Here is a 57671-nt window from a genome sequence, read left to right as displayed (position 1 = left end):
GGAAGCACCAAAGCGGATTGATTTCGCTATATCGCCATGAATCCGGATTCCACCGTCCGCGATAATCGGTTTACTGGCGGCTTTTGCGCACCAGCGCAGTGCTGCCAATTGCCAGCCGCCTGTGCCGAATCCTGTTTTGACTTTCGTGATACATACTTTACCAGGGCCGATCCCGACCTTCGTAGCGTCAGCGCCTGCGTTTTCCAACTCCCTGACTGCTTCCGGAGTACCTACATTACCAGCGATGACAAAACTGGCAGGTAAGTGTTTTTTAATATGCTGAATCATTTCAATGACGGCATTGGAATGGCCGTGTGCAATGTCGATTGTAATATATTCGGGTGTAACTTGTTCGTTGGCGAGTTCTTCTACAAAACGGTATTCCTCTTCCTTCACCCCTACACTAATGGAGGCGATTAACCCGCGTTGTTTCATATCTTTGGTAAATGCAAGACGTTTTTCTGGTTCAAAACGATGCATGATATAGAAATAACCATTTTCGGCTAAATATAATGCAATTTTTTCATCGATAATTGTCTGCATATTGGCTGGCACGACAGGAAGCTTGAACGTATTGCCGCCAAGTGTAATCGTCGTATCGCATTCGGACCGACTATTTACAATACACTTTGCAGGAACTAATTGAATATCTTCGTAATCAAATACATTTTCCATGTTACACACCTCTAAACACGAATATTATAGTAACGTTAAAAAGAATTGTTCGTACATTAGGTAATTTACATCATATTCGCTTGGATGTCAAAGGATATTTGTGGTTAAACCCGAAATAATTCACCCAGTGTACAAATTTTTGTTCGTTTTTTATGAGGATTATGCTTCCTATCTTGTGCTATAATCCTAGCGATCGCGGGAACAATGTCCGTAATACGATTGATTTGAAAGAAATCCCGTTTTTTATTAAGGAGGTTTTGGAATGGATATTCGGATTGAAATGACATACCAGACACCGAAAGGAACGGCTGTCAATTTTATCTCAGAAGAAATGAACCCGGGTAAAGCCATCTTAATGGCAGAAGATTTGGAAAGGACGGGGCGGGCAAAACAAATGACGTTTCTAGACAGCCGGGATTCTACTTGGACGTTGAAGGAATTAAAAAAGTATACAGAAGAAATCAAAACAGAACCTCATTTCATCTCCGTTTACTTTGATGGCGGCTTTGACCGGGAGTCACAGTCTGCAGGTTTAGGGTGTGCGGTTTATTATGAGCAAAACGGAAAGTCTCTTCGGCTGCGAAAGAATGCCCAAGTAGATGAATTGGAAACGAACAATGAAGCGGAATATGCTGCTTTTCATCTGGCATTGCAAGAGCTTGCTTTAATGGAAGTTCATGATCTGCCCGTTACTATTATCGGCGATTCGCAAGTCGTCATACGACAATTAACTGGAGAATGGCCTTGTTACGAAGAGGAACTTTCTAAGTGGATAGACCGGATTGAAAACATGCTTGAAGAACTTGGTATTGATCCTTCCTACCAGCTTGTTTCCCGAAAGCTGAATAAAGAAGCGGATCAGTTGGCTTCACAGGCTTTGCGCGGAATTGCTATAACTGGAACGAGTGAAGTAAAGAAATAGTTAAGTCAGAAAAAATGTTGAAATTGTAAGTCGCAGGCTTATGGTTTCAACATTTTTAATGGCATTTTTAAGCTTGGCACGATGTTAACAGAAAAATGGCAAGCGAAATTTCAAGCCAGGAAACGGGAAGTCAGGGGGGAAGGCAGGGTTGTGAAAACGCATGGTATGTGTTTGATTTTTATCCATTTTCACCTGGCCGATTATTATCCCACACAAATTACCTTGACAGACATAGTAATGTGCTTTAAATTGTATTTAAGGAGGTGAATTTTATTGGCTAGCAAAATTTCGACCGATTTGATAAGAGGTCACACAGATACGATTATTTTGAATGTACTGCGCCAAGGCGACAGTTACGGATATCAGATTTATAAGACCATCATTACTTTAAGTGGCAATCAGTATGAATTAAAAGAAGCGACCCTCTATACCGCTTTTCGACGGCTGGAAAAGGAAGGATATATTGTTTCTTACTGGGGGGACGAAACACAAGGAGGACGCCGGAAGTATTATCGGATCACCGAGGAAGGGGTGGATCGTTACGAACAAAACAAGCAAGATTGGCATTTTGCCAAAAATGTGTTGAATGAATTAATTGAAGGAGGAATTGCGAATGAGGAGAACTAAACAGGATCTTAATCAAAAAGTAAGATCGTATGTAGATAATTTGTTTGCCGGGGTAGGGGAGAGTCAGCAATTATACGAGTTGAAGGAAGAGCTGACCATAAATTTAAAAGAAAAAATAGGCGATTATCAAAAGTCCGGTATGGAAGAAGAAGAGGCTTTCAAAGAGGCGGTAAGTTCATTGGGGGACTTAAGCGGTCTAGTCGAAGATATGAGACAGTTGGGGCAGGATAAGGCGAGAAAATCTGTCTATTCTTCCATGACTGCCCGTATTTCCACAACAGGGTTGATCACTGGCATATTGGTCGGACTGTTCGGGTTATTAACTACAGCCATGCTGTATTTTATGGGATTGCCACCTGAAGCCGTCGTCGGGCCAGCTATTTTTGTCGTACTGGGAGGGGCCATCATCACTTATAGCTTGCTGACCAGGGAAACCGACAAAAAATACGCAATGACCAAGGTACGGGCGATTTTGTATGGATTAGCAGTTGGTTTGATTTTGTTCAGTTTGTATACCGCTTTGACTTCCGGTTTTGCTACGGGTGAAGTCTTTATAGGAATCAGTTCTTTTATGGTGTTTTTTCTGGCTGGCTTCGGACTGCTTCTCGGTCTGCTCTTTACCGGTTCCAACCGGAAAAAACAAGGATGAGGAGATGGAAAGGTGCTTAGCATGCAAAGAGATGAAGCATTGTTCGTTAGCCGAGATATCACCCAGCTGACTGTTAAAAGCAAACGAAAAGCTTTCTCTTTTACTGTACAAAGCAAAAAAGAAAGCTTCCCTGAAAAACAAAGTGTTTAGTGTGTCCCTGTTTCGGGACAGGGACTGTGAGAAGTGTTGCCGCACTTCTCTTTTTTATTATAGCGAATATCGAACATGGATTCCAGGCAGGGATTTGGCTGGATTATTCAAAAGTCCGACCGTGAAATTTCCTAAAGAAAACTTAGAGGATGGTCACCCAATCCGGGACTTGAAGAGAACATAGAATTTCCCTTTCTCGATTACGAGGGGTGCTGTAAGAACTTATTGTTTGTAGCTGCTTATCTGAAAAAGCTGGATGGGTCATAACTTCAACACTTTCTGCTTTTAGGCTCCGAAGCTGATCAAAAATGTTGTAGGTTACCCCTTTCCCATAAAATTCAGTCCATAACACATCGGTCAGCAGTATGTCTGGAGAGTTTTGCAGGGAGGGTACATAGCGAACGGGCACTCGATAGTCTGTAGCTAAGTTGTGGACCAACTCTTTTAATGGCTCCCATCCATGGATAAGGTGATGACTGTCGATATGATGGAGAGGCAGACCTGTAGCAAGAAACGCCTCCAATTGTGTCCGCCATTCTTTTTCCGTTTCTTCAAGATCAGGTACGTTCATTTCTCGAAAATTACTCCGATAGCGAAAGGTTCCTTCTTCGTCTACTAAAAGTCGTAAATCTGGGCAAAGCGCTTTACCCCATGTAAGAACAAGGTGGACACCGACCTTTAAGCTGGGATGGTGCTTTGCCGCTTGGACCGCTTCCTCAACGGCCAGTCCGTTCATCATCATGGTCGCAGAGCTAACAATACCGTTGAGGTGAGCTTCGATAATACCGTCATTCACTCCTTTTGTAAGTCCAAAATCATCCGCATTAACTAAAACCTCCACAAAATCCCCCCTCGCTACCGATTTGTTTTTCTAACAATTCATTCATACAATCGCTCGATAACAAAATTAGTTTTATCTCCCCGAAAGTAGGAGCGGGAGAATTCTATTTTTTTCCCCAGTTTGTTCTCTGCTGTTGTTTCAATATAAAAGAGCGGCAACTCGGCCTCACATTGTAAATGATTGCAAATCAACTGATCAGCAAAGGTGATTTCCACTTGTTCCGTCGTTTTAGCAATATGAACGTCAAAGACATCTTGTAAAGCAGCATAAAGGGACGTTTCGGCATGCTCCTTTGTAAGTCCAGGTGCCACGCTCCATGGGATATACGAAACTTCGTATTGGATGGCTTCCTGATCTGCTAGCCTGATTCTTTCAATGCGTTGAACGGCTTCGTTTCTCGATAAGTCTAATGATTGGGATAGAACTTCACTAGCTGGTATCACCTGGATGTCGAGAAGCGAGATTTTTGGTTTCTTACCCTGACCTGCAACCTGGTCACTGTACCGCTTGATGGTTTGGGAAAGGGTTTGTTTAACTTTTGGATCCGCGACATAGGTTCCCCTACCCTGATGGCGTAAAAGATACCCTTCCTGTGTCAATTGATTCAGGGCGGTTCTCACGGTTGTCCTGCTCACATTAAAAGAGGTACAAAGTTCCAGTTCCGTCGGAATCTTTTCCCCTACTTGAAAGTGTCCCGATTTAATTCTGGTAAGAATCTCCTCTTTGATAAAGGCATGTAACGATTTTTTTTCCATCCCTTAACTCCTATCTCACAAGTCACTTAAATGTTTGCGATAAAAAATTATGACTTTGTCATTACAAAGTTGGTGGTTATTAAATTTGTATGGAAGTCGAATTATTTGTATGATACATTTTTTGTTTTTCAGCAGCATATACATGTCTCGTGACCAATATCTCTTCCTGGTCAGACAGTAAATGTATAAAGAGGGAGTATGTATGACGCATATTTAGCCATGATGTTGAATCCACTGGTCGGTTCAGAAAGAGGTAGTAAACGGGTGCTTGATGAATTGTTGGAAACACAAAGCATATTTACCACAATTTCATGTAGGGGGGAATTAGAATGAATCATCCATTGATGCAAAAGTTTATTGAGATAGCGGGAAGGATAGGGGCTCAACGTCATCTTGTCGCGATCCGTGATGGGTTTGTCGCAATTATGCCGCTTGTGATTATTGGATCGCTTGGTATCCTCATTAATAACTTTCCGCCTTTTGGCAGCTTTGATTTGCCGAGTATTCTAAATGGTATCTTTGGAGAAGGAAACTGGCAAAAGGTGGGGGGAAGCATTTGGAATGGGACATTTGCGGTCTTAGGATTGCTGATTGCCTTTTCCATTGCCTACAACCTGGCAAAGTCCTATGAAATGGATGGGTTATCTTCAGGCTTAATAACGGCTGCTGCTTATATCATGCTTGTACCGGAAACGGCAGACTGGGGGTTGAGCTTCGCCTGGCTCGGCGCTCAAGGCTTGTTTGTTGCCATCATCCTTGCGTTGGTCCTTACAGAATTATTTCGCTTCCTGCTTTATTCCAAGCTTACTATCAAAATGCCTGAAGGTGTCCCTGCCGGGGTGGCCCGGTCGTTTACTGCATTGATTCCCGCATCGATCATATTGGTAATCGTGGGCTTGTTTCAAGCGTTGATGAGTCACTTTGCGGAAATCAGTATTTTTGAATGGATTTTCACCATTCTTCAGGAGCCATTGCAAGGTTTGGGGAATACACTTCCTGCTGCGATGGTCGTATCGTTTCTTAACCATTTATTATGGTTCTTCGGCCTGCATGGCACCAATATTATCGGTTCCGTTATCGAACCGGTGTACCTTCCACTAATTGAAAAGAATCTGTCTTTGTATCAAAGTGGCGTTTCTGCCTTTGATGTCCCAAATATTGTTACGAAACCATTTTTAGACTCCTTTGTATTCATGGGTGGGTCCGGTACGACGATTGCTTTACTGATTGCCATATTTTTTGTTGTCCGCCAGGAAAAAAATCACCCGTATCGGGAAGTGGCAAAGCTTTCGACTCCTGCAGGTCTTTTCAATATTAATGAACCGGTCATTTTTGGCTTGCCGATTGTATTGAATCCCGTCATGTTGCTGCCCTTCATTTTTATACCGGTAATTCTTACTGTGACCGCATACGTTGCCCTTGCCACTGGTATGGTTCCGAAAACGGTGGCCATCCTTCCATGGACCACTCCGCCGATTTTAAGCGGATACCTTGTCACTGGTGGTAGTTGGCGGGGAATTGCCTTGCAGGTTTTTAATATAGCGTTGGCAGTGGTCCTTTACACCCCGTTCGTCATGGCAGGGGTCCGGGCACTGAAACAGCGGATGGAGGGTTGAACAGGAAAGACCATAGGAAGTTTCTTTCACAACTACCTTCACGTTGGGAATGCTTTGGCACGGGAATCTATCTCTTTGCTAAGTGAAGGCTTAGCCTGCCATGCAGCATAAATATAGAAAGGAGTAGCCGATTTTCACAACGGCTGCATACGATAGAAGGGGGAGTCACGATGAAAATTGTCCTGGTATGCTCAGCTGGAATGTCGACCTCTATGTTGGTATCAAAAATGGAAAAAAGCGCAGAAGCGAGACAAGTTGATGTAACCATTACTGCTGTACCGGAATCTGCTTTAAAGCATCATCTTGATGGGCTTGATGTTGTGTTAATCGGTCCACAGGTGTGTTATTTGGAAAAAAAGATAAAAAAGCAATTGGAACCAAAAGGAGTTAAAGTAGAGGTGATTGACCAAATTGCTTATGGCATGATTCAGGGAGACAAAGTACTCGATCAAGCATTACAGCTATACGAAAAAACTAATACATGAAGATCAGGGGGAGGTTGGTGTGGCATATTTTTAAATATGATGCCCAACTGCTTTGTGAGGGGAAAGAGTGAAGATAGGAATGTCCTATTTACATCTCTCGAGAAAAAGTTAACAATAAGAGAACAGCAACGAATAAGGGAGACTAGTAGATGGGCAACTATTTAAGTTTTCAAGAAATCCAGGATAAATGTGGGAATTTACATGAAAAATATCAAATAGATGAAGACAAGTTTTATAACGTTGTGGAAGGATGGGCGGAAGCCAGTACTACTACAGAAGAAAAATTGCTTGGAAGCTTTCGTGGGTTGCTACAGGTAGTCAGCGGGGAAATCGAAACGATTGAAAATACGTTGGAGTTGAAGCCTTCGTGTCGGATGGGCTGTGCTTTTTGCTGTTATTACCCAATCATCATCAACAAGATGGAAGCGAAGCTGATGAAGCAAGCCATTGAAAGCTTTCCTGAAGAACGTCGAGAGAAACTGCAAGTGCATTGGAAGGAGTACCACCGAAAGTATGGCAGGCAGCTGGAAGAACTACAAAGCGTGGAGACAGATGCCGACAAGGATTTTAAACAACATTATCGGCAAAAGCAACTGCCGTGTGTCATGCTCGATACCGTAACGAATCAATGCATGGCTTATGAGATACGGCCCATCCCATGCCGGACCTATGTGAATTATGCAGATCCTGCAGTTTGTGAGAAAAGCCTCATGCCGAAAGAAACCGTAAGTTTCGAATTCCTTTATGGCGAATACATGGGTGCATTAAACGAATTTCTTCAATACCTTTATGAAGAAGAAAACACAGCCTTCATCGACTACCCAAACGACCTTTACACACAAGACTACCTGTTCAACTGGTTCAAAGACGGGGACAGTCCCCAAAACCGCCAGAAATCATTGTAGAGATTGATTTAGAACGATGTGGGGTCAGTCCCCAACCGGAAGTTTTTTAAATCAATTTCCGGATGGGGGACTGACCCCAAAAAGGGTTGATTTGATTGCTTAAAGAGAGTGAATGTTGATAAGACAAGGGTTAAGAACATTCAAGGTATGTCCCTGATTAGTGACGTTATAGCTGTGAATAGGTTCCGGGGACAGTCCCTCCAGCGGTGGTCGGGTATCGACACATGGCTGGAGGGACTGTCCCCGGTTTTGTTCAGATTTTTTCCGGTTTTATTCGTTCATTCTGCTTTTTTCGAGCTGCATGCGTTCGTTGAATAGTGTCGGATAGGATAGGTACCCGAGTAAAATGCTTGTTACGACAGCGGTTGTCAGAAGAAGAAATAAAATAAGCAATTGAAATTGGACGGCTTGGACCGGGTCAGCCCCTGCAATAATTTGCCCGCTCATCATTCCGGGGAGTTGTACAAGCCCGATTGTTTTTTGGCTCTCGATCGTTGGAATGGTACTTGCCTTGATGGAAGCGATCAACTGTCTATGAATCGCTTGCTTGGGCGTACCTCCCAAGGAAAGGATCAATTCCGTTTCGTCCTCATGGTCTTCCACTTCTGAGGTGAACCGGTTCAGAAACAATATTGACAGCACCATAGAATTCCCGATGATCATCCCACTGATCGGAATGATATATTGGGGTGTGGCCGGCGTAATCGAAAGGCCTAGCAAAATTCCCTGGGTCAGTACTTCGACAATGACAAAAGTAAGAATCAGCTTCCAGGTAATCCCCTGAATCGACCTGCCTTTACGCCGGGCGTTTTGCGTAGCTGCTGCAATCATCAGCAGGACCATTAACAAGATGTATATAGGGTTTTCGGCATTAAATACATATTGCAATAGATATCCGACTATTAGCAGCTGAATGATAGAACGAATCGATGCAATGATAGTATCCTTTTCCAATTCCAGTTTCAGCACTTTTGATAATACAAGTGGAATAACGACAAAAATGAGTGCGAGGGACAACGTAAGGTAACTCATGAATCCTCCCCCCTGACAAACTGTCTGACATGTTCGGTTGAAGGGTTGTTCAATAAACTGCTTTCCCCTGTTTCCACGACTTCTCCAGCAATCATCACCCACGTATAGTCGCCGATATCTCGCGCTTGTTGGAGATTGTGGGTAATCCAAATCATCGTTGTCTGATAGATTTGATTGATTTTTACAATTAATTTTTCAATATCCTGTTGTGACACACGATCAAGGGAAGCGGTAATTTCGTCTAACAGTAAAACGTCAGGTCGATTGACAAGCGTACGGGCGATTGACAGTTTTTGCCGCTGCCCTCCGGATAAATCTTTGATGTTTTGGTCAAGGGTGTCTTCCTTCAGCCCGACCAAGTCGAGAAGCTCCTGGGCATCTTCCTCTGCAAGCTGCTTTTCTTGTAATTTAAGCGGAAGGGCCAAGTTTTCGTAGACACTGCCGCTTATCATCGTGGCGCTTTGTAAAGCGACTCCTACTTTGCGACGGAGGTCTACTGGATTGTATTCCTCGATAGGTTTACCCTGTACAAAGATATCACCGGAGCTTGGTGCTCGCAGCCCGTTGATCAAACGGAACAAACTAGTTTTACCAGCACCAGATGGTCCGACCAATGTGGTTATTTTTCCCTCTGGAAAAACCCCTGTCACATGTTTCAAAATCTCTTGTCCGTCCACTGAATAAGATACATCTTTCAGCTGAACGGCTTCTGTGAAAGTTGCTGCCATCTTTCATGTCTCCTTTAATAGGCTCTATTTTCAGTATTCCCTTTCTAAACTGTTTCTATTTTAACAAGGTAACAAAGTGATTTTATCAAACATTTTCAGTATTTGTTGAATAAAGCGATATAAAGTAGTCAATCAATGCATGCATTCTTCTACCAACCAGAACCAGAATCGGTTATAATAAATATAACGTAACACAAAATTACATAAGCGAAACCACAAGGGGAGCTTTAAGCTGAGAGTGAACAATGTCGTTCTGACCCTTAGAACCTGTTAGTTAATGCTAGCGCAGGGATGTGGAAGATGGTGGATCGGGTTCTTGCTGTCTGTATACATGTTCTCCCTTGGTGTTTCGTTTGGAAAAGGGGAGTTTTTTTATATGTTGAAGAAGTTAGGACTAGTGGCACTAATCGAAGCATCATTTTTTGCGGCATTGGCATTCATTTTTGATTTATTGCCTTCCATCAGATTATCGCCATCGATTTCCATCTCGTTTGCCATGGTGCCGATTTTTCTTCTGGCATTTCGCTGGGGATTCAAAGTCAGTGCGTTAGCGGGCTTTATTTGGGGACTGTTGCAAGTGGCGCTTGGCGATGCTGCAGGCTCCATCCTTACCCCATTACAAGGCTTTATCGAGTATTTTGTAGCTTTTGCATTTACCGGTTTTGCCGGATTTTTTTACAAGCCTGTTCAGGCTGCGTTTCGCAAAGGGAAAAAAACATCGGCATTATTTCTGGTGATTATGGCGGTGTTTGTCGGCAGTGTCGCCCGTTACTTTTGGCATTTCATAGCCGGCTTTATATTTTGGGGTGAATATGCACCCGAGGGGATGAATCCTGTCTGGTTTTCCCTTGTTGCCAATGGAGTGACAGCATTAGGTGCAGCTGTTTTGTGTTCGATTTTGCTCGTATTGGTATTAAGTAGTGCACCAGCCTTAATCCTGCGAAAAACAACTGCTCCAGTACCTTCCTCCAAACAGGCTTCCTAAGCAAAAAGGATTGGAATAGTAAGGGAAGGTAGGGAAACGTATGGATCCATTGGATATTTTGGACAATTTAGACGATATAAAACCTGTTTATCAGCCGATTGTCAGTGCAATCCGCCATACCGTAGTAGGGTATGAAGTTTTAGGCAGATGCAGGAATGAAGATGAGTGGGAGAGCCTGGGGCCATTTTTTCATGATCAAGATGTGCCGGAAGAGTTTAAAGTGGAGGTCGATCAACACCTGCTGCATATTGCTCTTACTGAGATGCTTGAGGCCGGAATAGACGGCTATTTATTCATTAACAGGAATGCCAAGCAACTGATGATTAATGACGGTGAAGATTTATTGCAATTGCTGCTCGATTTTGAAGAAAAAGGGTTTGCAATGAACCGGATTGTCATCGAAGTGACGGAGCATGATTTTGATGAGGCGTTTGAAAATTTGAACCATCTGTTGCTTTACTATAAAACGTTCGGAATCCAAATTGCCGTCGATCATGTGGGAGCGAAAAGTTCCAATATCGATCGAATTCGTCAATTAGAACCACATATTTTAAAAATAGACACGAATATCATCCGCCGGCAAAAAGCAGATGGGTTCCAGGATATTATGCATTCCTTGTCCATGCTGGCTCGTAGGATTGGTGCGGCTTTACTGTTTGAAAACATCGAAGATAATTTCCAGTTGCATTTTGCCTGGAAGCATGGCGGCCGTTTCTATCAAGGCTACTATTTGGCGAAACCAGGATTTGCTTTGGACGGCCAATCTGTACTAGCTGTCAATGTGACGGATAAAATCTCCGAATACATCCAGCGAGAAAAACAACTAGTAGAACAACGCTTGCACCACGTTTTAAATTGGGAGCAAAAGGTGAAAAATTTGCTTCCGTTTTGGGAAGGCACCAAAAAGGCCGATTCCTTTATCGAGGGATTGACAAACGATTTTGAAGAAGAGAGCTTTCGGATGTTTATATGTGACAGCGATGGTCACCAGATATCCTCTAACTTTCGAAAAAGAGAGGGACAATGGGAAATAGAGCCAGATAAAAAAGGGTCAAACTGGGCATTCCGACCTTACTTTCTGGAAAACACGATGCAAATGAAGACATGGAGCAGAGGCATACTTTCCGAAATCTATTCCGATATCGAAACGAGGGAAATGATTAGGACATTCAGTTTCCCGCTGACAGAGGAATACTTTTTGTTTATCGATATTCGTTATGCCTTTATTTTTGAGAACGAATCGTTGCTCATCTGATTGATAAGCATAGAACATCTAAAGCTAAAAGCAGACTGGCATATCCAGTCTGCTTTTTTATGGTGGAAATGATAGTTCTTTAGGAGGCGAATGAGGAGAGAGTGGTTAGGTCCATTTATTTATTTTCAGAAAAAGTTTGTTCGTTTAATTGATAAACAAAGTAATCAATTTTATAATGAAAGGGCTTACAAAAAAATGAGGTGGAATGTTTTTAAAATCATTCTTCTCTGAAGTTTAAAAAAGGGGGGCTGGAAAAAAACTTTTGACAACATTTTAACTTAGTAAAAAGGAGGAATGGATCATTGTTCAAAGCCCTAAGAAAACCCATTATAACAATTTTTGCATTCGCTTTGCTGATTCCTATGGGTGCCAATACAGTGGGGGCGGCACAAACGAGTGATGTCGATGCGCTAGTGGTACCATCTATTCAAAAAAGGTATCAAGATTCGTTTGCTATCGGAGCTGCCGTGGAGCCATACCAATTAGAAGGCACGCAGGGAGAAATACTGAAACACCACTATAACAGTATTGTTGCAGAAAATGTCATGAAACCCGTCAATATTCACCCGGAAGAAAAGCGATATGAGTTCGAAGAAGCAGACAAAATTGTCCAGTTTGCTAGGGAAAATAACATGGAGATCCGTTTTCATAATCTTGTTTGGCATAGCCAGGTACCAGAGTGGTTTTTCCTCGATAAACAAGGGAATAAAATGGTGGACGAAACCGATCCTCAACAAAGGGAGAAAAATAAGCAGTTATTACTGAAACGATTGGAGAAACATATTAAGACTATCGTTAAACGATACAAAGACGACGTAGATTCTTGGGATGTAGTCAATGAGGTCATCGATGAATATTCTTCTAATGAACAAGGATTGCGCGAATCACCGTGGTATCAAATCACCGGTACGGACTACATCAAAACAGCTTTTGAAACAACCAGGAAATATGCTGGGGAAGATGCAAAACTTTATATCAATGACTACAATACAGAAGTAGAACCGAAGCGCACATATTTGTACAATCTTGTTGTTGACTTGTTGGATCAAGGGGTTCCGATAGACGGAGTGGGACATCAATCCCATATTCAATTGGCGTGGCCATCCCTTCAAGAGATAGAGGATTCCATCAATATGTTCGCTGATTTAGGACTTGATAACCAAATTACCGAACTCGATGTCAGTATTTACGGTTGGCCGCCTACACCTGCATACGCAACATACAATGCTATTCCAGACAGTGTTTTCTATACACAGGCACAGCGCTATGATGATTTATTTGCCTTATATGAGAAGCTGGACGATAAAATCAGCAACGTCACCTTTTGGGGCATTGCTGATGACCATACCTGGCTGGACGATAGGGCCGAGGAGTACAATGATGGCGTTGGAAAAGACGCGCCGTTTGTTTTCGATACGGAGTACAACGTGAAACCTGCATATTGGTCGATTATGGATTGACCAAAGAGGACTGTCAAATAGGCAGTCCTCTTTAGTCTGAAAGCAATAAGAGGAGTTCCGGGGCAATGAAAACGATCCGTTTCGTTGAGGAACTAGTGCTTGTACACTTGACCGATTACACCTTTCAATTGATAAACACCCAAGTCTGCATTAGCCATGATAACTGTCCGGTTACCAGGAAGGGATAAGCGATGAGTCCGATTCGAAAGTAAGAAAATGAAAAAGACTCCCCTTATCGGACTAGGGAAGTCTTTTTGTCTGTTAAAACACTTTCGTCGTCCAATCTTCGCAATTCCATTTATCCGTGACAATTCCCTCGTAAAACTCCGGCTCGTGAGAAATCAGCAATACACTCCCTTTGTATTCGGAAAGGGCACGCTTCAATTCTGCTTTTGCATCAGGATCCAAATGATTGGTCGGCTCATCCAAAACGAGCAGATTAGTTGGTTTGCTAAGCAATTTGCATAGTCGGACTTTCGCTTTTTCTCCGCCGCTTAACACTTGTACCTTGCTTTCAATATGCTTTCTTGTCAACCCGCATTTCGCCAAAGCGGAACGGACTTCCTGTTGGGTGAAATGCGGAAACTCATTCCATATTTCTTCAATACACGTATTTTGTGATTCTTTCTTCAACTCTTGTTCAAAATAGCCGATATGAAGATGTTCCCCTAACTGGACAGAACCGGAAACAGCAGGGATTTCACCGAGAATGCTGCGCAGCAATGTTGTTTTTCCGATGCCATTCGCACCATACAACGCTATCTTTTCTCCTCGTTCCATCGAAAGATTCAATGGACGGGATAAAGGTTCGTCATATCCTATAACCAGTTCATTTGTTTCAACCAAATATTTCCCTGGAGTTCTAGCTGTTTGGAATTGAAAGGTAGGCTTCGGTTTTTCTGCATCCAGCTCGATGACATCCATTTTATCCAGCTTTTTCTGGCGGGACATAGCCATTTTACTCGTTGCCGCATTTGCTTTGTTGCGGGCGACAAAATCTTTTAAATCGGCAATTTCCTTCTGTTGTTTCTTGTACGCAGCTTTCAATTGCTGCTTTTTCATCTCATATACTCGGAGAAATTCATTGTAATCCCCTGGATAGCGGGTTATTTGCTGATTTTCCATGTGATAAATGACATTTACGACGCTATTCAAAAAAGGAATGTCATGAGAAATCAAAATGAAAGCATGATCGTATTCCAATAGATACGTTTTCAGCCATTCGATATGCTCGACATCCAAGTAGTTGGTTGGTTCGTCGAGCAGGAGGATATCCGGTTTTTCCAGCAGCAGTTTTGCCAGTAATACTTTAGTCCGCTGGCCGCCGCTTAAATCGTGCACATCCCGATCGAGACCATAATCATCCAGCCCAAGTCCGTTTGCTACTTCTTCCACTTTGGCATCGATCGTATAGAAGTCATTATTGGTAAGGGCATCTTGAATCTGTCCCGTTTCCTCCATGATTTTATCGAGTTCTTCGGGTTCCGCTTCTCCCATTTTTGCATATAGAACATTCATCTCTTCTTCCATGTCGTATAAATATTGAAAAGCAGTCCGTAAAACATCCCGAATCGACATTCCCTTTTTCAAATCGGCATGCTGGTCAAGATATCCGACACGGGATCGCTTGGACCAGGTTACAGTTCCAGCATCCGGTTCAAGTTTTCCAGTAATAATATTCATAAAAGTTGATTTTCCTTCGCCATTTGCGCCGATCAACCCGATGTGTTCTCCTTGCAGCAGGCGGAAAGAAACATCGTCGAAAATCGCCCGGTCTCCAAATCCGTGGCTCAGGTTAGTTACCGTCAATATACTCATTGTAAACACCTTTTCTTGTTGATATCATCCTATCTATTATAAAGGGGATTGGCTAAAAGCGATAGGGGGAGAATAGATTGGTAAATGCCAGCTGGTACAAAATGCATGATATAATGAAATAAATCATTCAAACAACCACCGATATATAGGAGCGGCTCTTATGAAAGTACCCATAAACAAGAAAATGATTAAAGAAAGATGTGGATCGGTTTCCTTTAAAAGTGGTGAAGCTTTTTATCGAAATAACAAAGTAAAGCTGACTACGTATGAACAGAGGTTCTGTGAAGGTGTCGTTGCTGGAAAGGAAGACTTCCTCGTCTCGATCGAATTGGAGGAAAATGGAGAAGTACGATCATCTTGCAGTTGTCCTTCCTTGTCGGGATTTTCGAAAGACTGCCAGCATATTGCGGCAGTACTGTTGTTGATTGAAAAACAACAACATGATGATTTCCGTTCCGACATGAAGGAAAAGGAGTTAGCAAATAATCTGGTTTCCCTTTTTCAACAGCCAAAAATGCGCCCAGGAAAACAACAATCCCACTTTGAAAATCGGCAGCTGCTTGATGTTCTGTTTACGTGTAAACTAATCGATTGTCCAGGTATCGGGGAATGTTTTGCTTTAGGATTAGAAGTCGAAACCATACAGGTGAACGATATCCGGGAATTTCTAGACAATCTGCAGGAAGGGAAACCCGCTTACATATCCCCGTCATTAACGGTTGATTTGCTAGCCCATTGTTTCTCCAATGAAGCAGATGAAGTGCTTCGCCTGTTAGCGGGCTTAAACAAGGATAATAGGCAAACTTTCGAGAATACAGACAAGGAATTATTGCCGATTTCATCTTCTTCGTGGGAGAAGCTCTGTTCGTTGCTGGCCAATATAAAACAGGTAAAGCTTGAATACCATGGTCAACGTTATGAACGTTTTGACGTCTCGGAGGAAAAATTGCCCTTGCGCTTTGCATTGCTTGAAACAGACAATCAGGCAGGCTCGCTTCATGTTGAGGGGTTGGAAAAAATCGTTTTGGTGGAAGCCTTCCAAACCGCATTGGCCGAAGGGAAGCTGATAAAGCTGGATCCTTACGATTGCAAACGGCTAGCCGAACTGAAGCGGATGTTGGAGCCCCTCGGTACGAAGCAGATTCCGATTGAACATGGGCAACTCCCCATTTTTCTGGAAAAAGTCGTTCCAGGTTTGAAAAATCTCGGAAAGGTTTCTCTAGCCGGAGGGAGGCATCTCAGTCTGTCTAATAAGCCGCTTGTCGCAAAGCTATTTTTAGACAGGGTCAACAGCCGCCTGCTTGCTGGGCTGGAATTTCATTATGGCAATGTAGTCATTAACCCAATTGAAGAACGGGAGCTTCCATTGCATTCACTTATTATTCGTGAGTATGAAAAAGAGAAAGAGATTCTGCAATGGATGGAGAAAAGTCTGTTCACCAAAACAGACAGTGGTTATTACTTGTACAACGAAGAGTTGGAATATGATTTCCTCCACCATATACTGCCCAAATTGCAAAAGCTGGTCCGGGTCTACACCACGACAGCGGTTCGCGTTCGTGTGAAAAAAGATCCTGTTTTTCCGAGAATAAGAGTGAAACTGCATAAAGACCGAATTAACTGGCTTGAATACAAGTTTGAAATGACGGGGATTGCAGATGATGAGGTTCGGGAATTGCTGCACGTTTTAGAAGAGAAAAGGAAGTATTACCGGCTGCGGAATGGCTCGCTGCTTTCCCTTGAAACAAAAGAGTTCCAAGAAATTAGCCGGTTTCTCGACGGCCTTCCAAATGGAGAGGGAAACATAGAAAGTGGCTTGAAGATTCCGTTCGAACAAAGCCTTCAACTGCTTGACCAAGTTGACAGCAACCCGCTACTAGAGGTGGATGAATCATTTCGGGAGTTTTTAACCAGCATACAACATCCAAATTTGACAGCATTCAAGCTGCCCGGCGATATGGCAATAATACTGCGCAAGTATCAGATTCTCGGTTTTCAGTGGTTGAAGACACTTGCAAGCTTCGGCTTTGGAGGCATTCTTGCCGATGATATGGGACTCGGAAAGACTGTCCAGGCAATCACTTTTATAAAGTCGGAGTTAAAGCAAATCAGGGAAAAGCAACAGCCAGCTTTCATTGTTTGTCCTTCGTCTGTTACTTATAATTGGCTGAACGAATTGGACAAATTTGCAACCGAATTGAAGGTGAAAGTCATTGATGGAGATAAAGCGAAGCGGAACGAAATCTGGAAACATGCGAAGGGACAGGATGTCCTCGTTATTTCCTATCCGCTTTTGCGAAGAGATATCACGACCATCGAAAAGATAGACTTCCACACTGTTTTCTATGATGAAGCACAGGCATTCAAAAATCCGGTTACCCAAACGGCACGTGCTGCCAAAAAAGTGCAAGCCGCCCACAGATTCGCGCTGACAGGCACGCCGGTAGAAAATAATTTGGAAGAGTTATGGTCCATTTTTCACGTCGTGTTTCCTGGTTTATTCCAAGGACTTAGAGAGTTTAGTTTTTTGTCAAAGGATGCAGTCGCCAAAAGGGCGAAACCATTTATTTTAAGAAGGATAAAATCCGAAGTGCTTACCGATCTTCCGGAAAAACGCCAGAGCATGGTGACACTGGAACTGCTTCCTGAACAGAAAAAACTTTATACAGCTTATCTGGCCAAATTGCGCCATGACACGCTGAAACATTTAGACAAGGAGACCTTTCATAAAAATAAAATCAGGGTATTGGCCGGTTTGACGAGGCTGCGGCAAATATGCTGTCATCCGGGCTTGTTTGTTGATGGGTACAAAGGAAGTTCATCCAAGTTCCAGCAACTGTTGGAGCTGTTAAAAGAGGCCAAGCTTGCCGGGAGAAGGGTGCTGATTTTTTCCCAATTCACGAAAATGCTCAGTTTGATCAGCAGAGAGCTTACCAATAGAGGGTGGACTTTTTTCTATTTAGACGGCAAGACTCCGGGAGAAGAGCGCGTCGATATGGGCGAACGGTTCAATCAAGGGGAGTGTGATTTCTTTCTGATCTCCATGAAAGCAGGCGGGACGGGCCTTAATTTAACGGGTGCAGATACCGTAATCCTGTATGATAGCTGGTGGAATCCTGCTGTAGAGGAGCAAGCAGCCGATCGTGCTTACCGTATCGGACAACTGCGAAATGTGGAAGTAATCAAACTGATTGCCCGGGGAACAATTGAAGAGAAAATGAATGAGCTTCAGGAAAAAAAGCGGAATCTTATAGGCGAGGTCCTGCCCTCAGAAGGTAACGATGGCACGGTGTTAACAGAAGCAGATATCAGAGAATTGTTAACAATAAATCAATGACTTCAAAAAGTTGCGGCTGGCGTTTGTCAGCTGCTTTTTTTGATATAGTATTACCATTACTACAGGAAAAAGTTGTTGGAATGACGAATAGTGAGGAGTGAATAGGTATAGAGAAAGGAGGGATTTCGATGAAAGTAGCCTGCTATTTCTGTAAAAAGGAATTCACCATTGATTTTTCGGACTCCCAGTACTTGAAAATCAAAAAGAATCCAGAGGCACGCTATGTATGTAAATCGTGTAACCGGTCTATGCAGCAGGAAGCCCAGCAAACGACTGGATTGCATCCTGATACGATTGATAAATATGATAAATTTTTCAGATAAGCATATTAAAGCAATGGGGTGGAGGAAGGTATGCGACAAGTACAAGTAGTACCATACAAAGATCAATGGCCGAATTTGTTTTTAGAAGAGGCGGTAAGAATCCGAGAAGTATTCGGAGAAGAGGTAATCGACATACATCATATCGGTAGTACTGCTGTTCCGGGATTAGCAGCAAAGCCGATCATCGATATCATGCCGGTAGTCCGGGATATTATGCAGGTGGACCAATATGATCGACAGATGGCGGCTATCGGATATGAGGGAAAAGGAGAATTCGGCATTCCAGGACGGCGATATTTTCGCAAAGGCGGCGACAACCGCAGTCACCATGTCCATGTCTTTCAACAAGGAGATAAAGGGGTGACCCGGCATCTGGCATTTCGTGATTATTTACGGTCACACCCGGATATTGCCCGGAAATACGGTGCCAAAAAACGAGAACTGGCCGGGCAATTTCCGACAGATATGGAAGCCTATATAAATGGAAAAAGTCAGCTTGTCCAAGAGATTGAACAAATGGCGCTGGCTTGGCATCAAAACATTCGATTACAGTCTTAATGGGTTCTTATTCGTTCTCCATATTAAACCAAAGTGGATCATTATTATCGACATCGCCATTATAGTTAATGAAAATTTCTTCGCCGGCTTTTATATCCTTATAAGCAAAGTAGTCGAAAGTATGTTTTGAGAAATTGATATCGTAATCTGCATTTGGCTGATAGGAATGGTTGAATAACATGCCATACCCCAAAACGACTGCCGTGTGATTTTTTCCATATTCAAATACGTAATCATCTAGGACTGTTTGTTCAATATATTGATGCTGGTCATTCGGATACGGAATGACAGGTGCTTCGTGGATGATTTCACCTTTTGATATATCACGGGTGGCAAACACTCCCCGGTTAAACTCTCCGTCACTGATTTGGGACGTTTTGATTTCGATCATGAATTCCCCTCCAGAAAAAATATTATCTATCAACAATGCCACCAATTGCCGTGTAATGCAACCTTTTATCTCTATTCTTTCTGACAAGCGTCTTTTTAAAAAGGCTGTTTTTTTCAAAGACTGTTGTTTTAAGCGTATTTATAACATACCAAGTTTCTGGAAAAATAATTCTGTGAAATGGGGACACCAAATGGATAAATCTTTATTTAATAAAGGAACTTTTCTATTGATTTTAGTTGTTTTACTTGTAGGGGTGGCTGGATGTGAAAATCCTCAAGAAAATAAACAATCAGAAGTAATAGGTAATCCTACGCCAGAGGATTTTCTTGAAGATGGAAATACAGATATTTTCGTTTTGGGTGGCATTGTCTATTCAAATGTAGAACACGTTGACTGGGTTAAAGAATTAGACTATATAATAGCCGAAGAATTTGGAGAAATTACAAAACAAACTGAGAAAGCAGAAGATTTTAGTAACGGAACTTCTAACATACTCCCCATTGGAACAAGAATATATGAAACAGATACACAAATATATATTGCCAGTGTAAATGATAGGAAAATTCCTTATCTAAAAATGGTTGAAGGATAATAGATAAATACCCGAGCTCATAATACGAAAACTGTATTATAAAAAAGGCCGGCGATTAAAAGAGAAGAGGAGTCGTAAGCAAAAGCATTTTCCATCAATTCACACTTGACAACTAGGAATAGTTGCAATTATGATGTGTATTACAATTGTATAATCTTATCAAGAGAAGTTTAGGGAACTGGCCCGATGATACTTCAGCAACCTCTGCTGCGCAGAAAGGTGCTACTTCCAGCAGGTTGAGAGATAAGAGTTAGCGTAAACCTTCCATCTTACTCGGAGGGTTTTTTTCATGCGGCAAACATTGGGGCAAAAGATGCCTGCTGCTTAAGGAGGAATAAAAATGGGGAATCTGGCAGGGAAAATAGCAATAGTGACAGGCGGAGCCAGAGGAATCGGCAAGGCAATCGTGAAAAAACTGGAAGAAGAAAAGGCCACGGTTATAGTCGTGGATAAAGGGTTTGAGTCTGATCAACTCGGTCAAAAACAATTTGCGATAGATGTTACCAATGGTAAGGCGGTAGAGCAGTTTTTTGAAACAGTGGCTGACCGCTTTGGAACGATCGATATCCTCGTCAATAATGCCGGAATCTCCACTATGGCAGAAGTGGTGGAAATGCAGGAACAGGAATGGGATACCGTCATGGACGTCAATGCGAAAGGTGTTTTTCTAGTCAGTAAATTTGCCGCCAGACAAATGAAAAAAGCTGGGAAGGGTGGGAAGATTATTAATATATCCTCCCAGGCAGGAAAAAATGGTTATAAATACATGGGGAGCTATGTCGCCTCCAAGCATGCTGTGTTAGGGCTGACAAAGGTGATGGCACTAGAGTTGGCGGCCGATCGTATTCTCGTCAATGCTGTTTGCCCTGGTATTATTGAAACAGAGATGAAGCAGACAGAACGAATTTGGGGAGGAGAATTGCGTGGTATGGATGCTGCTGCTATCGAAGCAGAAGATTACTCCCAGGTGCCATTGGGAAGAACAGGCTCACCTGAAGACGTAGCGGATTCCGTATTATTCCTGGCTTCGAAAAGTGCAGATTATATTACTGGAGAGAGCATTAATGTCACCGGTGGGATGACCATGAATTAAAGACCCAAACGATAGAGGAAGAGAAAGGGATGAAAAAATGAGCAAAGAAAAAATTGAGGGAAACCCGTTTGCGCTGCTACCATTTGTCGTTTTCGTATTATTATTTCTTGGTACGGCAGCAATAACCAAAGATTTCGGCAGCATGCCGGTGGTAGTGGCCATTTTGATTGCTGGCTTGTTTTCATTGGCAATGAATCGAAAGGAAAGCTTTACAAAAAAAGTAGAAATATTTTGTAGGGGTGGAGGCGACCATAATATTATTTTGATGGCACTCATATTTATTTTGGCAGGCGCCTTCGCAGCTGTGGCTGAAGCTACAGGCGGTGTGGACTCGATTGTCAATTTGGGCACATCGATTTTACCGTCGAATTTACTGATGGTCGGGTTATTTGTAGTCAGTTGTTTTATTTCAATTTCGATGGGAACTTCAACAGGAACGACTGTAGCCATTGTGCCTATTGCAGTAGGGGTAGCGCAGCAAACGGGAGCCGAAACAGCTTTGGCAGTGGGAGCTGTAATCAGTGGTGCCATGTTCGGTGATAATTTATCGATGATTTCCGACACGACCATTGCTGCAGTAAGAACCCAGGGTACGAGCATGAAGGATAAATTCAAATCAAATTTCTTTATTGTTCTGCCTGCAGCTATTTTGACTGCGTTGATTTTGGCGTTTATCCCGGTAGGTGAAGCCTCTGTCAATTCGGATCAAAGCTATCAACTAATCACTATACTGCCATACCTGGCTGTTCTCGTCATCGCGTTGCTGGGGGTCAATGTCTTGTTTGTCTTGGTAGGAGGGATTGTTTTCTCTGCAATAGTCGGTCTGGCTAATGGTTCGTTTGATTTCTTTGGTTTGCTAGGTGTTATGGGAGAAGGCATACAAGGAATGGAAAATCTGGCGATTATCGCCATTCTGATAAGTGGCATGGTGGAAATTATTAAGCATAATGGCGGTATTGCGTTCTTGCTTAATTTTATCGTCAGTAAAATCAAAACCAGAAGAGGAGCGGCATTCGGTATTGCTGGTCTGGTAAGTACCGTCGATGTTTCGACGGGCAACAATACCGTTTCCATCTTGATGGCTGGACCACTGGCCAAAGACATTTCGACCAAGTATGGAATAGAACCGAAACGTTCTGCATCTATACTCGACTTATTTTCCTGCTGTTTTCAAGGTTTAATTCCTTATGGCGGACAAATGCTTGCGGCTGCCGGACTTGCTTCGATTTCTTCGGTATCCATTGTGCCATTCGCGTTTTATCCGATACTGATAGGAATCAGCGGTGTCGTCGCTATTTTGGTTTTATACCGAAAAACGTCCGATTCTGATAAATTTGGTATAAACCAACAGGTACAATGAATTAAGCCCTTTTAGCTCAAAAAAGAGCCTGGGCCAAAATATCGTGACCAATATATAAACCGGACGATTCCTATTCGTTCGGTTTATTTAATTAAAAAAAGAAATCCGTTCTAGCATTCACTTTTAAAACGAGAAACGCTGCACTCCGGCAAGGTACTTCGCTTGCCGCGGGATTTTTTTGCGGTTATGGGTAGAAAGCGAAGCTACATGGAAACCAGAAGTACTTTATCCTTTTTATCCTATTGGTCCGCATCCTCCAATTTCTGAAGAATAAAGGCGCGCTCATATGTTGATTTTTCGTCTTCATCACGTTTAGACACCTATCAGACAATAGAAGAAAAGAATACGTTTCTATTCATCTTGTCTTGCTATGCGGAAATGAGACCAGACCATGAAAACGTAGCGAACGCAAGATACAGAGACTCCAAGGGGAACTGCACGAACTGAAAATCCCGCAAGTAAGCTTTTGCTTACGGAGGAATTGAAGCCTTGCCCGTGGAAAGTGTAGTATCTTGCTGTAGTGATACGAAACTCATATTAAATTTTGTCTCAGCCCCTTTTTTCTATTTTACACGGCCACATTATGTAATTTCCTCATGAACTTAATCAAATCAAATTTTCCTGTTCAAAGCGTTGCAATAACTTGTTCCGAAACATTTGCACATTTTGCTTTTGCAGCATAATCGGGGAGTAAATACAGGATAATGTACGTTTAAAAGGATGACCATCCAGTTTAATAATGGAAAGATTTTGCTCTTTTATGTCTCTGTCAATCACACTCGCGGAAAGTAATGAGAGGCCGGTGCCTTCAATAATAAATTCCTTGATTCCTTGGCTGCTGCTGATACTATGCTTGGCCTTTACCTTTATTCCGAGCGAGCGCAGGACATGATCCATGTAGGCTCTGGTACCTGAACCTATTTCTCGTGTTATCCAAATCTGATTCTGCAAATCATGGATGGTTACTTTATCTTTCCTGGCCAACGGATGGTCCGTACCTGCTACAATGCATAATCGATCCTCTTTAAATGGCTCGACGGTAAGTTCCTTTTCATTTGTTTGTCCTTCAATCAATCCTACATCTACCTTCAAATCCCGAACGGACTTTACGATTTCTTCGGTGTTTCCGATCGTTATCTGTAATTCCAGGTTTGGAAATTGTTTTTGCAAGTCAACTAGCAATCCAGGTAAAATGTATTCTCCAATCGTAAAACTTGCCCCTACCTTTAACTCCCCTTGGATGGCATGGTGGTGCGCCAGAATGTCTTGTTTCGTCTGCTCGTAAATTTGGACAATTTGACGTGCCCGATGATAAAGGAGATCACCAGTTGGTGTAATGTGGAATTGTTTAGGTGTTCGAACAAATAATTCTGTTTGAAATTCCTTTTCCAGGTTTTTGATATGCAAGCTGACGCTGGGCTGTGAAATATGCAATTTTTCGGCTGTCTTTGTGAAATTCTTCGTTTCCGCAACAGTTATAAATGTCCTCAGGGCATCGTAGTACATGGCTGTCTCCTTATAATTAGTTTTATTAATAGTTAGGATTATAAATATATATTTTACTAATGATTGTGCTTTTTTTAAAGTGGGGATAGTAATTGATTAAAGGAAGTGGCAAGCATGATTGAAAACAAGAAAAAACGCATGATCGGATATTGGAAAGGTTTTTTAGCGGGATTAGGTATAACTTTATTGATTGCTCTTCTTGCTAATTATGTCGCAAGATTTCCGTTCTTGTCGATAATGGGCCAGCTAGTATTGGCAATTCTTATAGGAATCGTTTGGCGGGCGACGATAGGACTGCCGGCATCAGCGATGGTTGGTGTATCATTTTCCAGCAAAAAACTACTTCGTGCGGGAATTATCTTGTTGGGGATGCGACTTGATTTACTCGATATTTACAACGCTGGGTTAGGTGTTTTTTCTATCGCTGTTATCCATGTTGTGTTCACCTTGCTTGTCGTCTATTGGTTGACCCGACTGCTTGGTGTAGAAAAAAAGCTGGGAATCCTTACGGCTTGTGGAACAGCTATTTGCGGAGCAGCTGCAGTAATTGCCATCGCCCCACAAATTAGGGCAAAGGATAGCCATACGGCCATCAGTGCGGCTACAGTAGCAGTGCTGGGCACTATTTTTACCTTTGTTTACACGTTTTCCTATCCAATTTTACAATTAAATATAAGCCAATATGGTGTATTTGCCGGAGGGACGTTGCATGAAGTCGCACACGTAGTAGCCGCAGCTGCGGTCGGAGGCGATCAGGCAGTAGACATAGCGGTAGTTACGAAATTGACAAGGGTATTAATGCTTGTGCCGGTAGCTTTATTTCTCGGTGTAAAATTTTCAAAAGAAAAAAATGAACCTGGCAAATCGGCGTTTTCTTTTTCCATTGTGCCGTGGTTTATCCTTGGTTTCCTGGCAATGAGTGGCATTAAAACTCTTGGCATCGTTTCGCCGGCTGTTGCAGATTCGCTCGTTTCATTAGCTTATTTACTGATTGGAATGGCAATGGCTGGTGTCGGTTTAAACGTCGATTTCAAAACTTTCCGGACTACAGGAACAAGATCGTTTACAGCAGGATTAATTGGATCGATTGCATTGGCTCTATTAGGATATTTGTTGGTTGTTTGGACAATTTGACGGCTCTTATTCGCATGAAGGGATTGATTGGAGGTAAACTACCGTAAGATTATACGGAGGTTAAAGAAGTGAAGCACAAAAAATATTGGACGTTATTGGCCGCCGCGTTCGTAATAGTGTTTGTATTTAACATTCAGAATGGTGAGAAAGCCAACTCCATTGAAGAGCAAGTTTCTCCATTCCCTTCACCCTCACCAGAAGTGCCAAATAGAAAGCAACAGTACTTTCAAGATCATTCGCATAAACGGCCATTTAAAATGGAGATTAAGCCGAAACCGTATCCAGACCCGCAACAAGGCTTGTTTGACACGGGTCAAGACAGTACACAACTACACCAAAAGCCGGTATCCTCTTTGCTGGAACAGATGAGCTTGCAAGAAAAAATTGGGCAAATGGTGATGGCTGGTGTAGCTGGTTTAAAGATGGAGGAGCAAGAAAAAAGGTTAATTGAAGATTATCATATCGGCGGATTCATCTTTTACGCCAAAAATTTGGAAACACCCGATCAAATAAGCGGGCTACTAAATAAATTGAAGGCGGAAAACAGACAAAATAAACTGCCGCTTTTGTTGAGCGTTGATCAGGAAGGGGGGCGGATTTCCCGACTTCCTGGAAACATTTCGAAACTTCCCACAAACGCTCTGATTGGAAAATGGAACGAGCCGGATTTTTCTTTTCAAGTAGGACAACTGCTAGGAACCGGACTCACAACATTTGGCTTCAACATGAACTTCGCCCCTGTTTTGGACGTAAACAGTAATCCGGACAACCCGGTAATCGGAGATCGATCGTTTGGCAGCAATCCTGAAATCGTCAGTGAACTGGGCATCCAAACTATGAAGGGAATCCAGTCAAAACAAGTCATCCCAGTGATAAAGCATTTTCCGGGACATGGTGACACTTCTGTTGACTCGCATTATCAATTGCCGGTAGTCGATAAGTCGTTGAGTCAATTGGAAAAGATAGAATTAATCCCCTTCAGGAAGGCGATGGAACAAGGGGCTGAAGCAATTATGATTGCACATATTCTCCTCCCGAATTTAGATGAAACGCATCCAGCTTCCTTGTCAAAGGAGATCATTTCGAATCTGCTCCGAAAACGGTTGAACTTTGAAGGAGTAGTGATGACCGATGACATGACCATGGCAGCAATTACAGACAACTATGATATCGGTAGGGCGGCTGTTGATTCCGTATTAGCTGGTAGTGATATTATTCTGGTGGCGCACGATTATCAAAAAATCACACATGTTATCAAAGAGATCAGCAAGGCGGTGGAGAAGGGGGTTCTGTCCGAGGGGCGTATCAACGAAAGTGTGGAAAGAATCATTCGGATGAAGCAACAGTATCAATTGGAAGATAAACACGTGAAAAATGCAGGTATCACCGAATTGAACCAATCTGTCGACAACTTGTTGAAAAAATGGAACAAAGAAGGTGTCCGTTAAGGCGAATCTTTTCTATTCTAGCAACTATGATTTAGGCATAGAAAGGACAAGAAATAATCCTTATGTCCGTACGTTGTACCATTGCAGCGTGCTATAATAAAAGTAGATAACGTTCTTTTAGGGTGGGTCGGCTAGCCCCGTGGAAGGGGGTGATGCTTGTGAGCATGTATCAAGTATTAATGGTGCTGATTGGTTTTGGCTCCTTTTTGATTGCATTGCTCGCCTTGATCATTACGATGATCAATAAAAAATAGACCTCCCTATTTCCCTTTAACCGATTAGGAGAGGTCTATCTCTTGTGATAGCCGATCCCTCTGGGGGAACCGCTTATCTGCCAGACCACAGTGCCTGCTGTGGTCTGTTTTGATTTTATAATGGAATTTGCTGAAATATCCACTTTATGCATGCACTTCTACTCATATTATAACCCAGTGGCACAAAAAAAGAAAAGTAATCCATACAGGCGGAAGGAAAAAATGGGCCCTTGCGTTTATTCGGTTGCAGGCCTGTCTATGCTATAATGAATAACAGATAATGTTCTTTTAGGGTGGGTCGGCTAGCCCCGTGAAAGGGGGTGATGCCTTTTGAGCATGTATGAAAGCTTTATGGTACTCTTTGGTTTTGGTACCTTCTTGATTGCACTGCTCGGTTTGATCATTTCGTTGATCAATAAAAAATAGACCTCCCTATTTGCCCGTTAAGTAACTAGGAGAGGCCTATCACACGTTGATAGCCGATCCCTCTGGGGGAACCGCTTATCTGCCAGACCACAGTGCCCGCTGTGGTCTGTTTAGTTTTATTCCATTTCTGCTTTTATTATACCCGATTTTACTACCATTGAAAAGCGGTGGAAAAGCTGTTTGTCAATCGGCCCCCTCACTAGCTAGTAATTGATAAACAGCTGCGAAATCTTTTTTGCTGAGCCCGTTTTGCTTGGCAAATGCATAAAGTTCTTTGGCGCCATGGGTTACTGGCAACGGAGCCCCGGTCTTGTAAGCTGTTTCCGCTATTTGCTGCAGGTCTTTGTGTGCATGCTCCAGAGGAAATTGAGCTTCAAACGTACTGTTCTCTATCATCATTTCGCGTTTTCCTTTTAAAACAGGCGCAGTGACAGGGAGGGTCAACAAGACATCGATCAGCTGTTTCCGGTCGAGACCGAGTGACTCCCCAAATGTGACTGCTTCTGCGAACGTCGCCATCGAAGTAACCAGGGATAAATTAACCGCCAGTTTTGTTGCAATTCCATTTCCGTGGCTCCCCATATATTGAATCGACTTTCCCATTATATCTAAGTATGATTTCACTTCTTTTACATCTTGCTCATTTCCGCCAACCAGAAAGTTCAAGAGTCCTTTCTCAGCCGGATCTTTTGAACCAGCAACAGGGGCATCGATAAAACGGCAGCCTGCTGCTTCTGTTTTATTGGCCATGGCTTTACTGAATTCTGGATTGACGGTACTGCAGTCCACCCATATTTTGTTTTCAGACAGGCCTTTTAGAAGTCCGTCTTCTCCTAATGCAACAGATTCCACCGCACCTGGATTGGTAAGCATCGTAAAAACGATGTCAGCTTTTTCGGCAACTTCTTTTGGGGATGAGGCCCATTCCGCACCTTTGTCCAGTAAGGGCTGAGCCTTCGACTTCGTCCTGTTATGTACGGTAAGTTTTTCCCCTACAGCTAGTAAGTTAGATGCCATATTTTCTCCCATTATTCCTAATCCGATAAATCCAATCATCTTTATCATCCTTTCAAGCGATAGAGATTGTAACTTAAAATATACCCTAATAGGTGAGAAGGAAAACCGGCTTTCCTGAAAAAGGTCTTTTAAACCGTTTTACGCTCTATTAATTGAAAGGGAAGAGAGATTTTATTTTTTTTCGATTGGTCTGTTTTTTTAATGGATTGAACAGCTTTTCTTCCCATTTGTTTGATGGGGATGTCGATGGTAGAAAGATGCATCGCACGTGCAATCGGCTGATTGTCAAAACTTAATATGGCAATGTCCTCAGGAATCAGCATATCTGTCTCCTTTGCTGCAAAAACGAGACCGGCAGCTACTTGATCATTGGTCACAAGAAATGCAGTTGGCTTCTCGGTAAGCTTGTGCCAGCTTTCCATGACACGCATTCCATCCTCGATTGATAAACATTTATCAAAAACCCATTCCTCGCGAATCGGTTGATTGATTTTGGTCATCATTCTCCGATAAGCATTGCTGCGTTTATAACTATTGGTACCTTTTTTTCTGCCTAGCGTATAGGCTATTTTGGTATGCCCTTTGGCAATAAGATACTCCAGACCATGCTGGAAAGCCTGCTCATGCGGAATGCTGATCGAGGGAAGTTCTACTTGATCGGAGTCTTCACAAAGAACAATCGGGCCGTGCTGCTGGTACTCTTTTATTATGTCCAGGGAAGCGGCTCTTGAAGTAAAGATTAGCCCGTCAATCAGTCCACCGCGCAGCAGCTCTAGCGCTTCCAGTTCTTTATCGATTTCATAATCGGTTTGCATCAGGACTAACTGCAGGTTGTGCTTTATTCCTTCTTCTGCAATCCCCTCAACAATCTTACTAAAGTAAGGAATTTCGATGGAAGGCAGGACGACACCTAGTAAATTAGTTGTCCCCTTTGATAAATGGATAGCAGTAAGATTCCGGTGGTAATCAAGTTTTTCCATAGCTTGTTGGACAGCTATTCTTTTATCTTCCCGTACATAAGGGTGTTCATTCAACACCCTCGAGACAGTCGCTACTGAAACACCGGCAAGGCTGGCAATTTCACGAATGTTGGCCATGTGCATGTGTCTTCCTTTCACCAAAAAATTCTTTCTTGACCTGAAACGCGTTTCATACATTACTTTCTTGATAGTACAAAAGAAAGGGTGAAGGCATGATGATCAGCGGTTTGATCGTTCTGGTTTGTTTGTGTTTATGTGAAATTATCATAGCAAAACTGGTAGTGAAAGACAAAACCGTTTTCCTGATGGATTTTCAGACATTTTTTGATTGGCCGGACACGTATGGAAGGGGAGAAAATAATAAATCTAAACATAAGAAATATTATTAAAATGACTATTAAACACTTAGCCAAACCGTTCCCTTTGGCTAAGTGTTTTTTATAATAGAGAAAAAATAGAAATTATTTTCCCAACCCGATAAATTTTAAATAGGCCCATCCTAGTGCCAAAGGCTCAAAAAAATGAGATAATAAAAAAAATTCAGCAAAAAGGTAGTGGAGAAAGGTAGTTGGAGGAATGAACAATGTATTGTTTGATATACCTGCAGATGTTTATAAAACGCTAAGCGAATCAGAAAGGTATTTGCTTGAATACATTTATAATCACTTGGAAGAAATATCTACTATGTCGATTGTAAAATTGAGCGAAAATGCAAGCGTCTCTACAGCAACAATTGTCAGGCTCATGAAAAAGATAGGTTATGATGGCTATACATCATTTAAGTACAGCTTGAAAGAGAAAGTACAGCTTACCGATGAACACGATGAAATGGAAAATATTGATTCAAAGATTAAACAAGCGATCAAAAAGAACGAATTAGAAGTTGTTAAAACGATACAATTGCAAAGCATTGGTCAAATTGAAGATGCTGTGCAAAAAATTTATGATGCTGAAAAGATTTACATATTTGCTCGAGGTTTTTCAGAGATGATTGCTCATGAAATGACGATCAAGCTGCAGTTAATGGGAAAGAATTGCGAATTGCATGATGATCCTAATATCATACGTACAAAGTCCAGGGAGATAAAAAACCGCGAGTTGGCTGTATTTATTTCCCTAAATGGAGAAACAAGTGAACTAGTAGAGGCATGTAAAAACTTGAATATTCGCCAGATAACCACTATTACTTTAACCACAAGGGTGGAATCAAGTTTAGGAATAATGTCAGAAATGGCCTTTATTGGATACAAGGGGAGCCAATCATACTTTCCTGATTATGAAGTCCGTTCTCGTCTTCCGTTGAGTGTGTTGTCCAGAATATTACTCGATGCTTATGCGATAAGAATGCTCTGATTACAGGGCATTTTTTTAATTGAGGCACTTTTGGTTTAAATTGCCGTTAATTTTGTAACCCCGTAAAACAATCCTGTCCAGCGCGAGGGACGTTTTGTATTTTATTTTTCACTATAAGAAAACGTTTACAAAAGATGAAAACATTTTCGTTGAATTATATGTGACAATGTTGACAAAGGAATTTACAGAAGGAAGGTGCTCCCATGATTTACACCCTGACCCCGAATCCGGCTATTGATTTATATGTTGGATTGGAAGAACTGAAACCAGACCATGTAAATCGTACTTATGAGGAGGAATATCAACCAAACGGAAAAGCCATTAACATTTCAATCATGTTGAAAAAGCTGGGAATCGATAATACTGCTCTTGGATTTATTGCTGGTTTTACCGGCTGCTTTATTAAGGAGGAATTGAAAAAGTTAAAGATTTCCACTGAATTTGTTGAAGTAGATGGAATTACAAGAATCAACATTTTTGCCAATGCTGATAAAGAATACAAGATAGTCAACAGAGGTCCGGAAATACCGTTAGAGCGGCAGCAAGAAATGTTAGAAAAGGTTTCTATGATCCCTGAAAACAGTACGCTTTTCGTTTCTGGCAGTTTGCCAGGAGGAGTGGATGACGATTTTTATACAGAGATTGCAAAGATTTGTCAACAAAACGATATACAACTAATCTTGGATATCAGCTCGAGAGAAATGCTTAACTGTTTACCTTTTCAACCTTCTCTTATCAAACCAAATGATGAAGAGTTAGCAACTTTTTTTGGACTAACAAAAGAAAGCATGGATGAAGCTACGATAATTAATTGTTCCAGAAAACTATTGGATCAAGGGGCTCAACAGGTCCTTGTGTCCCGTGGAGCAGCTGGTTCGATCTATGTATCCCCTAGTTATGTTCTAAAAGCTTCTGCTCCTCGGGGAAAAGTGGTTAATACCGCCTGCTCAGGAGATACGCTGCTAGCGGTATTCCTCGCAAGATTAAAACAAGGTCTCCCGTTGGAGGAAGCTTTGCAACACGCCTCAGCTGCAGGATCTGCAACCGCATTTAGTAAAGGTCTTTGCAGCCTTACTGATATAGAGGAACTTTTACTAGAGGTAAAGATTAATCAAATTAAGGAGGAGTTTATTAATGGCTGAGATTAAAATTGTAGCAGCAACCGGTTGTCCGACAGGTATTGCGCATACTTTTATGGCGGAGGAAGCGTTAAAACAGGCAGCTGAAAAGCTAGGTGTGGAAATAAAGGTAGAGACACATGGTCAAGCCGGAATAGAGAATGGTTTAACAAATCAGGAAATAGCAGAAGCTGATGGCGTCATTATTGCAGCTGATAAAGATGTCCTTGCCAATCGTTTTCATGGCAAGCCAGTAGTGGAAGTTCCTGTCGCTAAAGGTATACACGAACCGGAAAAATTGATCCAGACAATTATTGATGGAAAAGCAACCGTTTACAAAGCAAAAAAAGACAACGAGCGGGAAGTGAATAGTGAGGCTGAAAGTCACCCACGTGGAAAAAAGGCAATATTACATTCAATTTATAAAGATTTGATGAATGGTGTTTCTTATATGTTGCCTTTCGTAGTCGGTGGTGGTGTGTTGATTGCTTTGTCGTTTTTATTCGGGATTCATTCAGCAGACCCTGAACACGAATCCTATAACTCTATTGCAGCCTTTTTAAATAGTACAGGAGGACTTGCTTTCCAACTTATGGTACCGATTCTGGCTGCATTCATCGCAGAATCAATTGCAAAACGGCCGGGTCTGGTTGTCGGATTTATCGGCGGTTTAATTGCAAGTAATGGAGGAGCAGGATTTCTTGGAGGAATTGTAGCAGGTTTTGCAGGTGGATATATCGTCTTATTGCTTGTCAAATTGTTTAGCCGTATGCCGAAATCGCTCAATGGATTAAAATCGATCTTTTTATACCCTTTAATCGGCATTTTGCTGATCGGAATTGTCATGACTTTATTAGTGGAACCAATGACAGCAATCAATGAAGGGATGAAAACCTTCTTATCCAATTTCCAGGATGCCAATCCAATTCTACTCGGTTTAATCGTCGGTGCTATGTCAGCGTTTGATATGGGCGGTCCGGTGAATAAAGCTGCATATGTAACAGGAACAGCGTTACTTGCTGAAGGAAACTTTTATTTTATGGCTGGTGTATCGGCAGCTTGTATTACTCCACCGCTCGTTATCGCATTCGCAACCGTATTTTTTAAAAAATACTTTAATCAAGCAGAACGTAATGCCGGCGGGGTCAATTTCATCCTTGGGGCAACCCATATAACAGAGGGCGCGATTCCATTTGCGGCCAAGAATCCAATTGTCGTTATTCCAATCTTGATGATAGGTTCTTCTGTATCAGCTATTTTGACTTATTTAATGGGAGTTCAGGTTCCTGCTCCGCATGGAGGTTTTTTGGTATTACCCGTGGTAACAGGGGCTGTCCAATGGGTAATCGCGATTCTAGCTGGTTCACTGACAGGAGCCTTCATATATGGTTTCTATAAAAAAAGTAGTCAGAAAGATGTAAAGAAGAGAGGTGAAGAGGATGACACTAACGAACAAATTGCTTAGTCCAAGTCAAATCTGCTTGAATCAATCTCTTACTTCTCAAGAGGAGGTATTTGAGTTAATTGGAAATCTGGCAGTTGATGCAGGGTTAGCTTCCTCTGCTGTGCAAGTGGCTGAAGGATTAAAACAGAGGGAGTTGGAAAGCACGACAGGATTTCAAGACGGTTTTGCTATTCCTCATACACAGAATCAAGCAATAAAATCAGCCGGAGTAGTCATTGTGAAAAATCAAAAAGGGATTGAATGGAACTCGCTTGATGATAAACCAGCACAATTTTTTATCGCCTTGTTAATTCCTAAAGAAGAAGCGGGAAATACACACATCCAGGCTTTAGCTTCCTTATCAAGAATGTTGATTCATAAGGAAAACAGAAAGGAACTCCTATATGCAGATAATGAGGACGCAATCTTATCAAAAATCGGAGAAGCGTTAGAACAATAAAACATCAGGAGGAGATTGTATGGGATTGATATCATCTACACGTATGTTAGAAAAAGCAAGAAGTGAAGGTTATGGAATTGTCGCTTTTAATGTACATTCACTGGATATGCTTTATGCAGTAGTGGAAGCTGCAGATGAATTGAAATCGCCGGTAATTCTGCAGACAACGGTAGGGTCTGTTAAATCGCTTGGTGCCGATAATATTGTAACTGCTGCCGAAAAAGCCTCGAACCAATTCAATGTGCCCGTGGCACTCCATCTCGATCACTGTACCGACTATTCGGTGCTCGTGAAATGTATACGGGCCGGATATACTTCTGTGATGATTGATGCTTCTATGCATCCATTTGAAGAGAATGTTAAAAGGACAAATGAGGTTATGGCAATTGCAAAGCATTTGGATATAAATGTCGAAGCGGAGTTGGGGAAAGTGGGTGGAGTCGAAGATGACATTGTTGTTTCTGAAGATGAAGCTCAAAAAGCAGTACCTGCAGAATGTGTAGAATTCATTGAAAGAACAGATGTACCGACACTGGCTCCGGCAATAGGAACCGCGCATGGCATTTATAAAGGGGATCCGGACATTGATTTCGATAGAATACATGCAATTGCTCAATTGGTGAATGTTCCATTGGTACTCCATGGCGGGTCTGCAATTCCTGATGAGGATGTAAAGCGGTGTATTTCATTAGGAATGGCAAAAATGAATGTGTCGACAGAATTAAAAAATGCCTATTCCGCAGCGATACGTGATCATTTTATAAAAACACCGGAAGCCTTGGATCCCCGTCAGTATTTAAGTAAAGCGAAACAAGCAGCAAAAGATTTGGTTCATTCCAAGATTTTGCTGGTTGGATGTGCGGGCAAAGCAGACGAGATACAGGAAAATGAGAGGAAGAAAAGTCATCTTGTGGTTGCCAATTAATAAAGGAACGGGCTGCTGAATACTAATCGGCAATCCGTCCTTTATTTTATCCGGACAATTCTAAGAAATAGACTTGTTCCTGTTGTTTTAATTTAAGAGTCGCTTTTACTCGACATATCTCACCAGTCGCCCATGGACAGTGTAGTAATTTCTCGAACGCATATTTACTTCCATTTTGACGTCCTTTTATTCTTGTTCAGAAGCATGTTTACCATTTTTATTTTTAAATGTATTCTATTTTAACACATCTGAAAGCCTAAGCTTTCTATTTCAAATTCCGTTTAAATTGTGTAATCATATAACGTAAACAAAGAGAGGAGTTGGGATCAAATGGCTGAAAAAACAAAATTAGGGAAGTCTGGATTGACGGTCAATCCCATCGGACTAGGTACAAACGCAGTCGGTGGACATAACCTTTATCCGAATTTGGATGAAGAAGCAGGAAAGGATTTAGTTCGGACGGCGATCAATAATGGAGTCAATTTTTTAGACACAGCGTTTATCTATGGCCCCGAACGGTCTGAGGAGCTGATAGGTGAGGTACTTCAGGAGACTGGTAAACGGAGTGATGTCGTCCTTGCTACAAAAGGGGCGCATAAGTTTGTCGGTGATGAAACAGTCATGGATAATTCTCCTGCATTTCTGAAAAAAGCATTGGAAGACAGCTTGAAAAGGCTGCAAACCGACTATATTGATTTGTTTTATATCCACTTCCCAGACGATAACACTCCAAAGGATGAAGCAGTCGGAGCACTGAAAGAATTAAAGGATGAAGGGAAAATCAAGGCAATTGGCGTATCCAACTTTTCGATTGATCAATTGAAAGAAGCCAATAAAGATGGTTATGTCGACGTTTATCAAGGCGAGTACAATTTGCTTCAGCGCGATGCAGAGAAAGAATTATTGCCATATACAAAGGAAAATAATATTTCGTTCATCCCGTATTTCCCGCTTGCCTCTGGCTTATTGGCCGGCAAATACACCGAACAAACGACCTTTAATGATTTGCGCAAAGAAATGCCGCATTTCCAAGGTGAAATTTACAAGAATAATTTAACGAAAGTTGATAAAGTTAGAAACATTGCAGAAGCGAAAGGTGCAGAGGTCGCTCATGTGGTACTTGCCTGGTATTTGACCCGTCCATCCATCGATGCCATTATTCCAGGTGCGAAACATTCTGAGCAAGTACTGAATAACCTGAAAACGTTGGATGTGAAGCTGACAGAAGAAGAGATAAAAGAAATCGATCGTATTTTTCGTTGATTTGGAAACGAGTGCTGATGCCTAATGGGGCAGCAGCACTCGTTTTTTTTAAAATAGATTGATATTTAAGCGAAATGGGTATACGTTTGGCAATGACAATCTGTTTGGAAAATCATCCATTCATTTCTTGTAAGATAACTTGACTAGCTAATTGATTCTGTATTTTATAAATGTTACGATATTCGATAATTTAACCAAAAACCAACAACAGAGGAGGCAGCAAGATGAGAACAGTCACAATGAAAAACATTTACAATCACTCGATTGCGCAGAAATATGTCCGTCGTTCCGGAATGGCTCATGCTATTTCCGTAGCTTTTCACGCCTACAAATTGGCCTTATCCTATGGAGTAAATCCCGACTGGGCGGCGAAAGCAGGTTTTTTGCACGACATCGGGCACTATCAATGGTACCGAAATGGTGAATGGGATTATCAGCTATACCGGGCTTATGACATTCATCCCATAAAAGGGGCGGAGCGTGCTCATAAGTTACTCGTTCGTCTCGGAGAGGACAAACAGGCTGCAAAAGAGATTGCCCATGCTATATTATTTCACACTGAATCTGCACTGCCTGAAGGGAATGTTCAGTTGAATGCTTTACAGCAAGTAATTCATTTGGCTGATGAAAAGGATAAGCAACCAGGGGATTCCCATCATTATCGCAACATGGACAGGCAAAAAGAAATAACGCTTATTGAATTACTCGATGAAAAGATTGATCAGCACTTGACTGCTCGGATGAATGTATAAAGTTAATTGAAATCCCATATATCCTACTTCCTTTTTTGCAAACCGTGTAGAGGATTCATTCAAACCAACACCATCATGTATGGTGTTATTTTATTGCCAAAAAATCTTTTCGTAATCCGGATGCGTCTACTTGATTAAGAATGGTGCCTGTGAAGAGATTTCACGTGTTATCGATTTCTGAATGGGAATAGGTAGAATAGAAGAATTAAAGGAGGTTCTATTTCTCAATGAATCTTGAAAAACAGCTGGAACAGCAAATGCCGGAAATGATCGCTTTGCTTGAAGAACTGGTTAACACGGACAGCAACACTTATGATAAGGAAGGCGTCGATCAAATTGGTAAATTGCTTAGGGAAAAGTTCGAGCAGCAGGGGATGTATGTGCATCTCCACAGAGAGAGTGAACAAGGTAACAACTTAGAAGTGAAAGCTGAGCGTAACAGTGATCCCAAAATCTTGATTGTCGCACATATGGATACGGTTTTTCCGAAAGGGACAGCAAAGGAACGGCCCTTTGAAATAATTGATGATAAGGCATATGGACCTGGTGTAAGCGATGAAAAAGCGAGCCATGTAGCCGTTTTATACGCACTGAAAGCGTTAAAAGAAAACGGATCGGAAGCATATAAAAATGTTCATGTTATATTTAACAGCGATGAAGAAATCGGTTCTCCTACATCGAAGCCTTTGATAAAAAAAGCAGCAGCCGATAAGCATTATTCCCTAGTTGTGGAGTCGGGTCGGCCGGATGATGCTGTGGTTTCAGAACGAAAAGGGGTAGGCCGATTCGATTTGGAAGTCGAGGGAAAAGGTGCGCATGCCGGAGTAGAACCCGAGTTGGGGAGGAGCGCAATTAACGAACTGGCCCATAAGGTTATCAAATTGCAGGATTTAAATGACTATCAATCTGGACTTTCGGTTAATGTCGGGTTGTTTAATGGAGGAACCTCCAGTAATACGGTTCCGCCTGATGCCGACGCTAAAGTGGATGTCAGAGTAAAAGATAAGCAACAAGCAAAGGAAGTTACCAAAGAAATATCGGAGATAGCCGATGAAGATACGGTCGAAGGGACAACGACTAAATTGGAGGGCGGTATGGCGCAGCCCCCGATGGAAAAAACGGAAGAAACGGAAATGCTTTTGGATGTCATACGCGATGCCGGAAAAGAGCTTGGCATGTCGATAAAGGATGTCGGTACTGGTGGCGCTTCAGATGCCGCCTATACAGCAGACGAGGGAATACCGACCGTCGATGGAATGGGACCGTTGGGTGAGTATTCACACAGCCTGTCTGAAGAGTATGTGGATTTAAAAACATTCGCCAAAAGAACAGCCTTGCTGGCCCGCTCCATCGAGCTGCTAACTGCCAAAAGACAATAAAAAACCGGGGTCAGTCCCCCGCCAATCTTCCAGGGTGGAGTGGTGGGGGACTGTTTTTGTTCCTGTTTATTCTTTGAATATTGAAAATTTATGGTACCCTGTATATAATCTAGTAAATTGCTAAAGAAGGGTAGGACAGGGGATGAAATCAGAGAGAGAGAAGATGATCAACGGCGAGTTGTATAACGCCGGTGATCCACAATTGGTATCTGACCGTAACAACGCACGCAGGCTGACAAGGCTCTTCAACCAGACAATCGAAACAGAGGATGAACAAAAGAGGGAAATACTAAAAGAACTTTTTGGAACAACAGGGGAGAGCTTTTTCGTAGAACCGGTTTTTCGCTGTGATTATGGCTATAACATCCATGTCGGCGAGCGCTTCTATGCCAACTTTGACTGCACGATCCTGGATGTATGTGAGGTCCGGATCGGGGATGATTGTTTACTGGCTCCAGGCGTACATATATACACTGCTTCCCATCCGTTAGATGCCAAAATCCGGAAATCTGGTGCTGAATTCGGCAAGCCGGTCACGATCGGAAACAATGTATGGATTGGTGGCAGGTCTGTTATCAATCCAGGGGTAACGATTGGTGATAATGTCGTAATCGCTTCTGGATCAGTAGTCACAAAAGATATCCCGGCAAATGTTGTAGCTGGCGGTGCACCGGCAATAGTCCTAAAACAATTAGAGTAAACAGGGAAAGAAAAAGGAGGATAGCTATTGAATCCAATTTTAATGAATATACCAGCTGAAATAGAAACGGATAGACTGTTGTTACGCAGACCGGAACCGGGAGATGGGGAAGCGGTGAACCAGGCAATCAAAAACTCTATTGACGAGTTGCGCCCCTGGATGCCCTTTGCGCAAACCACGCCAACAGTCGCCGAAAGTGAAAGTGAAGCGAGAGAAGCGCACATTCGCTTTTTGAAACGGGAAAAATTAAGATACCTGCTGTTCCATCGGGAAACCAATGCATTTATCGGCTCCTCCGGTTTTCATAATATCGATTGGGAAGTGCCGAAGTGTGAAATAGGTTATTGGATCGATACAAAATTTACAGGGCTCGGTTATATGAAAGAAGCCGTGGATGCATTGACTGCCTTTGCTTTCTCTGATTTGAATTGCAATCGGGTCGAAATAAGATGCGAAGAAAAAAACCTGAAAAGCCGTGCCATCCCGGAAAAATTGGGATACGAATTAGAGGGGATTTTGAAAAAGGATGATTTGTCTGCAGACGGAAAACATCTTACAAACACATGCATTTATGCCAAAGTGAAATAAGAGAGGAGGGTGCCCGAATCGGGCGCCCTTTCTTTTATGGAGTAGACGTTGTCGCCTGGAGACATGTCCAGGCTGTTTGCTTTATTCTTCTCCGGGAACAGTGAATGTTTGCTCCGCTTTGTATTTGTCACCGCTTCTCGGAGTCAACCAGGCTGTCAATAGATAATTGCCTGGTTCCAAGTCACGTTCACTTAGATCAATCTGGTAGTTGAGCATATCGCCAGGTGCCAGCGTTTCTTCTCCCATCACTTGAGCAAAGGAAGTAACACTGGAAAATAGAAAAACCTGTTCCCCATCCTTGTTCGTAATCTCGTAATCATATCGTTGGGAACTGGAAAATTCGAGTTCTACCTTCTCGTTGCTTTCGTTTGTAACAGAATACTGATACATCAGCGGGCTCTGTTCCTTCAGTTCGGCATGCACTTCGTTGTTTGCATCGCTTCCGTCACCATTCACTTCATCTGCCTCCTCTGTTTGATTGTTTGATCCGCATCCTCCAAGGATGACAATGACTGTCAAAAACAATAAAAGGAATGCTTTTTTCATTCCATAACCTCCCGTATCATTTGTCGATTAGACGTCTTCTACAGCTGGTACGTTACACGATAAACTGTATCATTAATGGGATTGACAAGAAATCAAAAAAGCATACCTATAAAAGAAATGGTAATAAATACACAACTGCCTTTTCAAAAAAGACAGCTGTGCATTCCTTTTTACCTTAATTTAGCATTTACCCAATCAGCATGGTCATAACTATTGCCGTCGCCGTCGTCGGTAACCACAAGCCTTAGCGTTTCAACATCCTCAATGTCTAGTGAAATGGTTACTGCCGGTGTGTCTCCATGCATCGTTTCACTTTCAAAAAGCTTTTCGTCATCTCCATAGACTTCAAATGTGACAGATCCTCTGCTGCCGACTTCGGCATCAACACCTGCCATCGCCTCGAAAGTTTTAAATCCGCTACCCTTCAGATCATAAACGATTTCAGAATGGGCATGCGTTCCAATTCCTTTTTCAAATCTCTGTACTCCCTCGGAGGTGTTTAACCTCAAGTCATTGCCTTCCACCGATTTATCCTTTTGTACTGATTGCCACCCGCTTTCGGCAAACTGCCATTCTGTATCGCTGAGGAATAGTTCATCAAAGGTTTGAAAATGAACCTTATAGGTTTGCTCCAATAAACCATCCTTTGAACGTGCCTTGATAACCGCTACACCGGGTATCTCTTCAGCCTGGGAGATTTCCAGCTCGACATTGTCTCCAAGCGGGACTGCTTCTACTTTCGGTATCTCCGTGATACTACCAGTTAAATAGCTCTTTGTATAATCCGTTTGATTTGGGTGAAAAGATGTCAGAGTATCGCCATCTACTTGAATACTTTTTACCAGATTGGTAGTGATATTCTTTTTGCTTTCTTCCATTGCTGACTGCTCATTGGAAATAGGCTTGAGTCGATAGCTGTAGTTGTACGTCTTGTCAGCAGTCAACGTAAACTCGGGATGTGGCCGTGCCCCCCAGCTGTCATCTCCACCAAGTCCCATCTGGTGAAAATCAATGCTGACAAAGATATCATCTTTCTTTTCTAATTCATATGGATGGGCAGCAGTCCCCAAGTCCTGCTCGGTATAATGCAGTGCCCCGACTTCCAGTGTCGGTTGGCCGATTGCCATCAACCCGATACCTTGTTTATTTGTAAAAGTTGTCCAGCGTACTCCTGTGTGATTACCGGTTTCCTGTGGTTCCAGATAAGGGATGAATTGCTCATCTACCGTACTTTGATACATGCCGATATCTGCAGATTTGTTACGATCCCAATAGTTTTCGTGCGGACCTCGACCGAACCACGTCATCGCTTCGTACTCCTCCGGTAAAGTCATTTCCATCCCGATGGCAGGGATTTCCGGTAATCCTTCTCCAGGAATCAACGTCGTATTGACATCGACATCACCGCTGCCAAAAACGATGTAAGACATTGTATAGGAAGAGGCATTGGTAGTTGGCAGCGTTGTTTTTACATCAAACTGGACCGCTTTGTTTCCAATCTGTTTGACCGAGACGTTGTCTACTGTCCGGTTTTTTCCAGCCTCGCGCCAGGTTTCCGTTCTGGATGGCATCCCATTGCCTTTATCATTGTCGTTCGGCGCTCTCCAGAAATCAGGCTCAGGACCACTCTTAATCAACTCATTTCCGCGATAGGTAAAGCCTGCAATGGTACCAGCCGTTTTGTCGAAATCCAACTGAAACTCCTCGCCTCGGACAATGACCATATTATCTGTTTCTTCCATGGCCACGTCCGGCATTTGAGAAATATCTTCCACAGGAAGCTCCGGTACATCATAAGGTACCTGCAGCTGCTCAGAAGCGACTATGTGTCCTTTATCCGCCCATTCCGTTTTGTGGGCTAGCTTGAAACGGATGTTAAGCCAATACTCAGCACCAGGCGTTAGTTCAGGCTGACTGTATTCCAACTGTATTTGTTGTTCCTCTCCTGGTTTGATATTCAGCTTTTTCTGTTTTCCTTTATCAATTGTTTTGTCATTCTCTTTTAGCTCCCATTCCAAATCGAAGTCGCTAAGATTGGTGAATAAGAAATCGTTTTGAATGATGACAGAGCCGGACAACAAGTCTTTCTCGGAAACCGTAATGTTTTGATATATTTTCTTTACTTCCCATAATTCCGGCTGGATGGTACGGTCCGGAAAAATAAGACCATTGTCAAGGAAGTTCCCATCGTTCGGATTGTCTCCCCAGTCACCGCCATAAGCAAAGTATTCTTTTTGCTCAAATTGTTCCTCAGTTACTTCATCGAAAGTCATCCATAGCATCGTCGATTGGTCTGGCTGTCTGTCGGTTGATAATTCTTCGGCTGATAGGGCCCGGTTATGGATTGCAACCTGGTCTATGACCGCAGAAGTAGTTCGGTTGGCTTCCGCGTTTCGGCCAATGTTTACCGCATAAGCATTGCTGGTGATTTCTCCATCGTATTCTTTCTCTGTTAGCAAATCGCCATCTGCGTAAATCTTCAATGTTTGCCCATCATACACTCCGGCAACATGATGCCACTTGCCTTCCCAGTTTTCCGGAACAGGTGCTGAAACTGTTACCCATGGGTTTGAGAGATTTCGGTTATAGACGAAAAACTCGAGCTGGTTGCCATTTTGTTTCAGGGCATACTGGCTGTCTCCTTTGGCGATGAAGGGGCTGTGAGTAGATGTTTCTTCAGGTTTCACCCATGCTTCTAATGTCAATTGGTTACCTGTTATATCAAGCTTTGATTCGTCTGGTACTGTGACAAATCCATCCATAGCTTTTCCTTGTTGGCTTTCCACTAAATCTCCGAACAATCTGCCTTCGACAGGTTGTTCGCTTTGATCGCTGATGAGTTTTTTGACTGGAGTCGGTTCACGGAGAGATTGATCGACCCAGTCCCAGATAAACCCGCCTTGCAGGTTCGGGTATTTATTTATGACATCCCAGTACTTGTATAGGTTGCCGACACTATTACCCATCGCATGGGCATATTCACATAGAATATACGGTTTTTCATTGCCTGACTTGCCATAGTTCTCAACTGCGGCAACAGAAGGATACATATGACTTTCTACATCTGTCCAGCGGTTGTCACCTTCGTAATGGACCAATCTGGTAGGGTCTGCTTCATGTGCCAATTCTGCCATTTTTTTGAATGTATCTCCTCGGCCGGCTTCATTTCCCAATGACCAAATCAGTACCGAAGGATGATTCTTGTCTCTTTCTATCATCGATGTCAGCCTGTCAAGGGAAGCATCCAGCCATTGGGGATCACTGGCAGGTAAAATGCTGCTGGCACCGTGTGACTCCAAATTGGTTTCGTCAATTAGATAGAGGCCGTATTCGTCAGCTAGTTCGTACCATCGTTCATTGTTTGGATAGTGGGAGGTACGTACGGCATTGATATTGAATTTTTTCATCAGTTCGATATCTTTTATCATGGTTTCTTCAGACATATGCCGTCCGCTATCCGGATCGATTTCATGGCGATTGACGCCCTTGAAAACGATAGGTTTTCCGTTTATATGCATTTGCCCATCTTTTAATTCAAATTCTCTGAACCCAATCTTACTGCTTTCGGTTTCGATCAAATTTCCATCCCGATCTTTTAGCGCCAATACTAATTTATACAAATTTGGTTTTTCAGCAGACCATTTTTTCGGGTTTTTGATCTCTTGGGTTCCGCTAACCGTTACAGAATCCTTCCCATCAAAGCTAACGTCCATGTTGATTGGTTCATCAACGACTAGCTTATCCTTTTCATCGTAAAGCAAGGCGTCCACTTGGTATTCAGCTGATTCTTCCTTTTCTAAGAAATGGCGGATGTCCACTTCTACATCTAAGGTAGCGTCTGTATATGCTTCGTCTAAGTCAGTCACCACCGTGAAATCATTCATATGAACGGACGGGGTGCTGTACAGGTAAACATCCCGGAAAATACCACTTAGTCGGACAAAGTCCTGATCTTCAAGCCAGCTGCCGTCCGACCAACGATATACTTCTACCGAAACGGTATTTTCTCCCGTTTGAAGATATTCAGTAATATTGAAATCAGCCGGCGTATAGCTGTCCTCGCTGTAACCGACCTTTTCTCCATTCACCCATACATAAAAGGCTGACTCGACCCCTTTAAAGGTAAGGAATACTTGATTTTCATCCCAGTCCTCCGGAACAGTAAAGGTCCGCTTGTAGGAACCCACTGGATTATAAACGGTAGGTGCCCTTGGGGCTTCCGGCTGTTCATATCCGGTCCACGGGTACGTAATATTCGTATAGATAGGATAGTCATAGCCTTGGAGCTGCCAATTTCCGGGAACTTGAATAGTATCCCACGATGATGTGTCATACGAATCCTTGTAAAAATCCGCAGGTCGTTTTTCAGGGTTTTCGGCCCAATGAAAATTCCAATCACCGTTCAAGGATTGGTAATAAGGGGAGGAGGTTCGATCCCCATTTAATGCTGATTTAATAGTCTTATAAGGCATCAAGGTGGTATGAGCCGGTTCCCGGTTCACTTGGAAAGTCTCCGGATTGTTGTTCCATTCCGGTTCCGAGCTATCGGCTGCATCGACGGCCGAGCATACGTTGAACATGATGAACAAGGATGCCAGGCAGCTGAATGTCCATTTTTTCATCCAATCTTCCTCCTTTTTATTGTGGTGTAGACAGGAAAACGTATAAGTTGGCCCTCCTTTCCAAGTAATAGATTAAGTATCTTTATAATAAATAAAGAAACTTCGATTTGGATTTTATCCCCGGAAAATGTGAGATAGGACAATGGTGGGAGAAGGGGACTAATACACATGAAAATGATAGCGGTTACATAAAATATAAAAGGATTTAACATAAATACCAGATTTAATAACTGGATAATTTTAAGATTTTCTTCACTTTTTTAAGATTTACAAATCCAATTTCAGTTGTTGTAGTGCAAACGGCATAAAAGCTATGTCTATGGAAACCAAACATAGATACATAGCATCATCGCCTTTTTACCAGGAGCTATGGAATCCCTTTGCTTTAGAAAAGGAAAGAGGGAGTTGTCGAGGCGCGCGTTGACAACCAATCTGGTAAACTATATAGTCGAATTGACAGAATTTTTCAAAAGGAGGCTGTTCCATTTGAGTGCAGATCATAATAGCGATCGCTGGAGCAGAGAACATGCAAGGGAGTTGGATCAGCAGGATCCATTATCAGGATTCCGCGATGAATTTTACCTGAACAAGGATGTCATCTATTTTGACGGAAATTCGTTGGGATTGCTTTCAAAGCGGGCAGAACAATCGGTTCAGGAAGTAATGGACTCGTGGAAGCGGTATGGGATCGATGGATGGACTTCAGGAGAACATCCCTGGTATTACATGGCAGAAACATTAGGGAATTTATCTGCAACGTTATTAGGAGCAGGACAAGAAGAAGTGGTGATCACTGGATCGACAACGGTCAATTTGCATCAACTTGTTGCAGCTTTTTATCAACCGAACGGAAATAGAACGAAAATTTTGGCAGATGAATTGAATTTTCCCTCCGATATATATGCCTTGCAGAGTCAATTAAGGCAAAAAGGATATGAGCCGAATGAGCATCTCGTTCAGGTAAAAAGCACCGATGGCAAAACACTGGATGAAGAAGCGATTATAGCGGAGATGTCGGATGAAATTGCTTTGATTGTACTGCCGAGTGTGTTATACCGCAGCGGCCAAATTATTGATATGAAACGATTGACCGAAGCTGCCCACTCGAGGGGCATTTTGATCGGTTTTGATTTGTGCCATTCTATCGGAGCTGTACCACACCAACTGGATGAATGGGGAGTCGATTTTGCATTCTGGTGTACTTATAAACATTTGAACGGAGGACCGGGAAGTGTCGGCGGTCTATACGTAAATCGGCGACATTTTGGCAAGGCCCCAGGTTTAGCTGGTTGGTTCAGCTCCGATAAAGAAAAACAATTCGACATGGAACATACACTAACCCCGGCATCTACTGCGGGGGCCTTTCAAATAGGGACACCCCACATTCTTAGCATGGCCCCGTTGATCGGTTCCTTGAACATGTTTGAAGAAGCAGGAATGGACAGAATACGATCCAAATCATTACAACTAACGGATTACTTGCTTTACTTAATCGATCATTTCTTAGCAGGCTATCATTTTACGGTAGCTAATCCGTTGATGCATAAAGCACGAGGCGGCCATGTTTTCCTCGAGCATGAAGAAGCCGTTCGTATTTGCAAAGCGTTGAAGGAGGCTGGCGTTGTCCCGGACTTTCGGTCTCCCAATGGGATTCGGCTTGCACCTGTTGCCTTATACAATACATTTGAGGAAGTATGGCAGGTCGTCGATATATTGCACACCATTATGGTAGAGGAACGGTATAAACAGTTTGAAAAGAAACGGGAGGTAATCGCGTAAATGAAAACTTCTGCATGGATTGATGTGACACAGCCTTTATCGGACAACATTGCACATTGGCCAGGAGATAAACCATTTTCCTATCGTCTCGCTCATACGATAGAGCAAACCGGGTCGGTAAATATTGGCCAGATAAGTTCCAGTTGTCATATAGGCACCCATATTGATGCACCATTCCATTTCGATAATGACGGGGAACGCGTTCTCGACTTACCAATAGACACATATATTGGACCTGCGAGAGTAATCGACGTTTCCAATACGGATATGATTGATGCAGCGTCACTTGCTGGTCATCAGCTGGATGGTGTAAAAAGGCTGCTGCTGCATACATCTCTTCCCAACAATCCAAAACGATTTCCTGGCAAAATGCCAAGTATCGATCCGGATATCGGCCCCTATTTAAAACGATTGGGAGTAAAACTTTTAGGAGTCGACTTGCCTTCTGTCGATGCGGTAGAGAGCAAGGAATTGGCTGTTCACCATGCTTTATACGAAAATGACGTCTATATTTTGGAAAACCTCATGCTCGATCATGTTGATCCAGGGGATTATGAGCTGATTGCGCTGCCCTTGGCAATAGCGGAAGCGGATGGCAGTCCAGTGCGGGCCGTCCTGCGCAGACTCTAAAGAAGGAGGGAGGAAGATGGCTGGCAAAGAACATTCTTCTGAAGGACAAGGTATACATACCGATTTTTTACAAAAAATGACGTACAGTGACTATTTGAGTCTTGATCAGTTATTGAACAGCCAGCACCGTTTATCCGACCATCACGATGAGATGCTGTTTATCATCATTCACCAGGTGAGTGAATTGTGGATGAAGCTTATCCTGTATGAAATAAAGTCTGCAACTCAGGCTGTCAACAAAGATCAATTGCCGGAAGCCTTTAAAATGCTGGCAAGAGTGAAAAAGATTCAGCGGCAAATCATCGCTGCTTGGGACGTTTTGTCGACGTTGACTCCCAGTGAATACATCCAGTTCCGCAATAAGCTTGGGAATGCTTCCGGCTTCCAATCCTATCAGTACCGGTTGATTGAGTTTTCCCTGGGTTATAAAACGCCGCACGCTTTAAAAATATATCGAAAGGATCCGCTTATTTACCAGCAGCTGGAAGAAGCCTACCGTGCCCCCGGCTTGTACGATGCTGTAATCCAGGCACTCGATAGAGCAGGATTTCCGCTCAATCAGGATGTCATCAAACGAGATTTTTCCGATTCATACAGGGGGGACGCTACCGTAGAAGCAGCATGGCTGGAAGTTTATCGTGACGTTGCTCAATACTGGCAGCTTTATGAGTTGGCTGAGAAGCTGGTAGATATCGAAGATTTCTTTCAGCAATGGCGGTTTCGTCACATGAAGACGGTAGAAAGAATCATTGGTCATAAGACAGGGACTGGTGGTTCTTCTGGAGTTGGTTATTTAAAAAAAGTTCTTGATCACTATTTCTTTCCAGAGCTTTGGAATTTGAGGACGAAAATCTAGCAAACACCTTGACGTTTATATTAAAATAGCAGAATTGGAGGGTTGATATGAAAACGAATCGAGAGCAATGGTCATCAAAAATAGGATTTATCCTTTCGACGGCTGGGGCGGCAATCGGTCTTGGAGCCATTTGGAAATTTCCCTACGTCACCGGAATGAACGGTGGAGGAGCATTTTTCCTGATTTTTGTCGCATTTACGATATTGATCGGGCTTCCCTTGTTGATTTCCGAGCTTATCATTGGCAGGGGAGCCGGGAAAGAAGCGGTCACTGCTTATAAAGTACTTGCACCTGACTCCCATTGGCCGTGGATTGGGCGGTTAGGGATTGCGGGCTGTTTTCTGCTTTTATCTTTTTACAGTGTCGTCGGTGGATGGGTGCTGATCTATAGTGCCAGATCCATTCCCGGAATGGTGATTACCGACCAGGCTGACTATGCGGAAATGTTTGGATCTGTAACAGGAAGTCCGCTGGTAACGTTACTTGGTCTTGCATTATTCTTGCTGATTAACATCATCGTCGTTTCTTTCGGGATAAAAAAAGGGATTGAGCAGGCAAGCAAGCTCTTAATGCCGTTATTGTTTATCTTTTTTATCATTCTTGTAATCAGATCTTTGACATTGGAGGGGGCGATGCAGGGAGTGCGTTTCTTCTTGCGTCCTGATTTTTCCAATATAACCGGGGAGGGAGTACTGTATGCATTAGGCCAGTCGTTTTTCTCGTTGGCAGTCGGTTTTTCCTGCATGGTTACATACAGCTCCTATCTAAAAAAAGAAGTGAGTATCCCTTCAGCTGCAGGCAGCGTTGTCACCATGAATATCTTTGTTTCTTTACTAGCTGGATTGGCAATATTCCCGGTTGTATTCTCTTTCGGTCTGGAACCGACAGAAGGACCAGGGCTGCTTTTCATTGTACTCCCTTCTGTATTTGCTCAAATGCCATTTGGTGAGTTATTTTTAAGTCTTTTTCTGCTATTATTTTTATTCGCAACTTTGACTTCTTCGTTTAGTTTATTGGAAATCATCGTATCTGCCTTCACGGAGAGTGGTAAACGAGGAAGAAAGCCTGTCACCTTCATCGCGGGTGTCGTGGTGTTTTTTGCAGGGATACCAGCTGCTCTGTCTTCTAGCACGATAAGCAGCTTCCATCTATTTGGGCTGACAATATTTGATGCGACAGACTATCTGGTCAGTAATATACTTCTTCCGATTGGCAGTCTCCTTATTGCCATTTTTATTATTCATCGAATGGAGAGGTCGTTGGTCGAACAAGAATTCAAGCTTAGTTCCGGTATGGCTTCTCCCTGGTACCCGATTTGGAAAAATTTAATGCGATATCTCGTTCCTATTACGATTATTGTTGTTTTTCTCAGTACAATAGGAATCTTTCAATCCGCATGATCCTGTTTTTGCAGAAGGGATGGAGCCATGTTAGCCCTTAGCGGTGAACAAGCACTTCCTTATTAAAAAATGCCGCCGGTAAACGGCGGCATTGGTTTTAATGGACATGTGGCGGATGCCCTTTTGATGAATTGGTAATTTTAAAACCTTCGGTCGGGATATAGAAGTATTGAATCCATACGCCATCCAAAAAATCTTCCCTGCTGTCCATCAGAACATCGATCTCTTTATCGGTTTTGACGATTTCGTCATGCTCTTTCGGGTAATCAAGTGTAAGGTCGTAATGGGCATGGTTTCCGTGGAATTCGGAAACAAACACGCGCAGCATTTGTCCTTCTTTACCTTCTTCGGCAAGCCACTGTTTAATTTTTTTGGCGGCATTTCGATTTATTTTGCATCTCATGGAATTATTCCTCCTTAATATGGTTTATTATCGCGTTTACCAATAAAAAAAGAAAGTGAAGAGGCTTGATAAGATATAGCCTTCTCCAATCATTCAATGTGTCTACCCGTTTTTCAAGATTGCCCTAATCTAAAAATAATAACGCTCATAGCTAGATGAATTTAAGGGGTTATTGATTGTTGCTCGAAATAGTTAAAGAACGGACCTCTGATAAACATGTGGAACAAATGCTTATTTCAGCGGTTCAAGAAACAAATTACAGGACTGTTCCCTATCGGGAGTACAAAAAAGACCTCGCTAGGAGGTCGATGTATCACTTATCCATAGAACCACTGATGAAAAGCTCATCTACAGTGGTATCCAACACAGAGGCTATGTCAAACGCTAATTGTAAAGTAGGATCATATTTATCATTTTCAATTGCATTTATGGTTTGTCTGGAAACCTTACAGAGCTTAGCCAGTTCTTCCTGCGATAATTTAGCTGATTTTCTTAGTTTCTTAATGTGATTTTTCATTTAATCACCATATTTTTTCCTGTAAATCAGTAACGTTACCAGATATATAATTAAAATCAGCGTCAAAAACATTATTGGCGAAATTCCAATACCATTTGAAGCATTCCCTTGATAAGTTAGATAAATTGATTGTGCAACTTCTAAAATAAGCATACCCATTACTACGATAAATGAATATGATTGAGCTTTTGCTTTGATAAAAGCCCTTCTTTCATCGCCTTTTTGAGACATTGCTGCCACAAGAATCAAAATTCCGCAAACCAACAAAATGATTGAATACACCATTTTAACCCAATCCATTTTTCGTCTCCTCCTCATTGGAAATGTAAAAAGTATTTGACAATTATTATTGTAGCATTAGCTTTAAAAATGTCAAATTCTTTTTACATAATAAATTGTGTCTAGAACAACGCGGTTTTATTTTTTTGTGTATCAAAACCTGGAGTGAAAGGATGGAAGGCAATTAGTTAGCAAAAAAGGTCAACCTTTCTGAAGACCGCTATATCTGGATTAAATGGAAGAGAGTTGAGTCCTAATCTTGTTTTTATTATGTCTCTTTATTATTGGAGTATATTTCAATCCAGTAAATTTTCGGATGATTTTGTAGATTTACCGGATAGTAAGATTAATGAAAGTTGTTACAATACAATGTAAGCGCTAGCATTCAGGAGGAGATAGTAAATGAAAAAAATAGGTTGGCTGTTGGCAGGTTTGCTTGTACTGATCAGTTTAGCAGCGTGTGGCGGAGAAAGTGACGAAGCTTCTGGCAGTGATGTAGTAGAATTAACCGTTTGGAATGACTGGACGGAGGATCGCCCAGAGAATAGTGTCTACAAAGACATATTTAAGAAATTCAATGAAGAAAACGAAGGGATCGAAGTGAAAATCGAAAGTATCCCGCATGACCAGTATGAAACCAAGCTACGTACACAAGCTGCAGGACAGCAACTGCCTGATATGTTTCGGGTATGGCCCGGTACCAGAATTGCTCCGTTGGTAGAGGGAAACGCACTGCTTTCCTTAAATGAAATTGTCGATGAATGGGAAGGGAAAATCCCGGAAGGAATTTTGAAGGATTATGCCATCGATGGAGAGCATTATGCAATTCCGGCAAATATCAGTGAAACCAGCTTGATCTTTTATCATAAAGATGCATTGGCTGAGGCAGGTTTCGATACGTTTCCTGCTACTTATGAAGAACTGAAAAGTCTGATCGAAAAATTGAAAGAACAAAACGTCACACCTATCGCTCTTGGGAACAAAGCGATTTGGCCGCTTCAATCGGTATATATATCGACGATTGCAGACCGTTATACCGGAAGTGATTTTTTAGAAAATGCGTTGAATGGGGAAGCTTCTTTCACCGATGAACGATTTGTCAAAGCATTATCTGTCATTGAAGAGTTAGCAAATATGGAAGCGTTTAACGGAGATATGAATACAATCGATGAAGCACAATCGCGAAGCGAGTTTGTCAGTGGCAACACAGCTATGCATTTTGCCGGTTCGTGGGCAATAGGGCCGATATTGGACAGTGTGGAAAACCAGGATGCAATCGGAGTGGCCCCTTTTCCATCCTTTGAAGGCGGAGACGGTAATCCTGCCAAAATAGCAGGAGTTGCAGGTGGCGGTATTGCCTTAAACAGTGACTTGAGTGGAGAGAAAAAGGAAGCAGCTTTTAAATTTCTTAAATACTTCTACAGTGATGAAATGTTCCAAAAGTTAGTCAAAGCAAATATTATCGTGCCGGCTGACGTAGAAATGGACGACAGCATCCCACAGGTATTTCAGGAAGCCAACAGCTTTGCACAAGGCGGACTGGCCCCTGTCTATGATGCAACATTGACACCGGAATTGACGGATATCATCAATAACGGATTACAGTCGATAAGCCTTGGGGAAAAATCGCCTGAAGAATTAGCGGAAGAGATGGAGAAGGAAACGGAGTAAAATAAATTTATCGTGGCAGGCTGCCGTCATGGCGGCCTTTCCCATGAAATAGGAGGAATGGAAATGCAGGCAGCCGGAAAAGCAAAAGGGGCCATCATCATCGGTTTATTACCTGCCATCCTAATATATAGTGTATTTGCCATTCTGCCGATTATTCAATCGTTTTATTATTCGGTAATGGAATGGAATGGATTTTCCGATATGTCTTTTGTAGGATTGGCAAATTTTCAAGCACTGTTCCAAGACACTTTGTTTTGGAATTCAGTGAAAAACAACATTTATGTCGTGTTGGCATCGGTATTGGGTCAAGTACCCATCGCACTGTTTATTGCATTACTTTTGAACAGGAAGCTGAAAGGATTGAAAATCTTCAGGACGATCGGTTTTTTACCCGTCGTTTTATCTACTGTAGTCATCTCGTTAACCTGGAGCCTAATCTATAACTCGGAAAATGGTTTAATCAATGAACTACTACGAACACTGGGCCTTGGAGTATTGGTGCAAAACTGGCTCGGCGATACGGATTGGTCGATGGTTGCTGTTTGTGTCACGGTTATCTGGCAATTTGTCGGCCTGTATTTAATTATATTTCTAGCCGCTTTGCAAAATGTACCGGAAGAAGTATTGGAGGCAGCGAAAATCGACGGAGCTTCTGAATGGACTACCACTTGGAAAATAACAGTACCGATGATTTGGGATACCATCATCGTTGCGGTCATTTTATGCATTGCGGGCAGTTTGAAGACTTTCGATTTGATCTATGTCATGACCAACGGGGGGCCGTCCCACTCGACTGACGTTATGGCGTTATATATGTTCAATGAAACTTTCAGCCAGCTGCAGTATGGATATGGAAGTGCAGTATCTGTTGTCATTTTTTTCTTCAGTTTAATTTTGATTTTTATCGTCACCAAATTACTGGGACGTAAAATGTTATAAAAAGGAGGAACAAGATGGAAACGACAGTGAAAACGGCCGCTGGACCACAGGTTGAAAAACGAAGAGGCCGTAAAAAGCCTGGGTGGAAACGGCTTTTGATTTATATAACCCTTATCTTGTTTGCCATTGTAAATGCTTATCCGATAATTTGGATGGTCATCAATTCATTCAAATCAGAAAGTGAGTTTGCTGTTAATCAATTCGGGTTTCCCAAAGAATTTGTATTGGAAAACTATCAAAACGCTTGGGAGATAGCCAACTTTGGTGTCCTCTTTAAAAACAGTATATTCATCTGTGTCGCTGCTACTGTCATTACTGTATTAACAGGCGCGTTGGCTGCATATTTTTTATCCCGATTCACATTTATAATGAATAAAACCATTTATACATTCTTTATTTTCGGAATGCTGATTCCTATTCATGCTACCCTGGTACCAATGTTTATCCTGATGCGTAATCTCGGATTGTTGAATACGCCTATTACCTTGTTATTTCCTTATATTGCTTTTCATTTGCCGATAACAATCTTTATCTTAACAAGCTTCATGAAAGCTTTTCCCAAGGACATCGAGGAGTCGGCAATCATGGATGGGTGTGGCATTTTCCGGATATTCTGGTCTATCGTACTGCCGATGTCCCGCCCGGCCCTGGCCACCGTGGTCATTCTCAACTTCATATATAATTGGAATGAGTTTTCCTTCGCACTGGTGCTGATCAATGATCCAGCGTTCCAGACACTTCCGCTGGGGCTGGCAAATTTCGCCGGTCAGTTCACAACCAACTATGGAGCGCAAATGGCAGGGTTGACTATGTCCTTGGTTCCGATAGTCGCCATTTATTTAATGCTTGAAAAAGACATCGTAAAAGGTATGACAGCCGGGGCGGTTAAAGGATAAGATAAAGCTATCACTTTATGGCCGAGGATGGATGGAATGTTCCGTCAATGGGGATTGAAAAAACAGTTTGCCACCGTTTTCCTGGTATTGATCACTCTTCCGACGATGTTTTTCGGTGTTTTGATCTATTATCAAACAACAAAAGCCTTTAAACAACAAGCAGCCGACCACACTATCGGACGTTTGGAAACAAGCGAAGAAACGTTGACATCGGTTATACGTAATGTAGAAAACATGACCTCCTTCATGATTTATGACGAAAATTTCCGTACATTTTTCACTTCATCGAAATCGGAAATGACTAGTGAGGACTACAATCAGGCTGAAGAGGGCATAAAAGGCTATTTCACTTTTCAGTTAACGTCTTTTGATTATATTGATTCTATCATGCTGGAATCAGGAAGTGGAAACGAACTTCATTTTGGTAATCCAGTCAAAGCAGATGAAGAAGTGTTAGACAGGGATGCCGCACAGAAGGGCGGTGGCCTGACCTGGAGCGGCTCCTATCAGGTCGACAGTGATTGGGAGGGTGAAAAACAAGTAATCAGTCTTTCAAGAGAAATAAATGATCTCAATCACATAACAAAGCCTATCGGACGAGTGAGAATTCGACTGGATCAGGAGGATTTGTACCGAACTGTCAAAGGCGATACTGCTGGTGGGCAGGGGTACTTTTTTGTCATGAATGATAAGGGGGATGTGGTCCTGCATCCAGATCAAGGCATGGTTGGTAAACCGTTCCCTGATCAGAAGTTGATTGATCGGATTATCGCAAGCAGTAATCGGTCGATTAGCTATGAAACAAAGGAAGGCCGTTATTTAGTCGTGAAAAAGCAAATAGACGGTATGAATTGGTTTTCGGTGGCTGTCGTGAACCAAGGGGAAGTAGTTCAAGAACTTTATAATGTTCGGTCACTCATTGTGGACATGATCTTGTTGCTTTTGCTACTTGGCAGTATCGCTTTTTCTGGATTTTATTTTTTTAACATTCGACGCATCATGGAACTTACCGAGCAAACCAAACAGCTGGAAAATGGGGATTTCAACGCCAATGTACCCGTAAATACTAATGATGAAATCGGAAAGCTCGGCATGCGTTTCAATCAGATGGTGAAAACAATCCAGACATACATAAACCAGGAATATAAGCTGAAGATTAAACAAAAAGAATCAGAACTACAAGCCATGCAAAACCAAATAGACCCTCATTTTTTGTATAATACACTGGATATGATTCGTTGGACAGCACGGCTGGAAAATGCGATGAAAACGGGATATTTGATTGAACAGCTTTCACAAATGTTCCGCATGAATTTGAATAATGGGAAAATGTGGGTCAAATTAGATGAGGAATTTACTTACATTAGGCATTATCTCGAACTGCAGAAAAGCAGGATGGGAAGTCGTCTTCATTACAGTATCTTTTATGAAGCGGAAATCGGCGAGGCATACAGTATCAAACAGATTCTACAGCCACTCGTGGAAAACAGTATCCGCCATGGATTTAAAAACATCTCTTATCAGGGGGAACTCCGAATCAGGGGATACAGACAGGGGAATCAAATTTGGATTGATGTGGTGGATAATGGGGGAGGATTCCCTCCGCACGGAGAAAGGGGAAGTGAGACCAGCGGCTTTGCGCTGAATCAGCTGCAAGAACGATTATCACTTGCTTTTGGAGAGGATGGAAAGATAGTTCAAATACCTTCCAGGATCGGGACCTGGATGCAAATAAAGCTGCCGCTAATGAAACAGAAACCGGAACAGAAGAGTAGAAAGGAAGCGGGTGATTGGAATGAAGTGTAAAATGCTGATCGTCGATGATGAACCGATTATCCGTAATGGATTGACTCAAACAATCCCATGGGAAAAATACAATATCGAAATTGCGGAAGCAGCACATGACGGGTTAGATGCAATCAATAAAATAAACGCTGCTGAAGACGTAGATATTGTTGTAACGGATGTTCGAATGCCGAATCAAGACGGTTTACAGCTTGCTGCTTATTTAGATGAACACTACCCCACCATTCGCATCATCATTCTAAGCGGTTATGATGAATTTAACTATGCTAAGCAGGCGATGCACGCAGGTGTCAAAGATTACTTATTAAAACCAGTAGACATCGATGAACTGATTACTGTGGTCAGAAAAGCGTCCGAAGAAATCCAGGAAGAGCGATCCCGGAATGCCGAAATAGAACAGTCAGCGATCAGAAATGAACTATATTACCAGGTTGTTAAGACTCCTGCCAGTCATTCTCCTGACAAAAATCTTGTTGAAACAGTAAAGCTATATCCTTTTGTCACTTTGATCAAGAATTACTCGGTTCTGAAGTCAAAAGAAAGTCGTGGACAGCTTTGTAAATGGAAACGACACTGGGAAAATAAAATTTCTGATGTGTTTACCAAGAGGGATGTGGACTATTGTATTTCATTTTTTACCGGACAAAATATGTTGATGACTTGTCTGATCGTAAAAAAGGACGGGCTAAAGACCGAAGATGTTAAAAGTTCGTTGATTTCGGGGATGAGTGAATTGGAAATTCCGCTATATGCTCTTCTCTATAACAGGTATATTCGGCTGGATGAGCTAGCGTACGTATATCGCCAATTTGACCAATCGTTATCATTTTTGCCACTGGCTGATGAAGGTATCCTCCAACTGCCTGTTCCCGACTCTTGGAAAAACGGCTGCACTTCGCCAGATCTTCAGAGTGAAAAGCTGATTGATTCCATCGTGCGAGGAGAACAAGACAAGGTAAGGGACCGTATAACTGAATTGTTTGATAGCTTTCGAATAAATGCTTGTTCTTTGACGGAAACAACCTCTGTGGCAAGGGGAGTAGTTTCCTCTGTTTATGAAAGGTATCAGGGGTTAATGAGAAAAAAGACCGATTTGGATGCGACTTTGCTTCATTCACTCGACTTTCAGTGCTACAACACGTATCAGGCAATCCAGTTTTTGTTTGAAAACGATATCAGAAATCTGATGAATAAGTGCCAGTTAACTCATGTCGAAAACAACAACTGGTTGATGGAGCGTGCGGAAACCTACATAAAGAATTATTACACTACAGACATCAAAGCACAGGAAGTAGCCGATGTCATCAATATTTCCCCGAATTATTTTAGTTCTTTGTTCAAACAAAGAACTGGCAGGAATTTTAATGAATATGTGAATGTACTTCGGGTCGAACAAGCGAAGACACTACTCGCCGACACTCCTTTCAAAGTAAGAGAGGTCGCAGAACAGGTCGGCTACCATGAATACAAATACTTTGTAGAAGTCTTTAAAAAATTTGTAGGGATGACTCCGACAGAGTATCGAAAATGGAACACGACCCCAGTAAAGTGAATCGGCGGATTTACTGTTGCCGAATTCCAATATTACCAAAAAGGAGCGATAACGATGCAAACAAAAACGATTCGAGTACCAGAGAATTTCATGATTGGAGCAGCAGTATCCGCCTGGCAGACAGAAGGCTGGTCAGGGAAAAAAGATAGTCAGGATTCCTATTTGGATTTATGGTACAAAAATAATCAAAATGTCTGGCATGACGGGTTCGGACCGGCTGTAGCCACCGATTTTCGCAATCGCTATAAAGAGGATATCGGTTATATGAAGGAAATCGGTCTGACGCATTTCCGGACTTCCATCAATTGGTCTCGATTTCTAGAAGATTATGAAAATGCTGTTGTTGATGAAGATTATGCTGCCTATATCGATGACATGATCAATGAATTAATCGCGAACGGTATAGAACCGATGATTTGTCTGGAGCATTACGAAGTACCGGCTGTTCTATTTGAGAATTATGGCGGCTGG

General features: G+C 42.3%; 56 protein-coding genes and 2 riboswitches (1 of these 58 running past the window's edge). Of the genes, 41 read left to right on the top strand and 15 right to left on the bottom strand.

The features are described 5' to 3' along the window. Positions 1–675, bottom strand: partial view of a GMP reductase gene (guaC, locus tag BN1067_RS16975; protein WP_053220010.1) — the 5' portion only. 309 nt of this gene lie to the left of the window's left edge; 675 of the gene's 984 nt are visible here — the first part of the coding sequence; it begins with the start codon at positions 673–675; its stop codon lies beyond the left edge, outside the window. Between the two features lie 262 nt (positions 676–937). Here guaC and BN1067_RS16970 point away from each other — a divergent pair, with 262 nt between their 5' ends. The 4 genes from BN1067_RS16970 (at position 938) to BN1067_RS19940 (ending at position 3023) form a co-directional block, all read left to right on the top strand. Further along, on the top strand, positions 938–1597 hold the full coding sequence (locus tag BN1067_RS16970) for a ribonuclease H family protein (RefSeq protein ID WP_053220009.1): 660 nt from the start codon (positions 938–940) through the stop codon (positions 1595–1597). A gap of 273 nt (positions 1598–1870) precedes the next feature. Next, positions 1871–2224: a PadR family transcriptional regulator gene (locus tag BN1067_RS16965; RefSeq protein WP_053220008.1), complete on the top strand. Its 354-nt coding sequence runs from the start codon at positions 1871–1873 to the stop codon at positions 2222–2224. Then, positions 2211–2873 carry a permease prefix domain 1-containing protein gene (locus BN1067_RS16960; RefSeq protein WP_053220007.1) on the top strand — a complete coding sequence of 221 codons (663 nt, stop codon included), beginning with the start codon at positions 2211–2213 and terminating at the stop codon, positions 2871–2873. Before BN1067_RS16965 ends, BN1067_RS16960 begins: the two co-directional genes overlap by 14 nt. 12 nt (positions 2874–2885) lie before the next feature. After that, entirely contained in the window at positions 2886–3023 is a 138-nt protein-coding gene (locus BN1067_RS19940) for a hypothetical protein (RefSeq protein WP_199868550.1), read from the top strand. 142 nt (positions 3024–3165) lie between these two features. Here BN1067_RS19940 and chbG read toward each other — a convergent pair whose 3' ends face one another. Next, positions 3166–3864, bottom strand: a complete 699-nt coding sequence (gene chbG, locus BN1067_RS16955) for a chitin disaccharide deacetylase (RefSeq protein WP_053220006.1) — start codon at positions 3862–3864, stop codon at positions 3166–3168. A 38-nt stretch (positions 3865–3902) separates the two neighbouring features. After that, positions 3903–4619 carry a GntR family transcriptional regulator gene (locus tag BN1067_RS16950; protein ID WP_053220005.1) on the bottom strand — a complete coding sequence of 239 codons (717 nt, stop codon included), beginning with the start codon at positions 4617–4619 and terminating at the stop codon, positions 3903–3905. Positions 4620–4948: 329 nt separating this feature from the next. Here BN1067_RS16950 and BN1067_RS16945 point away from each other — a divergent pair, with 329 nt between their 5' ends. The 3 genes from BN1067_RS16945 to BN1067_RS16935 all read left to right on the top strand — a co-directional run bounded on the left by BN1067_RS16945 (position 4949) and on the right by BN1067_RS16935 (position 7625). Next, the gene (locus tag BN1067_RS16945; protein ID WP_110943541.1) at positions 4949–6235 is read left to right on the top strand and encodes a PTS sugar transporter subunit IIC; all 1287 of its coding nucleotides are present in this window, start codon (positions 4949–4951) and stop codon (positions 6233–6235) included. A gap of 170 nt (positions 6236–6405) precedes the next feature. After that, positions 6406–6720, top strand: coding sequence for a PTS sugar transporter subunit IIB (locus BN1067_RS16940; protein ID WP_053220004.1), 315 nt, complete (start codon positions 6406–6408; stop codon positions 6718–6720). Between the two features lie 149 nt (positions 6721–6869). Then, positions 6870–7625: a YkgJ family cysteine cluster protein gene (locus BN1067_RS16935; protein WP_053220003.1), complete on the top strand. Its 756-nt coding sequence runs from the start codon at positions 6870–6872 to the stop codon at positions 7623–7625. Positions 7626–7895: 270 nt separating this feature from the next. Here BN1067_RS16935 and BN1067_RS16930 read toward each other — a convergent pair whose 3' ends face one another. Together BN1067_RS16930 and BN1067_RS16925 are read right to left on the bottom strand one after the other, a co-directional pair. Then, positions 7896–8657, bottom strand: a complete 762-nt coding sequence (locus BN1067_RS16930) for an ABC transporter permease (RefSeq protein WP_053220002.1) — start codon at positions 8655–8657, stop codon at positions 7896–7898. Continuing rightward, entirely contained in the window at positions 8654–9385 is a 732-nt protein-coding gene (locus BN1067_RS16925; RefSeq protein WP_053220001.1) for an ABC transporter ATP-binding protein, read from the bottom strand. Before BN1067_RS16925 ends, BN1067_RS16930 begins: the two co-directional genes overlap by 4 nt. A gap of 208 nt (positions 9386–9593) precedes the next feature. Continuing rightward, positions 9594–9694, top strand: a riboswitch (TPP riboswitch). A 70-nt stretch (positions 9695–9764) separates the two neighbouring features. Here BN1067_RS16925 and thiT point away from each other — a divergent pair. The 4 genes from thiT to BN1067_RS20445 all read left to right on the top strand — a co-directional run bounded on the left by thiT (position 9765) and on the right by BN1067_RS20445 (position 13273). Beyond that, positions 9765–10370: an energy-coupled thiamine transporter ThiT gene (gene thiT, locus BN1067_RS16920; RefSeq protein ID WP_053220070.1), complete on the top strand. Its 606-nt coding sequence runs from the start codon at positions 9765–9767 to the stop codon at positions 10368–10370. 40 nt (positions 10371–10410) lie between these two features. Beyond that, positions 10411–11625, top strand: a complete 1215-nt coding sequence (locus tag BN1067_RS16915; protein WP_053220000.1) for an EAL domain-containing protein — start codon at positions 10411–10413, stop codon at positions 11623–11625. Between the two features lie 302 nt (positions 11626–11927). Then, positions 11928–13085 carry an endo-1,4-beta-xylanase gene (locus BN1067_RS16910; RefSeq protein ID WP_053219999.1) on the top strand — a complete coding sequence of 386 codons (1158 nt, stop codon included), beginning with the start codon at positions 11928–11930 and terminating at the stop codon, positions 13083–13085. Positions 13086–13150: 65 nt separating this feature from the next. Continuing rightward, a complete protein-coding gene (locus BN1067_RS20445; RefSeq protein WP_267893614.1) occupies positions 13151–13273 on the top strand; it encodes a hypothetical protein in 123 nt (40 codons plus the stop codon). A gap of 73 nt (positions 13274–13346) precedes the next feature. Here the strand turns inward: BN1067_RS20445 and BN1067_RS16905 are convergent, their stop codons facing one another. Then, positions 13347–14903 carry an ABC-F family ATP-binding cassette domain-containing protein gene (locus BN1067_RS16905; protein WP_053219998.1) on the bottom strand — a complete coding sequence of 519 codons (1557 nt, stop codon included), beginning with the start codon at positions 14901–14903 and terminating at the stop codon, positions 13347–13349. A gap of 160 nt (positions 14904–15063) precedes the next feature. Here BN1067_RS16905 and BN1067_RS16900 point away from each other — a divergent pair, with 160 nt between their 5' ends. The 3 genes from BN1067_RS16900 to BN1067_RS16890 all read left to right on the top strand — a co-directional run bounded on the left by BN1067_RS16900 (position 15064) and on the right by BN1067_RS16890 (position 19121). Further along, entirely contained in the window at positions 15064–18240 is a 3177-nt protein-coding gene (locus BN1067_RS16900) for a DEAD/DEAH box helicase (protein WP_053219997.1), read from the top strand. Positions 18241–18368: 128 nt separating this feature from the next. Continuing rightward, positions 18369–18563 (top strand): DUF2197 domain-containing protein, encoded by a 195-nt coding sequence (locus tag BN1067_RS16895; RefSeq protein ID WP_053219996.1) that lies wholly within the window; start codon positions 18369–18371, stop codon positions 18561–18563. 30 nt (positions 18564–18593) lie between these two features. Further along, entirely contained in the window at positions 18594–19121 is a 528-nt protein-coding gene (locus BN1067_RS16890) for a GrpB family protein (protein ID WP_053219995.1), read from the top strand. A 7-nt stretch (positions 19122–19128) separates the two neighbouring features. Here the strand turns inward: BN1067_RS16890 and BN1067_RS16885 are convergent, their stop codons facing one another. Next, the gene (locus BN1067_RS16885; protein ID WP_053219994.1) at positions 19129–19512 is read right to left on the bottom strand and encodes an SET domain-containing protein; all 384 of its coding nucleotides are present in this window, start codon (positions 19510–19512) and stop codon (positions 19129–19131) included. Between the two features lie 190 nt (positions 19513–19702). Between BN1067_RS16885 and BN1067_RS16880 the strand changes: the two genes are divergently transcribed. The 3 genes from BN1067_RS16880 to BN1067_RS16870 all read left to right on the top strand — a co-directional run bounded on the left by BN1067_RS16880 (position 19703) and on the right by BN1067_RS16870 (position 22557). After that, the gene (locus BN1067_RS16880; protein ID WP_053219993.1) at positions 19703–20104 is read left to right on the top strand and encodes a hypothetical protein; all 402 of its coding nucleotides are present in this window, start codon (positions 19703–19705) and stop codon (positions 20102–20104) included. A 153-nt stretch (positions 20105–20257) separates the two neighbouring features. Continuing rightward, positions 20258–20354: riboswitch (SAM riboswitch) on the top strand. A gap of 90 nt (positions 20355–20444) precedes the next feature. After that, a complete protein-coding gene (locus BN1067_RS16875) occupies positions 20445–21197 on the top strand; it encodes an SDR family NAD(P)-dependent oxidoreductase (RefSeq protein WP_053219992.1) in 753 nt (250 codons plus the stop codon). Then, entirely contained in the window at positions 21193–22557 is a 1365-nt protein-coding gene (locus BN1067_RS16870) for a Na+/H+ antiporter NhaC family protein (protein ID WP_267893621.1), read from the top strand. The genes BN1067_RS16875 and BN1067_RS16870 overlap by 5 nt, the downstream gene beginning before the upstream one ends. Positions 22558–23163: 606 nt before the next feature. On the opposite strand, the gene BN1067_RS16865 is transcribed toward BN1067_RS16870, so the two are convergent. Next, on the bottom strand, positions 23164–24063 hold the full coding sequence (locus BN1067_RS16865; RefSeq protein WP_053219990.1) for a LysR family transcriptional regulator: 900 nt from the start codon (positions 24061–24063) through the stop codon (positions 23164–23166). Positions 24064–24177: 114 nt separating this feature from the next. On the opposite strand from BN1067_RS16865, the gene BN1067_RS16860 reads away from it, so the two are divergent. The 4 genes from BN1067_RS16860 to BN1067_RS16845 all read left to right on the top strand — a co-directional run bounded on the left by BN1067_RS16860 (position 24178) and on the right by BN1067_RS16845 (position 27325). Next, the gene (locus BN1067_RS16860; protein ID WP_053219989.1) at positions 24178–25197 is read left to right on the top strand and encodes a YeiH family protein; all 1020 of its coding nucleotides are present in this window, start codon (positions 24178–24180) and stop codon (positions 25195–25197) included. Positions 25198–25265: 68 nt separating this feature from the next. After that, complete coding sequence (gene nagZ, locus BN1067_RS16855) at positions 25266–26645, top strand: beta-N-acetylhexosaminidase (RefSeq protein ID WP_053219988.1); 1380 nt, start codon at positions 25266–25268, stop codon at positions 26643–26645. 164 nt (positions 26646–26809) lie between these two features. Next, a complete protein-coding gene (locus tag BN1067_RS16850; RefSeq protein ID WP_234400749.1) occupies positions 26810–26899 on the top strand; it encodes a putative holin-like toxin in 90 nt (29 codons plus the stop codon). Positions 26900–27235: 336 nt separating this feature from the next. After that, positions 27236–27325 (top strand): putative holin-like toxin, encoded by a 90-nt coding sequence (locus BN1067_RS16845; protein WP_234400748.1) that lies wholly within the window; start codon positions 27236–27238, stop codon positions 27323–27325. A 183-nt stretch (positions 27326–27508) separates the two neighbouring features. Here the strand turns inward: BN1067_RS16845 and BN1067_RS16840 are convergent, their stop codons facing one another. Beyond that, positions 27509–28381, bottom strand: a complete 873-nt coding sequence (locus tag BN1067_RS16840; protein WP_053219987.1) for an NAD(P)-dependent oxidoreductase — start codon at positions 28379–28381, stop codon at positions 27509–27511. 89 nt (positions 28382–28470) lie between these two features. Then, entirely contained in the window at positions 28471–29439 is a 969-nt protein-coding gene (locus BN1067_RS16835) for a LacI family DNA-binding transcriptional regulator (protein WP_053219986.1), read from the bottom strand. 459 nt (positions 29440–29898) lie between these two features. Between BN1067_RS16835 and BN1067_RS16830 the strand changes: the two genes are divergently transcribed. From BN1067_RS16830 to BN1067_RS16785, 10 genes are all read left to right on the top strand, one after another. After that, on the top strand, positions 29899–30675 hold the full coding sequence (locus tag BN1067_RS16830; protein WP_053219985.1) for a MurR/RpiR family transcriptional regulator: 777 nt from the start codon (positions 29899–29901) through the stop codon (positions 30673–30675). A 203-nt stretch (positions 30676–30878) separates the two neighbouring features. Then, a complete protein-coding gene (gene pfkB, locus BN1067_RS16825) occupies positions 30879–31817 on the top strand; it encodes a 1-phosphofructokinase (protein WP_053219984.1) in 939 nt (312 codons plus the stop codon). Beyond that, the gene (locus tag BN1067_RS16820) at positions 31810–33258 is read left to right on the top strand and encodes a PTS fructose transporter subunit IIC (RefSeq protein WP_053219983.1); all 1449 of its coding nucleotides are present in this window, start codon (positions 31810–31812) and stop codon (positions 33256–33258) included. The genes pfkB and BN1067_RS16820 overlap by 8 nt, the downstream gene beginning before the upstream one ends. Next, complete coding sequence (locus tag BN1067_RS16815) at positions 33233–33697, top strand: PTS sugar transporter subunit IIA (protein ID WP_053219982.1); 465 nt, start codon at positions 33233–33235, stop codon at positions 33695–33697. The genes BN1067_RS16820 and BN1067_RS16815 overlap by 26 nt, the downstream gene beginning before the upstream one ends. A 19-nt stretch (positions 33698–33716) precedes the next feature. After that, the gene (locus tag BN1067_RS16810; protein WP_053219981.1) at positions 33717–34622 is read left to right on the top strand and encodes a class II fructose-bisphosphate aldolase; all 906 of its coding nucleotides are present in this window, start codon (positions 33717–33719) and stop codon (positions 34620–34622) included. Positions 34623–34952: 330 nt separating this feature from the next. After that, positions 34953–35885: an aldo/keto reductase gene (locus tag BN1067_RS16805; protein ID WP_053219980.1), complete on the top strand. Its 933-nt coding sequence runs from the start codon at positions 34953–34955 to the stop codon at positions 35883–35885. Positions 35886–36109: 224 nt separating this feature from the next. After that, positions 36110–36637, top strand: coding sequence for an HD domain-containing protein (locus BN1067_RS16800; protein WP_053219979.1), 528 nt, complete (start codon positions 36110–36112; stop codon positions 36635–36637). A gap of 227 nt (positions 36638–36864) precedes the next feature. Further along, entirely contained in the window at positions 36865–38016 is a 1152-nt protein-coding gene (locus BN1067_RS16795) for a M20 family metallopeptidase (RefSeq protein ID WP_053219978.1), read from the top strand. A 142-nt stretch (positions 38017–38158) separates the two neighbouring features. Next, a complete protein-coding gene (locus BN1067_RS16790) occupies positions 38159–38716 on the top strand; it encodes a sugar O-acetyltransferase (protein WP_053219977.1) in 558 nt (185 codons plus the stop codon). A gap of 27 nt (positions 38717–38743) precedes the next feature. Beyond that, positions 38744–39304 (top strand): GNAT family N-acetyltransferase, encoded by a 561-nt coding sequence (locus BN1067_RS16785; protein WP_053219976.1) that lies wholly within the window; start codon positions 38744–38746, stop codon positions 39302–39304. 81 nt (positions 39305–39385) lie between these two features. Here BN1067_RS16785 and BN1067_RS16780 read toward each other — a convergent pair whose 3' ends face one another. Both BN1067_RS16780 and BN1067_RS16775 read right to left on the bottom strand, forming a co-directional pair. Further along, positions 39386–39850, bottom strand: a complete 465-nt coding sequence (locus BN1067_RS16780) for a BsuPI-related putative proteinase inhibitor (protein ID WP_053219975.1) — start codon at positions 39848–39850, stop codon at positions 39386–39388. Positions 39851–40020: 170 nt separating this feature from the next. After that, positions 40021–44472, bottom strand: coding sequence for a glycoside hydrolase family 2 TIM barrel-domain containing protein (locus BN1067_RS16775; protein WP_053219974.1), 4452 nt, complete (start codon positions 44470–44472; stop codon positions 40021–40023). 486 nt (positions 44473–44958) lie between these two features. Between BN1067_RS16775 and kynU the strand changes: the two genes are divergently transcribed. From kynU to BN1067_RS16755, 4 genes are read left to right on the top strand one after another with little or no spacing between them, the layout of a single operon-like run. After that, on the top strand, positions 44959–46251 hold the full coding sequence (kynU, locus tag BN1067_RS16770; RefSeq protein WP_053219973.1) for a kynureninase: 1293 nt from the start codon (positions 44959–44961) through the stop codon (positions 46249–46251). After that, positions 46252–46881, top strand: a complete 630-nt coding sequence (gene kynB / locus BN1067_RS16765; RefSeq protein ID WP_053219972.1) for an arylformamidase — start codon at positions 46252–46254, stop codon at positions 46879–46881. A gap of 16 nt (positions 46882–46897) precedes the next feature. Further along, complete coding sequence (gene kynA, locus BN1067_RS16760) at positions 46898–47737, top strand: tryptophan 2,3-dioxygenase (RefSeq protein WP_053219971.1); 840 nt, start codon at positions 46898–46900, stop codon at positions 47735–47737. A 47-nt stretch (positions 47738–47784) separates the two neighbouring features. Beyond that, on the top strand, positions 47785–49137 hold the full coding sequence (locus BN1067_RS16755; RefSeq protein WP_053219970.1) for a sodium-dependent transporter: 1353 nt from the start codon (positions 47785–47787) through the stop codon (positions 49135–49137). A gap of 97 nt (positions 49138–49234) precedes the next feature. On the opposite strand, the gene BN1067_RS16750 is transcribed toward BN1067_RS16755, so the two are convergent. The 3 genes from BN1067_RS16750 to BN1067_RS16740 form a co-directional block, all read right to left on the bottom strand. Further along, positions 49235–49540: an iron-sulfur cluster assembly accessory protein gene (locus tag BN1067_RS16750; protein WP_053219969.1), complete on the bottom strand. Its 306-nt coding sequence runs from the start codon at positions 49538–49540 to the stop codon at positions 49235–49237. A gap of 313 nt (positions 49541–49853) precedes the next feature. Beyond that, positions 49854–50057: a helix-turn-helix transcriptional regulator gene (locus BN1067_RS16745; protein WP_053219968.1), complete on the bottom strand. Its 204-nt coding sequence runs from the start codon at positions 50055–50057 to the stop codon at positions 49854–49856. Then, positions 50058–50357: a hypothetical protein gene (locus tag BN1067_RS16740; RefSeq protein WP_053219967.1), complete on the bottom strand. Its 300-nt coding sequence runs from the start codon at positions 50355–50357 to the stop codon at positions 50058–50060. A 381-nt stretch (positions 50358–50738) separates the two neighbouring features. Here BN1067_RS16740 and BN1067_RS16735 point away from each other — a divergent pair, with 381 nt between their 5' ends. The 6 genes from BN1067_RS16735 to BN1067_RS16710 all read left to right on the top strand — a co-directional run. Continuing rightward, entirely contained in the window at positions 50739–52007 is a 1269-nt protein-coding gene (locus BN1067_RS16735; RefSeq protein WP_053219966.1) for an ABC transporter substrate-binding protein, read from the top strand. 63 nt (positions 52008–52070) lie between these two features. Beyond that, positions 52071–52946: a carbohydrate ABC transporter permease gene (locus BN1067_RS16730; protein WP_053219965.1), complete on the top strand. Its 876-nt coding sequence runs from the start codon at positions 52071–52073 to the stop codon at positions 52944–52946. A gap of 14 nt (positions 52947–52960) precedes the next feature. Beyond that, positions 52961–53842: a carbohydrate ABC transporter permease gene (locus BN1067_RS16725; protein ID WP_053219964.1), complete on the top strand. Its 882-nt coding sequence runs from the start codon at positions 52961–52963 to the stop codon at positions 53840–53842. Positions 53843–53878: 36 nt separating this feature from the next. Continuing rightward, a complete protein-coding gene (locus BN1067_RS16720) occupies positions 53879–55648 on the top strand; it encodes a cache domain-containing sensor histidine kinase (RefSeq protein WP_053219963.1) in 1770 nt (589 codons plus the stop codon). Further along, complete coding sequence (locus tag BN1067_RS16715) at positions 55638–57200, top strand: response regulator transcription factor (protein WP_053219962.1); 1563 nt, start codon at positions 55638–55640, stop codon at positions 57198–57200. Before BN1067_RS16720 ends, BN1067_RS16715 begins: the two co-directional genes overlap by 11 nt. Positions 57201–57254: 54 nt before the next feature. After that, on the top strand, positions 57255–57671 hold a 417-nt coding region (locus BN1067_RS16710), incomplete at its 3' end, for a family 1 glycosylhydrolase (protein WP_199868548.1).

This window comes from Virgibacillus senegalensis, assembly GCF_000821245.2.
Classification (GTDB): Bacteria; Bacillota; Bacilli; order Bacillales; family Amphibacillaceae; genus Sediminibacillus; species Sediminibacillus senegalensis.
The sequence above is the reverse complement of the archived record's forward strand: the minus strand, read 5'-3'. Positions and strand labels throughout refer to the sequence as shown.

What these genes read in the sequence shown, in the direction of transcription:
- BN1067_RS16970 (WP_053220009.1), top strand. Translation starts at nt 938, where the DNA reads ATGGATATTCGGATTGAAATGACATACCAGACACCGAAAGGAACGGCT.
- BN1067_RS16960 (WP_053220007.1), top strand. Translation starts at nt 2,211, where the DNA reads ATGAGGAGAACTAAACAGGATCTTAATCAAAAAGTAAGATCGTATGTA.
- BN1067_RS16950 (WP_053220005.1), bottom strand. Translation starts at nt 4,619, where the DNA reads ATGGAAAAAAAATCGTTACATGCCTTTATCAAAGAGGAGATTCTTACC.
- BN1067_RS16945 (WP_110943541.1), top strand. Translation starts at nt 4,949, where the DNA reads ATGAATCATCCATTGATGCAAAAGTTTATTGAGATAGCGGGAAGGATA.
- BN1067_RS16940 (WP_053220004.1), top strand. Translation starts at nt 6,406, where the DNA reads ATGAAAATTGTCCTGGTATGCTCAGCTGGAATGTCGACCTCTATGTTG.
- BN1067_RS16935 (WP_053220003.1), top strand. Translation starts at nt 6,870, where the DNA reads ATGGGCAACTATTTAAGTTTTCAAGAAATCCAGGATAAATGTGGGAAT.
- BN1067_RS16930 (WP_053220002.1), bottom strand. Translation starts at nt 8,657, where the DNA reads ATGAGTTACCTTACGTTGTCCCTCGCACTCATTTTTGTCGTTATTCCA.
- BN1067_RS16925 (WP_053220001.1), bottom strand. Translation starts at nt 9,385, where the DNA reads ATGGCAGCAACTTTCACAGAAGCCGTTCAGCTGAAAGATGTATCTTAT.
- BN1067_RS16915 (WP_053220000.1), top strand. Translation starts at nt 10,411, where the DNA reads ATGGATCCATTGGATATTTTGGACAATTTAGACGATATAAAACCTGTT.
- BN1067_RS20445 (WP_267893614.1), top strand. Translation starts at nt 13,151, where the DNA reads ATGAAAACGATCCGTTTCGTTGAGGAACTAGTGCTTGTACACTTGACC.
- BN1067_RS16905 (WP_053219998.1), bottom strand. Translation starts at nt 14,903, where the DNA reads ATGAGTATATTGACGGTAACTAACCTGAGCCACGGATTTGGAGACCGG.
- BN1067_RS16900 (WP_053219997.1), top strand. Translation starts at nt 15,064, where the DNA reads ATGAAAGTACCCATAAACAAGAAAATGATTAAAGAAAGATGTGGATCG.
- BN1067_RS16895 (WP_053219996.1), top strand. Translation starts at nt 18,369, where the DNA reads ATGAAAGTAGCCTGCTATTTCTGTAAAAAGGAATTCACCATTGATTTT.
- BN1067_RS16890 (WP_053219995.1), top strand. Translation starts at nt 18,594, where the DNA reads ATGCGACAAGTACAAGTAGTACCATACAAAGATCAATGGCCGAATTTG.
- BN1067_RS16885 (WP_053219994.1), bottom strand. Translation starts at nt 19,512, where the DNA reads ATGATCGAAATCAAAACGTCCCAAATCAGTGACGGAGAGTTTAACCGG.
- BN1067_RS16880 (WP_053219993.1), top strand. Translation starts at nt 19,703, where the DNA reads ATGGATAAATCTTTATTTAATAAAGGAACTTTTCTATTGATTTTAGTT.
- BN1067_RS16875 (WP_053219992.1), top strand. Translation starts at nt 20,445, where the DNA reads ATGGGGAATCTGGCAGGGAAAATAGCAATAGTGACAGGCGGAGCCAGA.
- BN1067_RS16865 (WP_053219990.1), bottom strand. Translation starts at nt 24,063, where the DNA reads ATGTACTACGATGCCCTGAGGACATTTATAACTGTTGCGGAAACGAAG.
- BN1067_RS16860 (WP_053219989.1), top strand. Translation starts at nt 24,178, where the DNA reads ATGATTGAAAACAAGAAAAAACGCATGATCGGATATTGGAAAGGTTTT.
- BN1067_RS16850 (WP_234400749.1), top strand. Translation starts at nt 26,810, where the DNA reads ATGTATCAAGTATTAATGGTGCTGATTGGTTTTGGCTCCTTTTTGATT.
- BN1067_RS16845 (WP_234400748.1), top strand. Translation starts at nt 27,236, where the DNA reads ATGTATGAAAGCTTTATGGTACTCTTTGGTTTTGGTACCTTCTTGATT.
- BN1067_RS16840 (WP_053219987.1), bottom strand. Translation starts at nt 28,381, where the DNA reads ATGATTGGATTTATCGGATTAGGAATAATGGGAGAAAATATGGCATCT.
- BN1067_RS16835 (WP_053219986.1), bottom strand. Translation starts at nt 29,439, where the DNA reads ATGGCCAACATTCGTGAAATTGCCAGCCTTGCCGGTGTTTCAGTAGCG.
- BN1067_RS16830 (WP_053219985.1), top strand. Translation starts at nt 29,899, where the DNA reads ATGAACAATGTATTGTTTGATATACCTGCAGATGTTTATAAAACGCTA.
- pfkB (WP_053219984.1), top strand. Translation starts at nt 30,879, where the DNA reads ATGATTTACACCCTGACCCCGAATCCGGCTATTGATTTATATGTTGGA.
- BN1067_RS16820 (WP_053219983.1), top strand. Translation starts at nt 31,810, where the DNA reads ATGGCTGAGATTAAAATTGTAGCAGCAACCGGTTGTCCGACAGGTATT.
- BN1067_RS16815 (WP_053219982.1), top strand. Translation starts at nt 33,233, where the DNA reads ATGACACTAACGAACAAATTGCTTAGTCCAAGTCAAATCTGCTTGAAT.
- BN1067_RS16810 (WP_053219981.1), top strand. Translation starts at nt 33,717, where the DNA reads ATGGGATTGATATCATCTACACGTATGTTAGAAAAAGCAAGAAGTGAA.
- BN1067_RS16805 (WP_053219980.1), top strand. Translation starts at nt 34,953, where the DNA reads ATGGCTGAAAAAACAAAATTAGGGAAGTCTGGATTGACGGTCAATCCC.
- BN1067_RS16800 (WP_053219979.1), top strand. Translation starts at nt 36,110, where the DNA reads ATGAGAACAGTCACAATGAAAAACATTTACAATCACTCGATTGCGCAG.
- BN1067_RS16795 (WP_053219978.1), top strand. Translation starts at nt 36,865, where the DNA reads ATGAATCTTGAAAAACAGCTGGAACAGCAAATGCCGGAAATGATCGCT.
- BN1067_RS16790 (WP_053219977.1), top strand. Translation starts at nt 38,159, where the DNA reads ATGAAATCAGAGAGAGAGAAGATGATCAACGGCGAGTTGTATAACGCC.
- BN1067_RS16780 (WP_053219975.1), bottom strand. Translation starts at nt 39,850, where the DNA reads ATGAAAAAAGCATTCCTTTTATTGTTTTTGACAGTCATTGTCATCCTT.
- BN1067_RS16775 (WP_053219974.1), bottom strand. Translation starts at nt 44,472, where the DNA reads ATGAAAAAATGGACATTCAGCTGCCTGGCATCCTTGTTCATCATGTTC.
- kynB (WP_053219972.1), top strand. Translation starts at nt 46,252, where the DNA reads ATGAAAACTTCTGCATGGATTGATGTGACACAGCCTTTATCGGACAAC.
- kynA (WP_053219971.1), top strand. Translation starts at nt 46,898, where the DNA reads ATGGCTGGCAAAGAACATTCTTCTGAAGGACAAGGTATACATACCGAT.
- BN1067_RS16755 (WP_053219970.1), top strand. Translation starts at nt 47,785, where the DNA reads ATGAAAACGAATCGAGAGCAATGGTCATCAAAAATAGGATTTATCCTT.
- BN1067_RS16750 (WP_053219969.1), bottom strand. Translation starts at nt 49,540, where the DNA reads ATGAGATGCAAAATAAATCGAAATGCCGCCAAAAAAATTAAACAGTGG.
- BN1067_RS16745 (WP_053219968.1), bottom strand. Translation starts at nt 50,057, where the DNA reads ATGAAAAATCACATTAAGAAACTAAGAAAATCAGCTAAATTATCGCAG.
- BN1067_RS16740 (WP_053219967.1), bottom strand. Translation starts at nt 50,357, where the DNA reads ATGGATTGGGTTAAAATGGTGTATTCAATCATTTTGTTGGTTTGCGGA.
- BN1067_RS16735 (WP_053219966.1), top strand. Translation starts at nt 50,739, where the DNA reads ATGAAAAAAATAGGTTGGCTGTTGGCAGGTTTGCTTGTACTGATCAGT.
- BN1067_RS16730 (WP_053219965.1), top strand. Translation starts at nt 52,071, where the DNA reads ATGCAGGCAGCCGGAAAAGCAAAAGGGGCCATCATCATCGGTTTATTA.
- BN1067_RS16725 (WP_053219964.1), top strand. Translation starts at nt 52,961, where the DNA reads ATGGAAACGACAGTGAAAACGGCCGCTGGACCACAGGTTGAAAAACGA.
- BN1067_RS16720 (WP_053219963.1), top strand. Translation starts at nt 53,879, where the DNA reads ATGTTCCGTCAATGGGGATTGAAAAAACAGTTTGCCACCGTTTTCCTG.
- BN1067_RS16715 (WP_053219962.1), top strand. Translation starts at nt 55,638, where the DNA reads ATGAAGTGTAAAATGCTGATCGTCGATGATGAACCGATTATCCGTAAT.